Origin of the sequence: Pseudoalteromonas sp. McH1-7 (genome assembly GCF_013366255.1) — a bacterium.
GTDB classification, from domain to species: Bacteria; Pseudomonadota; Gammaproteobacteria; order Enterobacterales; family Alteromonadaceae; genus Pseudoalteromonas; species Pseudoalteromonas peptidolytica.
The window spans coordinates 1-43,255 of sequence record NZ_JABWPQ010000039.1; the positions used below are offsets into that span (position 1 = coordinate 1).

Annotated in this window: 33 protein-coding genes; 11 read left to right on the forward strand and 22 right to left on the reverse strand. The window is 44.8% G+C overall.

Annotated features, from left to right (window positions below):
* Positions 1 to 90: 90 nt before the first annotated feature.
* The gene (gene secA, locus HUZ36_RS20775; RefSeq protein WP_125251073.1) at positions 91 to 2,799 is read right to left on the reverse strand and encodes a preprotein translocase subunit SecA; all 2,709 of its coding nucleotides are present in this window, start codon (positions 2,797 to 2,799) and stop codon (positions 91 to 93) included.
* 1,007 nt (positions 2,800 to 3,806) lie between these two features.
* Between secA and HUZ36_RS20780 the strand changes: the two genes are divergently transcribed.
* On the forward strand, positions 3,807 to 4,292 hold the full coding sequence (locus HUZ36_RS20780; protein WP_176033876.1) for a DUF721 domain-containing protein: 486 nt from the start codon (positions 3,807 to 3,809) through the stop codon (positions 4,290 to 4,292).
* Between the two features lie 40 nt (positions 4,293 to 4,332).
* Here HUZ36_RS20780 and lpxC read toward each other — a convergent pair whose 3' ends face one another.
* From lpxC to mraZ, 16 genes are all read right to left on the reverse strand, one after another.
* Complete coding sequence (gene lpxC, locus HUZ36_RS20785) at positions 4,333 to 5,256, reverse strand: UDP-3-O-acyl-N-acetylglucosamine deacetylase (protein WP_010368639.1); 924 nt, start codon at positions 5,254 to 5,256, stop codon at positions 4,333 to 4,335.
* An 88-nt stretch (positions 5,257 to 5,344) separates the two neighbouring features.
* Positions 5,345 to 6,583, reverse strand: a complete 1,239-nt coding sequence (gene ftsZ, locus HUZ36_RS20790; RefSeq protein WP_128731097.1) for a cell division protein FtsZ — start codon at positions 6,581 to 6,583, stop codon at positions 5,345 to 5,347.
* A 21-nt stretch (positions 6,584 to 6,604) separates the two neighbouring features.
* Complete coding sequence (ftsA, locus tag HUZ36_RS20795) at positions 6,605 to 7,837, reverse strand: cell division protein FtsA (RefSeq protein ID WP_125251070.1); 1,233 nt, start codon at positions 7,835 to 7,837, stop codon at positions 6,605 to 6,607.
* Positions 7,834 to 8,619, reverse strand: coding sequence for a cell division protein FtsQ/DivIB (locus tag HUZ36_RS20800; protein WP_147389045.1), 786 nt, complete (start codon positions 8,617 to 8,619; stop codon positions 7,834 to 7,836). The genes ftsA and HUZ36_RS20800 overlap by 4 nt, the downstream gene beginning before the upstream one ends.
* Before the next feature lies 1 nt (position 8,620).
* Positions 8,621 to 9,532, reverse strand: a complete 912-nt coding sequence (locus HUZ36_RS20805; protein WP_147389044.1) for a D-alanine--D-alanine ligase — start codon at positions 9,530 to 9,532, stop codon at positions 8,621 to 8,623.
* The gene (murC, locus tag HUZ36_RS20810) at positions 9,529 to 10,962 is read right to left on the reverse strand and encodes a UDP-N-acetylmuramate--L-alanine ligase (protein ID WP_125251067.1); all 1,434 of its coding nucleotides are present in this window, start codon (positions 10,960 to 10,962) and stop codon (positions 9,529 to 9,531) included. Before murC ends, HUZ36_RS20805 begins: the two co-directional genes overlap by 4 nt.
* A gap of 8 nt (positions 10,963 to 10,970) precedes the next feature.
* Complete coding sequence (gene murG / locus HUZ36_RS20815) at positions 10,971 to 12,038, reverse strand: undecaprenyldiphospho-muramoylpentapeptide beta-N-acetylglucosaminyltransferase (RefSeq protein WP_147389043.1); 1,068 nt, start codon at positions 12,036 to 12,038, stop codon at positions 10,971 to 10,973.
* The gene (ftsW, locus tag HUZ36_RS20820; protein WP_128731102.1) at positions 12,035 to 13,210 is read right to left on the reverse strand and encodes a cell division protein FtsW; all 1,176 of its coding nucleotides are present in this window, start codon (positions 13,208 to 13,210) and stop codon (positions 12,035 to 12,037) included. Before ftsW ends, murG begins: the two co-directional genes overlap by 4 nt.
* Positions 13,203 to 14,531, reverse strand: coding sequence for a UDP-N-acetylmuramoyl-L-alanine--D-glutamate ligase (gene murD / locus HUZ36_RS20825; protein WP_147389042.1), 1,329 nt, complete (start codon positions 14,529 to 14,531; stop codon positions 13,203 to 13,205). The genes ftsW and murD overlap by 8 nt, the downstream gene beginning before the upstream one ends.
* Positions 14,531 to 15,613 carry a phospho-N-acetylmuramoyl-pentapeptide-transferase gene (mraY, locus tag HUZ36_RS20830; RefSeq protein WP_125251063.1) on the reverse strand — a complete coding sequence of 361 codons (1,083 nt, stop codon included), beginning with the start codon at positions 15,611 to 15,613 and terminating at the stop codon, positions 14,531 to 14,533. Before mraY ends, murD begins: the two co-directional genes overlap by 1 nt.
* On the reverse strand, positions 15,607 to 17,001 hold the full coding sequence (locus tag HUZ36_RS20835; RefSeq protein ID WP_176033877.1) for a UDP-N-acetylmuramoyl-tripeptide--D-alanyl-D-alanine ligase: 1,395 nt from the start codon (positions 16,999 to 17,001) through the stop codon (positions 15,607 to 15,609). Before HUZ36_RS20835 ends, mraY begins: the two co-directional genes overlap by 7 nt.
* Positions 16,998 to 18,461 carry a UDP-N-acetylmuramoyl-L-alanyl-D-glutamate--2,6-diaminopimelate ligase gene (gene murE, locus HUZ36_RS20840; protein WP_176033886.1) on the reverse strand — a complete coding sequence of 488 codons (1,464 nt, stop codon included), beginning with the start codon at positions 18,459 to 18,461 and terminating at the stop codon, positions 16,998 to 17,000. The genes HUZ36_RS20835 and murE overlap by 4 nt, the downstream gene beginning before the upstream one ends.
* Positions 18,454 to 20,268 (reverse strand): peptidoglycan D,D-transpeptidase FtsI family protein, encoded by a 1,815-nt coding sequence (locus tag HUZ36_RS20845; RefSeq protein WP_128731105.1) that lies wholly within the window; start codon positions 20,266 to 20,268, stop codon positions 18,454 to 18,456. Before HUZ36_RS20845 ends, murE begins: the two co-directional genes overlap by 8 nt.
* Positions 20,265 to 20,588, reverse strand: coding sequence for a cell division protein FtsL (ftsL, locus tag HUZ36_RS20850; RefSeq protein WP_128731106.1), 324 nt, complete (start codon positions 20,586 to 20,588; stop codon positions 20,265 to 20,267). Before ftsL ends, HUZ36_RS20845 begins: the two co-directional genes overlap by 4 nt.
* Complete coding sequence (gene rsmH, locus HUZ36_RS20855) at positions 20,588 to 21,520, reverse strand: 16S rRNA (cytosine(1402)-N(4))-methyltransferase RsmH (protein ID WP_176033878.1); 933 nt, start codon at positions 21,518 to 21,520, stop codon at positions 20,588 to 20,590. Before rsmH ends, ftsL begins: the two co-directional genes overlap by 1 nt.
* A gap of 14 nt (positions 21,521 to 21,534) precedes the next feature.
* Entirely contained in the window at positions 21,535 to 21,993 is a 459-nt protein-coding gene (gene mraZ, locus HUZ36_RS20860) for a division/cell wall cluster transcriptional repressor MraZ (protein WP_125251058.1), read from the reverse strand.
* 438 nt (positions 21,994 to 22,431) lie between these two features.
* Here mraZ and HUZ36_RS20865 point away from each other — a divergent pair, with 438 nt between their 5' ends.
* Positions 22,432 to 25,416, forward strand: a complete 2,985-nt coding sequence (locus HUZ36_RS20865; protein WP_211091545.1) for a bifunctional diguanylate cyclase/phosphodiesterase — start codon at positions 22,432 to 22,434, stop codon at positions 25,414 to 25,416.
* A 17-nt stretch (positions 25,417 to 25,433) separates the two neighbouring features.
* Here the strand turns inward: HUZ36_RS20865 and HUZ36_RS20870 are convergent, their stop codons facing one another.
* Together HUZ36_RS20870 and HUZ36_RS20875 are read right to left on the reverse strand one after the other, a co-directional pair.
* The gene (locus HUZ36_RS20870; protein ID WP_176033879.1) at positions 25,434 to 27,098 is read right to left on the reverse strand and encodes an alkaline phosphatase; all 1,665 of its coding nucleotides are present in this window, start codon (positions 27,096 to 27,098) and stop codon (positions 25,434 to 25,436) included.
* A 175-nt stretch (positions 27,099 to 27,273) separates the two neighbouring features.
* Entirely contained in the window at positions 27,274 to 28,488 is a 1,215-nt protein-coding gene (locus HUZ36_RS20875; RefSeq protein WP_176033880.1) for a cation:proton antiporter, read from the reverse strand.
* A gap of 243 nt (positions 28,489 to 28,731) precedes the next feature.
* Between HUZ36_RS20875 and HUZ36_RS20880 the strand changes: the two genes are divergently transcribed.
* From HUZ36_RS20880 to HUZ36_RS20905, 6 genes are all read left to right on the forward strand, one after another.
* On the forward strand, positions 28,732 to 31,527 hold the full coding sequence (locus HUZ36_RS20880; RefSeq protein WP_176033881.1) for a TonB-dependent receptor: 2,796 nt from the start codon (positions 28,732 to 28,734) through the stop codon (positions 31,525 to 31,527).
* An 85-nt stretch (positions 31,528 to 31,612) separates the two neighbouring features.
* Positions 31,613 to 32,959 (forward strand): DUF5690 family protein, encoded by a 1,347-nt coding sequence (locus tag HUZ36_RS20885; RefSeq protein WP_254879611.1) that lies wholly within the window; start codon positions 31,613 to 31,615, stop codon positions 32,957 to 32,959.
* Between the two features lie 17 nt (positions 32,960 to 32,976).
* A complete protein-coding gene (gene phnX, locus HUZ36_RS20890; RefSeq protein WP_128731111.1) occupies positions 32,977 to 33,786 on the forward strand; it encodes a phosphonoacetaldehyde hydrolase in 810 nt (269 codons plus the stop codon).
* Positions 33,786 to 35,204 carry an FAD-dependent oxidoreductase gene (locus HUZ36_RS20895; RefSeq protein ID WP_176033882.1) on the forward strand — a complete coding sequence of 473 codons (1,419 nt, stop codon included), beginning with the start codon at positions 33,786 to 33,788 and terminating at the stop codon, positions 35,202 to 35,204. Before phnX ends, HUZ36_RS20895 begins: the two co-directional genes overlap by 1 nt.
* Positions 35,201 to 35,755 carry an HD domain-containing protein gene (locus HUZ36_RS20900; protein WP_176033883.1) on the forward strand — a complete coding sequence of 185 codons (555 nt, stop codon included), beginning with the start codon at positions 35,201 to 35,203 and terminating at the stop codon, positions 35,753 to 35,755. Before HUZ36_RS20895 ends, HUZ36_RS20900 begins: the two co-directional genes overlap by 4 nt.
* 82 nt (positions 35,756 to 35,837) lie before the next feature.
* Positions 35,838 to 36,530: a UTRA domain-containing protein gene (locus HUZ36_RS20905; RefSeq protein ID WP_128731114.1), complete on the forward strand. Its 693-nt coding sequence runs from the start codon at positions 35,838 to 35,840 to the stop codon at positions 36,528 to 36,530.
* A 441-nt stretch (positions 36,531 to 36,971) separates the two neighbouring features.
* Here the strand turns inward: HUZ36_RS20905 and phnW are convergent, their stop codons facing one another.
* The 3 genes from phnW to HUZ36_RS20920 form a co-directional block, all read right to left on the reverse strand.
* A complete protein-coding gene (gene phnW, locus HUZ36_RS20910; protein ID WP_147389034.1) occupies positions 36,972 to 38,078 on the reverse strand; it encodes a 2-aminoethylphosphonate--pyruvate transaminase in 1,107 nt (368 codons plus the stop codon).
* A 359-nt stretch (positions 38,079 to 38,437) separates the two neighbouring features.
* Complete coding sequence (galE, locus tag HUZ36_RS20915; protein WP_147389033.1) at positions 38,438 to 39,451, reverse strand: UDP-glucose 4-epimerase GalE; 1,014 nt, start codon at positions 39,449 to 39,451, stop codon at positions 38,438 to 38,440.
* Between the two features lie 23 nt (positions 39,452 to 39,474).
* Entirely contained in the window at positions 39,475 to 40,359 is an 885-nt protein-coding gene (locus HUZ36_RS20920; RefSeq protein ID WP_176033884.1) for a hypothetical protein, read from the reverse strand.
* 135 nt (positions 40,360 to 40,494) lie between these two features.
* On the opposite strand from HUZ36_RS20920, the gene HUZ36_RS20925 reads away from it, so the two are divergent.
* The 3 genes from HUZ36_RS20925 (at position 40,495) to yjjG (ending at position 42,702) form a co-directional block, all read left to right on the forward strand.
* Positions 40,495 to 41,394, forward strand: a complete 900-nt coding sequence (locus HUZ36_RS20925; RefSeq protein WP_125251035.1) for a phosphoribulokinase — start codon at positions 40,495 to 40,497, stop codon at positions 41,392 to 41,394.
* Positions 41,395 to 41,491: 97 nt separating this feature from the next.
* Complete coding sequence (gene yjjX, locus HUZ36_RS20930; RefSeq protein ID WP_128731118.1) at positions 41,492 to 42,025, forward strand: inosine/xanthosine triphosphatase; 534 nt, start codon at positions 41,492 to 41,494, stop codon at positions 42,023 to 42,025.
* On the forward strand, positions 42,025 to 42,702 hold the full coding sequence (gene yjjG / locus HUZ36_RS20935) for a pyrimidine 5'-nucleotidase (RefSeq protein WP_176033885.1): 678 nt from the start codon (positions 42,025 to 42,027) through the stop codon (positions 42,700 to 42,702). The genes yjjX and yjjG overlap by 1 nt, the downstream gene beginning before the upstream one ends.
* The last annotated feature ends 553 nt before the right edge of the window (positions 42,703 to 43,255 follow it).

The following is a 43,255-nucleotide window of genomic DNA, read 5'->3' on the forward strand; positions in this document are numbered from 1 at the left end:
TAAGAAATTTTTAACGCTGTTAGCGTCAGATTTACTCCTTCAAATTGAGCAAGTATTAAGTCAAATTGGTATTAAATAATGATTATTCAATTATTTTAGCTTGCCACAACACTGCTTATATTTCTTGCCAGACTGACAAGGACATGGCTCATTACGGCCCACTTTTGGTTCAGTGCGGTCGCTCACTACAGCGCCCTGTGGTGCTTCACCACCTACGCGCTCAACTTCTTCGTGTTGATATTCGCGTGGTGCTTGCTCACTCTTACGATGTTGCTCTTCAACTTTCTCAACATCTTCCTCTGCACGAACCTGTACTTTGCTCAGAACACCTACAACGTCAATCTTCAAATTCTCAAGCATTTGTGAGAACAGCTCAAACGATTCACGCTTATATTCCTGCTTTGGATTTTTCTGCGCGTAGCCACGTAAGTGGATACCTTGGCGCAGATGATCCATCGCCGCTAAGTGATCTTTCCAGTGCTGATCTAGACTCTGTAACATCACTGCTTTTTCAAAATGACGTAGTACATCCTCACCCACCATCTGCTCTTTTTGCTTGTAGGCGTTATCTACTTCTTCAATAATGCGCTCACGAAGTACTTCTTCGTAAAGCTTGGTATCCTCTTCAAGCCATTTCGCAATCGGAAGCTCAACATGGAAATCGTTTTTCAAACGCTCTTCCAACGCTGGAACATCCCACATTTCAGCTAGGCTCTGTGGTGGAATGTATTGATCGATAGTCGCATTCAATACGTCTTCACGAATAGCGGTGATAGTTTCAGAGATATTACCTTCTTCGAGTAGCTCATTACGCTGCTCATAAACTACTTTACGTTGGTCGTTTGCCACATCATCATATTCAAGTAGTTGTTTACGAATATCAAAGTTGCGTGCTTCAACTTTACGCTGTGCATTTTCAATAGCGCGGTTCACCCATGGATGCTCAATAGCCTCACCACGTTGCATGCCTAGTTTGCGCATCATGTTAGTCATGCGTTCACCAGCAAAAATACGCATTAACGCATCATCCATTGATAAGTAGAAGCGGCTTGAACCAGCATCACCTTGACGACCAGCACGACCACGTAACTGGTTATCAATACGACGAGATTCATGGCGTTCTGTACCAATGATGTGCAAACCACCTGACGCGAGTACAGCATCATGGCGAGTTTTCCATTCCTGTTTAATTTGAGCAATTTGCTCTTCAGACGGATTTTCAAGTTTTTCAACATCCGACTGCCAGCTACCACCAAGCACAATGTCAGTACCACGACCCGCCATATTTGTTGCGATAGTCACTTTTCCTGGCAAACCTGCATCTGCAATGATATCAGCTTCTTGCGCATGGAATTTAGCATTCAGTACGTTGTGTTCGATTTTTTCTTTACGTAAGAAGTGAGAAAGGTATTCAGAACTTTCGATTGATACTGTACCAACGAGTACAGGTTGGCCACGTTCTTGGCAGCCTCGAATATCTTCAAGAATAGCTTCAAACTTCTCTTCTTGAGTTAAGTAGACTAAATCTGCACGGTCATCTCGCACCATAGGTTTATTGGTTGGGATAACAACAGTATCTAGACCATAAATTGATTGGAACTCAAATGCTTCCGTATCCGCCGTACCTGTCATACCTGCAAGCTTGTTGTAAAGGCGGAAATAGTTCTGGAAAGTGATTGAAGCCAACGTTTGGTTTTCATTTTGAATTCGAACGCCTTCTTTTGCTTCAACAGCCTGATGTAAACCTTCAGACCAACGACGCCCTTCCATCGTACGACCTGTATGTTCATCAACGATGATAACTTCGTTGTCTTTAACAACGTAATCAACATCTTTTTGGTACAGTTTGTGAGCGCGAAGCGCAGCATAAACATGACTTAACAATGAAATGTTGCCAGCAGAATAGAGCGAATCACCTTCTTCAATTAGATTACGCTCAGTAAGTAGCTCTTCGACCTTAACTTGACCACGTTCAGTTAAATGAACTTGTTTGCCTTTCTCATCAATAGTGAAGTCGCCATCACCTTCAACGCCTTCTTCATCTTCTTTTTCTTGCTGCACAAGTTCAGGAACGATCTTATTGATTTCAGCATATAATTCTGAGCTATCTTCGGCTGGGCCTGAAATAATAAGAGGTGTACGCGCTTCATCGATAAGGATTGAATCCACCTCATCCACAACAGCATAGTTCAGAGGACGTTGAACACGCTCTTCAACGCTAAATGCCATGTTATCGCGCAGGTAGTCAAAGCCAAACTCGTTGTTTGTCCCATAAGTAATATCGGCGCCGTAAGCCTGCTTTTTCTGTTGCGGCATCATACCTGGTACGTTACAGCCAACAGTCAACCCTAAAAATTCAAATAGTGGGCGGTTGGTTTCAGCATCACGTTTCGCTAGATAATCATTCACCGTGATCACGTGCACGCCTTTACCAGAGAGTGCATTCAAATATGCAGGTAGCGTCGCAGTTAATGTTTTACCTTCACCCGTTCTCATTTCTGAAATGCGACCTTGGTGCAACACCATACCACCTATCATTTGCACATCGAAATGACGCATTCCAAATACGCGCTTAGATGCTTCTCGCACCGTAGCGAACGCCTCTGGTAATAAGTCATCTAAACTTAATCCCTGCTCAACACGCTGTTTGAATTCAGCGGTTTTGGCTTTTAATTCGTCATCGCTTAATTTGGTATACTGCTCTTCTAAGGCATTGATTAAGGCGACTGTTTTTCTTAAGTTTTTGATGGTGCGATCATTACGACTACCAAAAATTTTGGTAAAAATATTAGCTAACATGTTTGAACCGATTCACTCTGTGTATTGGCTGACCCATACTTCTAAGCCAGTGTTATTAAGACTGGGTCGCGCTTGTCCTGCTGGCGACAAAAGCGTTCCTAAATTCAAGTTGCTAGATTGCCAATTTAGGAGTGAGCATTTGTGCATTGCCGAATTAAAATTATGCCCTATCATACCAGACTCTTTGCTTCTGCAAACCTTATTGAGCAAATAATACCGGCCTTAATTGCAAGAAATCTTTACTGTTAGGCGTAAGGTTACTATTGCACGTTATCAAGTTTTATTGACACATCACTCTAAAGCGCCTCCTCGATTTGGTTTGACTGGTCATATAACCTGAGCAACGGATAATAAGTACCTTTCGCACAGCCAGTTTTTCACACAAATTGACCAAGCACACGGCTGATGATAGCTAACACTATCTTGCTCAATACTTGTTCAATTTAGGGTGTAAACTGACAGAAGCTCACTTTATCCATACAGATAACATGACGAAAGAAGGTAAATAGCCTGGGCTTCAGATAATTAATACCTTTCTAGCAGCCATTTTCGACGCTAGACAATGAGATAAATTAAGCTTTGCCTTAACAGCAAGTTAGGGCACGCCTTATCAAACCCTCAGGGTAAATACGCTAGATGAGTTTTTTTAAGAAATAAGTTATACCAATTTGACTTAATACTTGCTCAATTTGAAGGAGCAAACCTGACGCTAACAGCGTTAAAAATTTCTTATTTAGAACAACTAAATAGCAAGTTTTTTGCCTAGTTATCGACAAGATTTTATTGCCTCAAAATAGACCTCTTAATTAAGAAAATTGGTATTAACTCGCTTATTTCTCAAACCCCAGATTTGTATTCACACAAATATTAGTACTTATGGATTTCTCAATATCGAGTCTCTGTTATAATTCAAAGAGACTGAGAAACGACAAATACGATACGTCATGTACCTGTGCTTGTTGATATGGCGGTTATTTTTTATTTTTCAACCTACGGGAAGTAAGTCATTGGCTAAAAATCGCTACAATCCAAAGCCATTGGATGAAGTTATGGGTGGGTGGTCTGATAAACTCAATCAGTATGGCCAAAAAAGTGCGCAGGCCGCACAATTACAAACTTGCTTAGTCGAGACGCTCGGACCTATTTTGAGTAAGAAGTGTCGAGTCGCGCATTATCGAGAAGGCACACTCACAATAGAGGCCGCTTCAGCGACCCTAGCCACACGCCTCAACTTTTTAAAAATGGATATACTTAGCGCTTTTCGAAAGGCGGGTGTTCATGACTGCGCTTTAGTGAAAATCACAACAAACCCTGAGGCACAACAGCGGCTAAACAATACTGTTGAGTCACCATCCACAGCTTACAAAGCTAACCGTAACATGAGCCAAGCAACTGGCGAGCAACTGCTGGCATTAGCAGAGTCGGCACCACCTTCATTGAAGGCCAAGCTAGAAAAATTAGCCAAACACGCAACCGCAGCGCAAAAAAAATGACGCCTCAGCGTCATTTTTTTATTAATACCAATTAAGATTTTTAAGCAGTTGCAGTATTGATACCAGCTTCCATACCTGGTGCAGGCATGCTGACCGGCTCTTCAAAGGTTGCCCACTCCCATGCTGATTCTGTCGCCATAATCTCGCGCAGTAACATGTTGTTAAGGCCGTGACCTGATTTGTAGCATGAAATTTTTCCTAGAATGTTGTGGCCCGCCATAAACATGTCGCCAACACAGTCTAAAATTTTGTGCTTTACAAATTCGTCCGCATAACGAAGCCCATCAGGATTCAATACTTTAAACTGATCCAGCACCACTGCGTTATCCATGCTGCCACCTAATGCAAGATTATTAGCGTGCATGTACTCAATGTCTCGCATGAAACCAAAAGTACGCGCTCGGCTGATCTCTTCAGTGAAGCTTTGTGCAGTGATGTCTAAACCAATACGTTGGCGGCTCGCATTTATTGCAGGATGGTTGAAGTCAATTTCAAAGTCGATATGAAAGCCGTCGTAAGGCTCTATTTCAGCCCATTTGTCGCCGTCTTCAACACGCACCTTCTCTTTAATGCGAATAAAACGCTTAGCAGCATTTTGTTCTTCAATACCGCCTTTCTGAATTAAGTAGATAAATGGCAATGCACTGCCATCCATAATCGGCACTTCAGCGCTATCTAATTCAACAATTAGATTATCAATCCCAAGTGCAGCTACCGCAGCAATTAAATGCTCAGTAGTAGACAAGCGAACACCGTCTTTATTCGTTAAACACGTACACAGTTGCGTGTCGCCCACAGCTTCTGGCGTTGTTTCAAAGTCAACAACTGGGTCTAGATCAACGCGGCGAAATACAACACCTGTATTCACACCAGCTGGTCGGAGAGTGATCGTGACCTTTTCACCTTTGTGTAAACCTACACCTGTGGCTTTTACGACTTGTGCAATCGTACGTTGTTTAATCATATATTCGCCCACTTAAATTTCAGATAGGCGGCGGAGTATAACATAGTTCCGCCAAACTGCCAATCTCTGTTTAATTTTTATACCAACTTTAGTCTGACTGCTTACGCAAGAAAGCAGGAATATCGAAGTAGTCGCCTTTTTCCTTACTATCATTGCTCGCATTTGTGGCCGGCTTCGGTGCTGCTTTTTGCTCTTGCACTTGAGGAGCTGGCGCTTCAGCTGGCTGTTCAGGCTCAGCTGATGACGTTTGTGGCTGTGTAAAACTTGGTACATACATGCTAGTTTGTGAGCTTGATTGTGCTCCACCTACCGCATCCGAACCTGACGCTTGCTTGAAACCATTGTCTACAATACCAAACTGAGGACGACGATCTCCACCAAGACCAGTAGCAACGACGGTAACTCTTAGCTCTTCGCTCATTTCAGGGTCAATTACCGCACCAACCACAACTGTCGCATTTTCTGACGCCAGTGCTTTGACATGATTACCGACGACCTCAAACTCCTCGATAGTGATATCCATACCCGCAGTAATATTTACCAAGATACCTTTTGCGCCAGTTAAATCAACATCTTCGAGTAAAGGGCTAGAAATTGCAGCTTCAGCAGCTTCTTGCGCTCTGTCTGGGCCTGTTGCTGATGCAGTTCCCATCATAGCTGTCCCCATTGCTGACATCACCGTTCTTACATCTGCAAAGTCAACGTTGATTAGACCTGAACGGGTGATCAGCTCTGCGATCCCCTGAACTGCGCCATAGAGTACATCATTCGCTTTAGCAAACGCATCTAGCAGTGTAGTCCCTTTACCAAGAACTTTAAGCAGTTTGTTGTTCGGAATTGTAATAAGTGAATCTACAATTTCTGACAACTCGGCAATCCCCTGCTCTGCTGCCGCCATACGCTTTTTGCCCTCTAGGTCAAATGGGCGCGTAACTACAGCGACAGTCAAAATACCTAATTCTTTTGCCGCGCGAGCAACCACAGGTGCAGCACCTGTACCTGTACCACCACCCATACCTGCGGCAATAAAGACCATATCGGCGCCTTCTAGACTACTTTTTATAGTCTCAAGGTCTTCTTCCGCTGCGCTTTTACCCACTTCAGGGTTTGCGCCAGCACCTAAGCCCGAAGTAATTTGTGTACCAAGCTGTACCGTAACATCCGCAGATGAACGGCGTAGCGCTTGTGCATCAGTATTCGCAACAATAAAACGAACACCTTCAATTTCTTGATTCACCATGTGTTCTACGGCGTTACCACCACCGCCACCAACACCGATGACTTTAATGACAGCTTCTTCGCTGTGCTGTTCCATAATATCAAACATCTTCACTCTCCGACTTGAGTATTAAAACTCGCCTTGGAACCATTTTGTAACACGGTTCCACCAACTCCCCTCTACATCTGCTTTCGACTTCTGTGCATTCATCGATTGTAGCGATCGACCATATTGTAATAGGCCAACGGCTGTTGCATATGCAGGGTCATCCACATAATCAGTTAATCCTTTAATACCAATCGGTTTACCTATTCTGACTGGCATTTGGAATATATCTTCAGCTACTTCTTGTGCTCCTTGCATCTTGGCGCTACCGCCGGTGAGCACAAGGCCAGCCGCAATTTGGTCTTCAAACCCAGAACGACGAATTTCGTCTTGCGCTAATTCAAATAGCTCTCTGAATCTAGGCTCTACTACTTCAGATAATGTATGACGCGACATTATCCGTGCAGGTCGCCCACCCACACTTGGTACTTCTATGGTTTCTTCACTTGAGGCCATTTGGCTTGCGGCATACGCATATTGTACTTTCAGAGACTCGGCATGCGAAATAGGTGTTCTAAATATTTTTGCAATATCTCCCGTCACTTGATTTCCAGCAACAGGAATAACCGCGGTATGACGCAATGCACCATTAACATAAATTGCAATATCCATGGTGCCACCACCGATATCTAATACTGCAACACCCAGTTCTTTTTCATCTTCCGTCAGTACCGAGTAGCACGACGCCAGTGCATTAAACGTCAACTGATCAACTTGTAGACCGCAGCGTTCAACACACTTTTCGATGTTTTTAGCCATATCATTCGAGCATGTAATAATATGAGCTTTTGCCTCCATTCGAACACCGCTCATGCCTAGTGGGTTTTTAATTCCCTCTTGCATATCGATGCTATATTCCTGAGGCAATGAATGCAGCATTTTGCGCTCAGCAGACATAGGCACAGAGCGTGCAATATGGATAACATTGGCAATATCATCATCCGTCACTTCCGCGTTGTTAATTGCGACCACACCGCTTTCATTTTGACATTGAATGTGTTTGCCAGAAATCCCCAAATATACCGAGCTAATTCGACAATCTGCCATTAGCTCAGCTTCATCTACGGCACGTTTGATGGATTCAGAAACAAGGTCTAAGTCATTCACTCCGCCTTTGTCCATTCCGTGAGAATCTTGGCGCCCAACACCGACAATACTAAGTTGATTGTCCACAGTGATTTCCCCAACCGTGGCGACGACCTTTGATGTGCCCACATCCAATCCAATCACTAAGTTTCTTTCTGCCGACTTCGTCATGCTTCACTCTTGTTATTTTGTTGTTCTTTCTGCTCAATGGGTTCTTTCCAACTCACTGCCAGTCCCGTGTCGTATCTTAAATCAATCACGTCTATCACTTTGCCTTCAGGGCGCTCCATGCGAGGATATACATCTATAAAACGTTGTACTCGTTTGGCTTTATCTTCTCGTCCCAAATTCAAGCGGATGCCGTTATCTAGCCATAATTGCCAAGCAAAACGTTCAGAAAGCGCGAGGCTCTCCAACCTAAACTGGTTCACGGCCAATAAAGCTTTAAACTGCTTAAATGTGTGCCAAGCTTCCTCAGCACTGCCTTCAGGGCCATATAACTCCGGTAGCCCTTCTGGTAATTTGTTGCTTATCGCTTGAAATACTTCACCATCACTATTGAGTAATAAGTCGCTATTCCAATGTGCAACGGGTTTATGCTCCACCACATATACTTGCAGTGTATCCGGCCATTGTTTTCTAACCGATACCGTGGCAATCCATGGAAGCGACTTTACGGCCTCATGCACCGCTTTTACATCCAATTTAAAGAAACTCGTTAAGTCGGTCGTTTTTATCGCCGTTACAATGTCATCTTCATTGGTAAAATAAGGCTTACCAAGTACTTTTAGCGTTTTTATCTGTGCATCATGATGCACGACTAACCAATCGCTTACCCAGTATGTACCTCGTATCAATGTAAAAATAACAGCAAAGAAAAAGCCCAGTCCCCAGAACAGGGGCCAGTTCACTTTGGAACTGATAAGCTTTGCCTTCACCAAAAATGCTCGCATCTTAAAGGGTTTGCTCCAAAATGCGAACAACTAATTGCTCAAAACTTACACCCGTTGCTTTTGCAGCCATAGGCACGAGAGACTTTTCTGTCATGCCGGGAACGGTATTGACTTCCAATAAATAGAAATGCCCCTGCTCATCTTGCATTGCGTCAACTCGCCCCCACCCCGTCGCGCCAACCAATTCAAACGCGTGTTTTGCCATCACCTGTAATTGTTCAGTATGCGCTGCGCTAATCTCTGCAGGGCAATAGTATTGAGTGCTATTAACTTGGTACTTAGCTTCGTAATCGTAAAACCCACGTGGGGTACGCATTTCAATAACAGGGAGCGCATCTTTACCTAGCATGGACACCGTAAATTCGCGACCTGTGATCCATTGCTCTACTAAAACTTGGTCGTCAAATTTGAAGGCGTTATTTAGTGCTCCAGTGAGGCTTTCTTCACTATCGGCTTGTGCCATACCAATACTAGAGCCTTCGTGGCTCGGCTTGACCATGACTTTACCAAATTGTGCTATGAGTGCCTTAGCATCAAATCCCGTTTCTTTGCTCACGACAGCGTAAGGTGCAGTGCTGAGCTTTGCCGACTGAAATAAGTGCTTACAGCGAACTTTATCCATCGCAAGCGCGCTGCCTAATACACCGCTACCTGTATATGGGATCCCCATAAACTCAAGAGCGCCCTGAATCGTGCCATCTTCGCCACCACGACCGTGTAGCGCAATGAATACGCGTTCCACACCGAGTTCTTTCAGTTCCCATAAATTACGCTCTGCTGGGTCAAAAGCAATTGCGTCAACACCTTGGCTAACAAAAGCATTTAATACCGCATTACCAGACTTAAGCGAAACTTCTCGCTCAGCCGAACTGCCACCAAGTAATACTGCTACTTTACCAAACTGACTACTCATAACTTACTCTGTTTTAATTGCTCTATTGATAGCCCTGTTGCGGCTAGCTGTTTTACGATTTGGCCAATATTACCAGCTCCTTGCGTTAACACTAAATCTCCATCTTGTAGCGTGGTTGCTAATACTTGCGCAAGTTCAGCATGATCGCTGATATGGATAGGCTCTACGCCACGTTGACGTAAGCTACGGCACAAACTTTTACTATCTGCACCAACAATTGGTGTTTCACCAGCACTGTAAACATCCAACAGCAGTAACTTATCAGCATCACATAGTACTTTTACGAAATCTTCATATAGGTCTCTTGTGCGGCTATAGCGATGAGGCTGATAGATCATCACAAGGCGCTTATCTGGCCAGCCAGCTTTTGCAGCTTGGATGGTCATAGCGACTTCAGAGGGATGATGTCCGTAGTCATCAACTAACATCACTTCTCCAACTTCGTTTTTAAATGCACCATAATGTTGGAAGCGACGGCCAACGCCTTCAAAGCTCGCTAATGCTTGATAAATCGCATCATTTTCAATGTTGTGATCTTTAGCAACAGCTATCGATGCCACAGCATTGAGAGCATTGTGCTTACCTGGCATATTGAGTGTAACCTCAAGCACCTCACCTTCTTTTGTTTTTACTTTAAAGTGTGATTCACTCTGTGTTTGTGTGAAATCAAATAACTGATAGTCAGCGTCCGCCGCTTCGCCATAAGTAATAGTGGGTCTTGCAAAGCGAGGTAGTAGCTCTTTTGCTACAGGGGAGTCAATACAAACAACCGCTAAACCGTAAAACGGTAAATTATGGATAAACTCTATGTAGGTGTCTTTCATTTTTTCAAAGTCACCGTCATAAGTATCCATATGATCTGCTTCGATATTTGTAACTACAGATACCATTGGCTGCAAGTGTAAAAACGACGCATCGCTTTCATCTGCTTCCGCAATAAGGTACTCACTGCTACCTACTTTGGCGTTGCTACCAGCACTATTTAATAGACCGCCAATGATAAAAGTAGGATCTAACTGTGCCTTGGCAAAAATACTCGCAATCAAGCTTGTTGTTGTCGTTTTGCCATGCGTTCCAGCGACTGCTATACCGTGGCGAAAGCGCATCAGTTCGGCAAGCATTTCTGCACGTCGAACAATCGGTGTTCGATTGGCAAGCGCAGCTTGGATCTCTGGGTTTTGCTCATTAATTGCGCTAGACACTACAACCACATCTGCGGTTTTTACATTATCGGCATGGTGGCCTATGAAAACCTCAGCGCCCATTTTGCTTAAACGCTCAGTCATTGCACTGTTAGCAATATCTGAACCTGTGATACGGTAACCTTCAAAGGCCAGCACTTCGGCAATACCACCCATACCAGCACCACCAATTCCAATAAAGTGGATGGTGTTGATACGTCGCATTGCTCTTCTGCTTGAAGCTTCCATTTACATTCCTAATTCGATAATTCTGTACAAATATGGGCAACTTTAGCCGTTGCCTCCGACTTACCGCATTGTCTCGCTTTAGCTGCCATCAGTGCAATTTTTTTCGGCTCAGTGACTAAGGGCAATAATATCTGCGTGAGTGTTTCAGCGCTCAACTGTGATTGCTGTACTAGCTGTGCAGCCCCCGCTGAGACTAAAAACTGAGCATTCGCTGTTTGGTGATCATCAACAGCGTGTGGAAAAGGCACAAATACTGCCATTTTTCCAGCAGCCGCGATTTCACTTACAGTCAAGGCGCCTGCCCGGCAAATTACAATATCTGACCAAGCGTATGCAGTGTCCATATCATGAATGAACTCGCTGACCTCAGCATTAACACCCACATTTTCATAATGTTTTTGCACGTCATTTTGATTGTTTTTGCCGCTTTGATGGCGAACTGCCAGTGATACATCAGGTGCTTGTTGTTGTAACTGAGCCAGCCCTTCAGGTACCACTTCATTGAGTGCTCGTGCGCCAAGCGAGCCTCCCACTATCAATATGTTTAGCGGTACCGAAGGCGATTTTTCTGTTATCTCGGCCACACTCGCTCTCACAGGGTTGCCTACGACATCAGCGAGCTTTTCACTAAATGCGCCTGGAAACCCTGCCAATACTTTGGTGGCAATTTTAGCCAACAGTTTGTTACTCATTCCCGCAACTGCATTTTGCTCGTGGATCACCAAAGGGATCCCAAGCAGTTTTGCAGCCACACCAACAGGCCCCGTCACATAGCCTCCCATAGCCAAAACCACATCGGGCTTACGTTGTCGCAATATCTTTTTGGCTGCAAGTATGGCCTTCAGCACCATAAATGGCGCGGTAATTAAGCGTTTTATACCATTACCACGAACCCCTTTCATGGCAATAAAATCTATCTCAAAGCCGTAACGTGGAACCACGTCGGCTTCCATTCTATCGGCAGTCCCAACCCAGCTCACTAGCCAGGCTTGGCTTTGTAGAAACTGCGCTACAGCAATACCAGGAAAAATGTGCCCTCCTGTACCGCCCGCAACCACAAGAAGACGCTTTGTCATCGCCTACCTCCACGGGATGTTGCTTGCCTTGTCGACATTTTAGTTTCAAAATCAATACGCTGTAGAATAGCAGCCGCAATTGTCATCACCCAAAGACTCGAACCACCATAAGAGATAAATGGCAGAGTGAGGCCTTTGGTGGGCAAGATCCCTGCACTTGCGCCAATATTTACAACGGCTTGAAAAGCAAACCAAATACCAATCCCCAGCGCAAAGTACCCCTCATACTCCTTATTGGCCTTCAGTGCTTTTTGACCAATAAAAAGCGCTCGAGTCACTAACACACCCAGTAAAATGATAATGCTGAATACACCAACAAAGCCGAGCTCTTCAGCGATGACAGCAAAAATAAAGTCGTTATGCGCCTCTGGCAGGTATTGTAGTTTTTGGATGCTATTGCCCAAACCTTGACCAAACCAGCCTCCCTGTCCATAAGCCATCAACGACTGTACTAATTGATAACCGGCACCAAATGGGTCTTCCCAAGGATTTAAAAAACCGACTACTCGCTTCATTCGATAAGGCTCAATGATGATGAGTAACACCACCAAAGAAACCCCTGTTAACATCAAAGTGAAAAACTGCCATAACTTTGCGCCTGCTAAAAATAACAAACCAACCGTTGTGACAAACATGACCACTACAGTTCCTAAGTCAGGCTGCATTAAAATTAAAAATGCGTAAGCCGCAAATACTATCATGGGCTTGGCGAAGCCTTTGATATTCTCTTGTACTTCATCGCGTTTGCGTACCAAATAACCCGCAATATAACTAAAGAAAAATAGCTTTGACGCTTCAGCAACTTGCAGACCAAACGGCCCCAACGGGATCCATCGTCTCGCGCCATTCACTTCTCTGCCGATAATCAGTACTGCAACCAATAATATCAGTCCAAAAAGTAACAAATATGGATTGCTCCGTTTCCACCAAGTCATCGGAATATTTGAGGTAAACCAAAACAGTAAAAAAGAGCCGACTAAAAAAATGACATGCCGAATAGTAAAGTGCAGCGGATTATCAAACAGGCGCTCGGCAACCGGCATTGATGCACTCGTGACCATCACAAACCCCACTCCAATAAGCATCAGCATGCAGTACATCAATGGCACGTCAAACAAGCTTTCGGACTGGCGAGGCGTTAAAGCCTCTCTTAGGTTTGTGATACTAAACAAGCGTGTGTTCCTCCACTAACTGAACGAACTCATCACCGCGAGCCATATAATTTGGATACATATCTATGCTGGCACACGCAGGCGCAAGCAAGACAATATCCCCAATGGTAGCAATACTCTTTGCCGCAATAACCGCTTCTTTAAGATTATTGACTCTATGGCTGTTGCGCAGCAGCGGCATAAACTGCTCACCGTCCTGACCAAAACAAAATAGAGCTTTACAGTGTGCGTTTAGCGGTGCTTTCAACGGTGTTAAATCGGCACCTTTGGCATCACCGCCGGCTATCAAGATAATATTTCGCTTAGTGCTTGCTAATGATTCAATCGCAGCCACCGTTGACCCTACATTGGTGGCTTTCGAATCGTTGAAATAGCGCACGCCAGCAACATCCGCGACCAATTGACAGCGATGAGGTAAGCCACGAAACGCTCCAAATGCAGTGACAAATGCGCTAGTTGGCAGCTGCATCGGCGCCAATAATGCCAACACGGCCAAAGCATTAAACTGATTGTGTTTACCCACCATCGCAAGCGAGCTTACAGGCAATAATGGCGTTTGCTTGTAGGCAAAATAAGGTTCGTGTGCCACCTTCATCAAATGATAATCCCCTTCAGTGAGGGATACACTGCTGCCTTGACCATGTTCTGCAAAGGTATGTTGATCTTCAGCATTAAAAACAATATGTTCAACATGCTGATAAATACGCTGCTTGGCTTTAATATAGGCCTGAAAATCTGGATACCTGTCCATATGATCTTCTGTAATATTCAAGATCATCGCAGACAAACAAGCTAAGCTGTGGGTTGTTTCTAGCTGAAAACTAGATAGCTCCAACACATACACATCGCGTTCATCATCAAGTATTGACAGTACTGACGTGCCAATATTTCCGCCAAGTCCAACTTTTAACCCTGCGGCTTTGAGTACTTCTGTTGCTAAACTCACCACTGTCGACTTGCCATTTGACCCAGTTACAGCAATAACAGGGCGAGTGTTCAGTCGAGCAAATAGTTCAATATCACCAATTACCTCCACTCCCTTAGCAATAGCCTGTGCCACGCTCTGTTCAAAAAGCGGGATCCCTGGGCTGATAATGATAAGGTCGGTCTGTGCCAAAGCGGCATCTGCAAGGTTGCCAAATACCGCCTCACAATCCGGTGCATTATGATTCAGCCAATCTGCACAGGGAGGAACCGGACGGCTATCTACCACCTTTGGATTGATACCGTGCGACAACAAAAAACGCACAATCCCTTGTCCTGTGACGCCAAGCCCCAGTACGGTGATATGTTTTTTTTGTAATTGTTCAATATACGTCATTATCTAATCTTCAACGTGGCAAGACCTGCTAGCACCAAAATGATTGAAATGATCCAAAAGCGCACGATCACGCGAGGTTCAGGCCAGCCTTTTAGTTCATAGTGATGATGAATAGGTGCCATTCTAAAAATTCTCTGTCCTCGGAGCTTGTAAGAGCCAACTTGTAAAATAACGGACAGTGCCTCCATAACAAATACGCCACCCATAATGATCAACACCAATTCTTGGCGCACCAGAATTGCAATAATGCCAAGTGCACCACCAAGGGCTAACGAGCCAACATCCCCCATAAACACTTGTGCGGGATAAGTGTTAAACCATAAAAAGCCAAGTCCAGCACCAACAATTGCAGTACAGACCACCACCAACTCACTTGTTAGTGGTAAATGAGGAATATGAAGGTAGCTTGAGAAATTCGCGTTACCAGTCACATAAGCGATAATGGCAAGAGCCGAAGCAACCAAGATAGTTGGTACTATCGCCAACCCATCAAGACCGTCTGTAAGGTTAACGGCATTTGAAGTGCCCACAATCACAAAATAGCTCATCACCAAGTAGAACAAACCAAGTTGCGGCAGGACATCTTTCAAAAATGGTACAACTAGGGTTGTTTCAGCCGCATTGGTTGAGGTGAAGTATAAAAATGCAGCGGTAGAGATTGCGATCACTGACTGCCAAAAGTATTTCCAACGGGCGATAAGGCCTTTACTGTCTTTTCGGATCACTTTGCGATAATCATCAACAAAACCCACAATACCCAAACTGCCGATCACAAACAGCGTTACCCATACATATTTGTTACTCAAATCTCCCCAAAGTAACGTGCTGGTAAAAATAGCTGCAAGGATCAAAATCCCGCCCATGGTTGGTGTACCAGATTTAGAAAGATGAGATTCAGGACCATCATCGCGTACTGTTTGTCCAATCTGCATGCGCTGTAGTGCCGCAATAAGTTTTGGACCGAAATATAAAGAGATCATCAAGGCTGTTAAAATACCTAAAATCGCTCTTAAAGTGAGGTAAGAAAAAACGTTAAACCCCGAATAGTATTGGGTAAGATACTCGGCTAGCCAAACTAACATGTTACTTCTCCTGTCTCGCTATCCGACTGGCCAGCGTTTACTAATTCTTCAACCAGCAATTCCATCCGCGCGCTACGTGATCCTTTTACAATGACCGTGCATCGGCCTGATTGCTCAGCCAACACTACTTTTAACGCCTTCATCAAACTTTCTCTTGTGGAGAAATGACGATTTGGTTTTTCAAATACATTACTGGCGCTACTACTTAGCACCCCCAAAGAAAACAACTCATCAATGCCTTGCTGTTTCGCGTACTCGCCTACTTCTTTGTGATACTCACGAGCCCCTTCACCAAGCTCAGCCATATCACCTAGCGCTAATACTTTATATCCTGACATCGAAGCCAGTAAATCAATGGCGGCATTGACCGACTTGACATTGGCATTGTAAGTATCATCAACAACTCGTAGCGTATCTGACACTTGGATCATGTTGACTCGGCCTTTCACTTCAGCCATCTGTGCAAGACCCGTAGCCACTTCTTCAAGGCTGGCACCTAACTCAGTTGTTAACGCCGCAGCAATGAGCGCATTACTGACATTGTGTTGTCCTGAAAGTGGTAAGCTAACCCTGACACTCTGGTTGTCTCGGCATAACTTAAAGGTAGGTCTAGCCAACTCGTCTAGCGCCACCTCGTCCATCCATATGTCGAGCTGTTCATGCAAGCTATAACGTTTAACATTCGTGACAGTTAGGTTTTCTTGCCACATCGCAGCGTAATCGCTATCAGCGTTAATCACAGCGACACCATTTACTTTTAGGCCTGAAAAGATTTCCCCTTTGGCTTTACCTACACCATCTATTGAGCCAAACCCTTCAATGTGTGCAGGTGCAACGTTGCATACAGTGGCAACATCAGGACTCACGAGCGCGGTGGTATAGGCTATTTCCCCTAAATGATTAGCACCTAATTCAACCACTGCATATTGATCTTCTTCAGTCAACCGCAGCAAGGTTAAAGGAACACCTATATCATTGTTAAAATTACCTTTTGTTGCTAACACTTTGCCTTTTTGCGCTAAAATAGCAGCGCACATTTCCTTTACCGTGGTTTTTCCAACACTGCCGGTGATCGCAATGGTTTTAGGCGCCACAGTGTCAATCACAGCTTTACCAATTTGACCTAAAGCAATACGGGTGTCATCAACGACAAACTGCACTAAATCAATATCTTCATCAGGGCAAGATACAATAGCCGCTATCGCGCCCCGCGCCTTAGCCACTTCCAAAAAGCGATGGCCATCAAAGTTAGGCCCTTTAAGCGCTAAAAATACTTCTCCAGACTCAATGGTTCTGGTGTCCGTATTGATGTTGGCGACTGCCAAATTCTCCCCGTTGTAAGAGGTTTTTAAGACTGCTGCAAGCCAAGAGAAATCCATCTTGATCATGCCTTTTCCCCTTTTAAAATCGCTGTAACACATTGCCTATCGCAAAAATCAATGCGCTCAGTACCTATAATCTGATAATCTTCATGACCTTTACCCGCGATCAACACCACACTATTTTTATCAGCCAGCGCTATCGCGTGTTGAATGGCCAGCCCTCTATCTGGCTGGCAGACAGCATACTCAGGGTTGATGAGTCCTGCCTTAATATCTGCAATGATTACATTAGGATCTTCACTGCGAGGATTGTCACTGGTGATCACCAATTTATCCGCAAACTTTTCCGCCGCTCGGGCCATCTCAGGACGTTTGCCTTTGTCTCTATCACCACCACACCCAAACACACAGATAAGTTCGCCTGGGACATGTGCACGTAATGCTTGTAACGCTAGCGCTAAAGCGTCGGGGGTATGGGCATAATCGACAATACAAGTTGGCTTTTCTGGTGCACTATAAGGCTCCATACGCCCAGCTACCGGCGATAATTTAACGCAGGCACAGGCTAGTGTTTCGAGACTTTCTCCTTGAAGGAGTAAGCTGGCAAACGCAGCAGTTAAGTTATACAGGTTAAACTCACCATAGAGTGGCACGTTAATTTGACACTCACCCCAGCTGGTTTTTAATGTCGCGCTCAAACCATGCGGATGTGTTGATACTGCATCAAAAAATACGTATTGCTTGAACGCATGTTTTGCATCCCAGCGCCCGTAAGCAACGAGAGTTTCATCATTGAGGGCATGCGCCCAGCTAGCGCCAACCTCGTCATCAATGTTGATGACCTTGTGCTTAGGCGCACAACGAGTAAAAAGTAATTTTTTGGCTTCTGCGTAGCTTTGCATATCACCATGATAATCAAGGTGATCACGAGTCAGGTTAGTGAAAATCGCCACATCAAAGTTACACTCATCAACGCGCCCCTGAACTAAACCGTGAGAGGAAACCTCCATAGCTACGTGCGTAAAATCGCGGCTCAACGTAGCGAGAATACGTTGTAAGTCGACATTTGATGGCGTGGTATTTGCCAATGGAATAAGTGTATCAGGATGACCAAAGCCAAGAGTCCCAACCACCGCTCCTGCGCGGCCAATTAAAGTGGCTAAATTAGCAATCATGGCAGTAGTCGTAGACTTGCCGTTGGTACCGGTCACCCCTGTTAATTTCAGCTTTTTGCTTGGCTGGCAATAAAATTGGGCAGCGATAGCCGCTAGTTTCTCAGTTAGGTTATCCACAAAAATAACCTGCTCTGGTGCCACATTTGGTTCACTTGCTGTTTCAGCTAATACGCACTTAGCTCCTTGCGCAATTGCACTGGCAGCATATTTAGCGCCGTTTTGGGTATGCCCCTGTAACGCAATAAAGCAATCTCCAGGTTCAATCGCTCTACTATCAATTCGTAAGTTCTTAACTTCAATAGTATGAGTATTGACTCCAAATTCACTTAATATTTGAGCCAAATCACGCATCATTATCGGCTCCTGAAACATACGCTACACGCCCTTTATCTGGCGCTACATTTAAAATTCTTAGTGCATTAGACATGATTTCTGCAAAAGCCGGTCCCGCAGTTTGGCCGCCGTAATAAACATCACCTGCTGGCTCATTAACCATAACAACCACCGCAAGTCGCGGATCGCTCACCGGTGCAACCCCCGCGAAATAACCAACATACTCATCACCATAGCCGCCTGCTACTGCTTTTTCTGAAGTACCGGTTTTCCCCGCAGCGCGATACCCATCAACTTTTACGTTATGGGCGGTGCCGCCACGCTCAAACACAGATTCCATCATTTCCACTACAGCTTGAGTATCTTGCTCGCTAAATATACGTCTCCCCTCTGGGACTTCGTCTTGCTTCACTATGGTCAAAGGTCTCAATATGCCCCCAGCGCCAAACATGGCATATAACCTTGCCATTTGTGCCGTACTCACAGAAACCGCGTAGCCATAGGACAAGGTTGCTATTTCGAAGTTAGACCAGCGACGGTTTGGATAAAACAATCCGGCGCTTTCACCAATCATATTTGACCCTGTCGGTTCGCCAAAACCAGCTTGTTGATATAAATTGATGAATGCTTCTTTCGGTAGCATTTGCGAAATTTTAGCCACCCCCATATTACTGGAGATTTTAAGAATTTCTCTGAGGCTTAGCTCCCCATTATTACGTGTATCTTTAACTAACCCACCACTTAAGTTCATCCAACCAGGGTGTGTATTTATCGTGTCATTAGCTTGGATTGCGCCATAATGTAATCCTGCTAACACCGCCAAAGGCTTTAGTGTTGAACCTGGCTCAAATAAGTCTGTCATGGCGCGATTACGACGTTTATAGGGCGCTGCCGTGCTCAGATCATTAGGATTAAAACTTGGACTGTTTACTAAAGCTAAAATTTCACCAGTGTGAACATCTACTACTATTGCTGAGCCAGAAGTCGCCTTGTAGCTCAAAACTGCGGATTTGAGCGCTCGGTATGCGATGGCTTGAATACGTAAATCAATACTTAAGTACACATCTTCAGGCTCAACCCGTTGTTCTTCAGATAAAACCTGAACCTCACGGCCTTGAGCATCTTTACGGATTGTTCGTTTACCAGCAGTGCCGGTGAGTGCAGAATCAAACATCCGCTCCACACCTTCAATACCTTTGCCGTCAATATCGGTTACACCTATCATATGTGCCGTGACTTCACCACTTGGGTAAAAGCGCTTAGACTCATCAAGCAGGTGAACGCCTGGTAGGCGCATTTGACGAATATAATTAGCGACGACTGCTGTCACTTGCCGCTTTAAATAAACAAAACGACGGCTTGGGTCTCCCCTAAGCCGTTCATCTACACTTTGTGGTTTTAGCCTGAGCACATCGGCTAGTTCTTTCCAACGGATCTCATCGTCATACCAAGCTTGTTTTCGCAATGTCAGCTCTGGCTCATTTTGTGCCAATGCCTTGTGGTCTTCTCCCTCTTTGCGAGCTTTACGGAGTACCTTTTTTGCCAACGCTTTATCGATCGCCAAAGGATCAGCATACACACTTACCACAGGTACGCTTACCGCTAGCTCTTTGCCATTTCGGTCAAAAATCATCCCGCGCTGAACATTTAACTTTTCAACACGAACTGTACGCTTTTCGTTTTCTTTAATCGCTTTATCAGGCTCTATGACTTGCAAAAATGCCGCTCGTGCGACCAAAGTCATAAAAACCATAAGCATCACGCCACATACCAGCGCAAAGCGCCAAGTGATGATTGATTGAGTCTTTTGCTTTGGCTTATTCATGGCAGCACAATCACCTGTTCGTCTTTACTTGTTGGACGTTTCATTTCTAGCTGCATCTTGGCAATCTCTTCAATCCTTGCATGCTGTGAATAAAATTCCTCTTCAACAACGAGGTAACGCCATTGCAGATCTAATTCATCACGTTGCTGTAATAGCTCATCTTGTAGTATTAATTGTTGCCTAGTTAAATGTGTGATCTGAACAACACAAAGTGCAGAAATCAAGATCGTCACCAGCAACAACGCCGTCAGCTTATTAGAAATTAAGAAGTGGCTAATTTCGACAAACAGATTCGGTTGGCGTTGCTTGCTGGCATTCATTAGAGCTTCTCCGCCACTCGCAATACCGAGCTGCGAGAGCGTGGGTTCAGTGCAATCTCTTGATCGCTCGGTTTAATGGCTTTACCCACTGCCTTTAAGGTGAGATTTTGTTTAAGTTGTTCATCCGTTAAAGGCAGACCTCTGGGTATCGCCTCTCCCTTACTCTGCTTCTTGATAAACTGCTTTACGATACGATCTTCTAAGGAATGGAACGAGATCACCACTAACCGCCCACCAGGTTTTAATACCGCTAGGGAGGCTTGCAATGCCGTCTGAATTTCTTCTAACTCACTGTTAATGTAAATTCGAATAGCTTGAAAAGTGCGAGTTGCGGGGTGCTTGTGCTTATCTTTCACAGGCACAGCATCATCAATTAATTGCGCTAATTGCGCCGTGGTGGTAATTGCGGTGTGCTCGCGTATTTCGATGATTTTACGTGCAATACGGGTGGCAAACTTCTCTTCACCGTATTTTTTTATCACAAACACCATTTCTTCTAGCTCAGCTTCAGCGAGCCATTGAGCAGCACTTCGACCCGAATCAGGATCCATCCGCATATCCAGTGGCCCGTCTTTCATAAAACTAAAACCACGATCGGCATCGTCAAGTTGAGGAGAAGACACGCCTATATCCAGTAAAATACCGTCGACTTGACCTAAAATTCCAGCCTCTTCAGCGACTGATTTTATTTCTGAGAAACGACTGCGCGCGATTGCAAAGCGCGTATCATCAGCAAACTTCTGAGCAGCTTTGATCGCTTGAGGATCCTGATCAATCGCTTGCAAACGCCCAGAGGTTAATCGCTTGAGGATTTCGCCTGAGTGCCCACCTCGTCCAAATGTTCCGTCGATATAAATACCTTCGGGATTGATTGCTAGAGCATCTAATGTTTCGGCCATTAACACCGAAATATGCTTAAACTCTTCGCTCATTAATTTATCTACCCCTACAAGGAAAAGTTTTCCAATTCAGGGCTTTCCTCAAAGTTTCCTGAATGTTCAATTTCAGTATCTGCTTGCATTTGCTGATACCAGCGTTCTTCATCCCAAATTTCAAATTTATTTAGCAATCCAACTAGCATAATTTTTTTCCCAAGCTGTGCATGTGCTCGTAGTGCCGGAGCTAATAAAATTCTGCCGTTTTTATCTAGTTGGTATTCTGTAGCATGACCGAGCAACATGCGTTGCCAGCGCCTTACTCTGGGATTGGTGTTAGAGATGCGACTTAATTTGGTCTCAATTTCTAGCCATTCGGTGAGTGGGTAAAGCCACAAACAAGGTTCATTGATCGCAATAGTACAAATAACCGTCCCCTGAGCTTCAGACAGCAGCGGTTGACGGTACTTGGTTGGTACCGCAAAGCGCCCTTTGTCATCCAAAGCTAGCGAACTTGCACCTCGAAACATGAGTGACCCTATTTATAAGTTGGCTGATCCAGTTTGATCCACTAAAACCCACTTTTTACCACAGAAGAACAGTCTAGGGCTTGACAAGCACTTTTGTCAAGCTAAGTCGGTACCTTTAACACCTTTGCAAGCCAGAAAAATCGCGGGATTTGTGGAAGATCATGAATTTGGTGGAAAAAAGTGGAGAACAGAAAAAACACCAATAATTTTGACTTGATAATCATCTCATACTTTAAAATTAGAAATTAAAAATTCCTAACTTCAAGGAGAGCGTGACAGTCCCAAAAACAGTGAATTATTTATGCAAATTTGCTTGGTTGTCCCCTTTGGATTCGGTATCATTCGCGCTCTTTGATCAGCTCCACAGGTGGGATTATTCTAAATTCTTCAATAAAGTTTCGATTTTATCGCTTACTTGTTCTACTCTGCTTACCATGTTTGATCATTATTTTATTCTTATTATGTGAGCAACGTCAGCAGGCGTTAACACAACAGTCACAACAAGCTTTACATTATGCTAAGCAGGTTGCGGCTATCCAACAGGTAGAGCTTGCCGATACAGAACTTGTGTTGCAGCAATTATCGACTCGTATTGACCACCTTAAAGTAGACAATGGCAATTGCCCTGCCCTTTTGTATCATGCGATGCTTCTCAGCCCAAATTTGGCGAACCTAGGCATAGTCAACGCCCAAGGAGATGTTCTCTGTACCACGCACCAAACCGGACAAGGTGCCATTAATATTGCTGACAGAGGCTATTTTAAAGCGGCCATGCGCACCGCCAAATTCAGTGTCGGTGAATACCAGATAGACAGAAGCATGCAGCGCGCTACCGTGAACTTTGCACTGCCTATTTATGATCAACAACAGCAGTTTTTGTTTATGCTCGTTGCCGTAAAAGGCTTGACTCATTGGAGTCAAACCCTTGCAAAACTACCTTTGCCTGTTGGGACGCGCGTTATGATAGCTGATGCAAAAGATCAGATCATTGCACAATACCCAGCCTCTAAGGCTGAGCTTGGTCGCGCTGTAAGTACAGCTTGGCCTCGCAATTTGCAACAGCAAGCAACCTTACTTAAAACGCCACAAGGCAACCGCTTAGTCTATGTTAAACAACCTTTAGATAGCAGCGGCCGCGCTTTACAAATTTATTTTAGTTTTGATTTTGAATCTCAGTTAAGCAAGATTGACAACCGCTTTGCCATATTCTTGGGGATTTTCTTTTCGGTGGTCGCCCTGTTATTTTGGCAAACACATTGGCAGCTAAAACAGCAACTGCTTAAACCATTACGGACTTTAACGCACGCAATTGCCAAATTAGAATCCGGTAAACAAGACTCTGATTTTGAAGCTACAAAAGTACCGAGTGAGTTTGAGCATATTGCTGAACGTTTTGCACACATGGCAAGAACGAGGCTAGCCGCAGAAGATAACGCCAACCACAGACTCGCGGTAGTCAGAGCGTTGATTAATGCCTTACCAGATAGTTATGTACGCCTAGACCAACACGCACAAATTTTGTCTCGATATGGTGCTTACACAGATGGTGCTCACACCCTAGAGGCACTGTTGCCCGAGCATATATACAAGAGGATCTGTGCAGAGCTCGCGATGTTAAACGATGACACCTACGTACAACTGGAGTTTTCCCCCACAGCCAATCAAGTTGTTGAGTGTCGCCTGTGTGCGATTGAGTCACACCCTCAAGCCCTGCTTATTTTTCGTGATATTAGTCAGCGTAAACACCAAGAAGAAGCCTTAAATCTGGCGGCGCTAGTTTACAATAACAGTAGCGAGTGCATGATAATTACCGACGCTAATGGCTTTATATTAGACGCTAACCTTGCATTTACTAAAGTGACAGGATACACCCGTGCAGAAGTATTAGGTAAATCTACCTCCATACTAAGCTCTGGGCAGCATGATCACAGCTTCTATAAACTTATGTGGAAACAATTAAATGAACATGGTCGCTGGCAAGGTGAAATCGTTAATCGCAAGAAAAATGGTGAACTGTATACCGAGTGGTTAACCATCGACAGTGTCTATGACAAGAATCGAGAGATCTACCGTCGTGTTGCTATTTTCACCGATATTACAGAAATAAAACGAAAAGATGCGCTAATTTGGCGACAGGCGCATTTTGACGAACTCACAGATCTGCACAATCGCGTTGGCCTCAAAAAGCACCTGAAAAAGCAAGTTAATAGTAGCAAACGACGCACGGCTGTATTACTACTAGATCTCGATAATTTTAAAGATATTAACGATACTTTAGGTCACTATTACGGTGATTTATTACTAAAATCCGTGGCCGAGCGGCTCAAAAAAATCTCGCCGCAGGCGTTTTTATCACGTATTGGTGGTGATGAGTTTGTGTTTGTCCTACCTGATGATAAGGATAAAACCGAGTGTAAGGCACTCGCCGCGCAAATTCAGTCCGCATTAAAACAGCCATTTGAGATCCAAGATGAGCAGTGCCACATTACTGCGAGTATTGGAATTGCCGCGACCCCAAACGACGGTAATGGCGCTGAGTCACTATTAAAAGCCGCCGACCAAGCAATGTATCGAGCGAAGCAACAAGGCCGCAACGGCTATGTCATCTTTGATGATACTTTGCGAAAAGTAGCAGAATCAAGAATGCAAATGCTTAAAGGTATCCGAACAGCGCTCAATCACAGCCAGTTTGAAATGCACTATCAGCCGATTGTGTCATTGCATGACAACCATATTGTAAAAGCAGAAGCACTGATACGATGGCGTCATCCTGAGCAAGGTATGGTAAGCCCAGCTGAGTTTATTCCCTTAGCTGAAGAAACCCAATTAATTCACAATATTGGTGATTTTGCTTTCACACAATCACTGGATACCCTGACTCAGTTACAGCACTTAGGTCATGATACCCAAATAAGTATTAATGTATCTCCGGTACAATTTGCCGCGAAAAACTGCACACTTGCATCTTGGCATGACAAATTAACCACGTTAAACATCGCTGCAAAGCAAGTCGTGCTCGAAGTTACTGAAGGTATGATGCTGCATAATGATAGTCGTACTAAGCAACGTGTTGAGCGACTAAAACAACATGGTTTTCAATTTGCACTTGATGACTTTGGCACCGGTTATTCTTCTTTGGCTTATTTACAACAATTAGATTGCCATTTTGTAAAAATAGATAAGCGCTTTGTGGACAGTATCGCCACTAATGAAGACGATTTAACACTTTGTGAGACCATCATTCTAATGGCACATCGATTGGGCTTACGTGTTATTGCTGAAGGCGTCGAAACAGCCACTCAACATCAACTGCTAAAACAAGCAGGATGCGACTTTGGTCAAGGCTATTACTATTCAAAGCCGCTACCACAAAATGAGTTTCTGGCCTTAATGACAGAAAAAAGCCACATAGCTGTGGCTTAATGACTTTTGGGCTTGGTTTATTCAGTTAAACCAAGCGCAGCCATCATTTTATTAGCAATATCAACGTGATGCTGCATCGTTGAAAATTGCTTAGTTACCCCTTGCGGGCCATAAGCATAAACAGGGACAGGGGCAGCGGTATGGGTGCCCGTGCCCCAAACAACGTTTTGCTCTGACGCAAGCGCTCGTGCAATTTTACCTGTATAGTCTTCTTTCGCATACACATAGAAATCACTAAAGTCTTCAAACGCAGGGATCATATCCGCGCTATTTTCATCGTATACGCTCTGACCAACTTTTGCCGCGTTATCTAGCGTCACTGTATACGCTGTCATATCTGCAATTGTTGCTTGCCACGTTGAGCCAGACACATTCTCATAGGCTTCATCTGGAGCTGCTGCCGCTAGAATATCGAAGAAGGTGCCCGTTTGTGCGTAAAGCTTGTCTAATTGCGCAAGTGGGCCAAAGTTAAACTTGGGGTGATATTCTTTTGCAACACCGTTAACATACATACCATCACCAGACAGCGTCTGTGCTTCTGGTCGCTCATGCTTTGAATAACTAAAACCAAAACTGCCCGTTTCATGGTCTGCAGTCACAACGACTAGTGTATCGTTACGGTCTTTTACCCATTCATGCACAGCTTCAACAGCTTCATCAAATTTAAGCAGCTCGTTTAACATCCAACCCGCATCGTTTGCGTGACCCGCCCAATCAATTTGACCACCTTCAATCATTAAGAAAAAGCCATCTTCATCTTTAGATAAAATATCTAAAGCCTTAATTGTCATTTCTTTTAGTGAAGGCTGTGTACAGCTGTCGTTTTGTTGACAAGCTTTATAAGCAATGGCGTCATTCATACCTGAGTTTGCAAATAGACCAAGTACTTTCTCACCTTCCAAACTATTTAGCTGTGCTTTATCAAAAGCAAGGCCATAACCGTGCTGCTCTTTTGCTTCAACAACGAGATTTGTTTCATCACCACGCTTTGATTTTTTATACACACTACTTGGCATACCAAGCGCATCAAACTGAGCTTTAAGCTCTGCATTATCTGGTGTACTCTTTGGTACAAATACACGCGCACCACCAGATAGCATCACATCAACATTGCCTGAACGTACCAACTGTTCGGCGATTTCTGCTTCATAAGAACGATGCGGCATATGTGCGGCGAAAGCCGCAGGTGTTGCATGAGTGATACGGGTGTCAGACACAAGACCTGTTGCTTTACCGGCTGCTTTAGCTTTTTCTAAGATAGTTGCAACTTTATTACCTTCGGCATCAAGACCTATCATTTCAGAGCCAGCTGCAATGCCTGTAGCTAACTGTGTTGCAGAACAAGCGGAATCAGTCACAAGGCTGCCTGTTGCCCCATGCGGCGCATTAAGCGATAGACCCAAATGACCACCCGCAGCAAGTTTAGAAAGCGCTGTTTGGTTGCCTTTATTTTTATAAGTAGAGTTTGGCGCGCGCTGAGCGTATTCTTCAAGTAAGCCAACTTGCTGTGGTCCCATACCGTCGCCGATCATAAGGATCACATTCTTTACTTGTGTCACTTCTTGCACTGGAACCTCTTTGATGACTTCAACTTCTTTGATCACCTCAACGGTTTTAGTATCGTCATCACACGCGGTAAGTAATATTGCAGAGATAGCAACTGTAAGTAACTTTTTATTCATTGTACTGTTCCTGAAACGTAATATTTGTCTGTAAGGCAGGCACAGTCTAGGCGCGTTACATGACTTTTTTATTTCAGCAAAGTGACAAAAATTATATTACTTTACAATGAGTTATAATATAACAATACAATTTTGGCGCGAAGTTACTCTGTATAGTTTTCATGATGTAGAGTCATCACTCTCTGCCTAAAGTACTGGTAAATAATTTAGAAATGGGTCGACTAGATAGCCCAAATACAAAAATGCTCAGCAACACCGTTGCCATCGCCACTTGAGTAATTAGCAAACCATTTGGCAACTCTTCGCTGAGTAGCATTAAGGTTAGCACCACCGACGCCAAGCCTTTAGGGCCAAACCATGCTAAAGTAAAACGCTCTTTGGTTGTCAGATCACCACCTAATAAACAAAGGTATACTGGGAGCAATCTAAATAAGGCGGTCGCCAACACTGCGTACACCCAAACCTGCCACTCTGTGACTACCAAAAGCACCACACTGGCCGACAAACCAAACACAATCCAAATGATAAAAGCCGCAAATTCAGCGAGGTGTTCCCCTTCCTCGATAAGCTGATCTTTAAACGCATCACGATAATATTTATCAAACAGCAAACCGCTGACAAATGCAGCAATAAAACCGCTGCCATGCAGTACTTGGGTTACCGAGAAAACTAAAAAAGCGATACCAACAAAGAGAAAAGGGCTGGTTTTAGACGCAAAAAAATGATGTTGATAGGCACGTTTAAGTAACCAAATGATCGCCCCGGTCAGTAACCCCGAGACAACAAGTGCAGTCCCTACTTCTCGTATAAAAATCCCAGCAAATGATTCAGTTGTCGCTTGCGTTCGCTCAGCTAATACTCCCAGTAAGAACAGAAATACCGGAATACATAGGCCATCATTTAGGCCACTTTCTACATTAATTGCCTCACGTAATCTGGTGGGCACAGACTTATCCTGAATGAAGGTTTTGCATAAAGTGGCATCGGTTGGAGTGATTATTACCGCAATTAAAAAGCAAGCCAACCAAGATAACTGAAACAGCTCATGAGCTATCCAAGCGCCGAATACCATGGTTAATGGCAGCCCGAGCAATAATTTAACTGGTAGCTGGAAACTGTGGGATAGCACCCGTAGTCGTGTTTTTGCAGCATCGGAGAATAGATAAATCGCAAGCGTCAGCTCAATAACTGGCAGCAGTGTTTGTAAACCATCAATATCAACAGCGAATGCCTGCTGTCCATCCTCAGTATTACCAAGCGCTAACCCGATAACTCCACCGGTTAGCATAAACCACATCGGGGCGGTGAGCTCCGCCCTATCTAGTTGTCTAGCTGTGATGCTATAGATAAAAAGAGAAAGTCCAATCGCCGCAATCAAAGCATAAATCACGTTGCCATTCCTTTACTGAAAACCGGTTGCTGATAACGCGAGTATGACAAACCTTATTCAGTTAAGCCAAACATCTAATAACAACCTCCTATTTCCTATAAAACGTACTAAATACTCAAGAGCAGCCGGCGCTAGTTAATTTTTAATCTTTATGTCATCGGACTGTAAAAAACCGTCATTACTCTATCTGCAACAAGCTGGACTAGACCAGAAAACTTAACCCAAACTTTTGAGAAAAGAGCAATGAAAAAACTCACCCAAATCGCAGCTGCCGTGTTACTCACCACCAGTCCCAGCTTATATGCTGCGACAGGTAAACTCGTTGGTGTAGTAAAAGACCCACAAAGTAATCTGTCTGGCGCTGTTATCTCGGTCAAAGGCCAAGATGCTTCCACTGTATCTGATTATCGTGGTCGCTTTGAACTACCAAAACTGGAAGCAGGTCGCTACACCCTAGTGGTGAAATATATGGGTTATCAGGAAACTGAGCTTCAGGTTGAGGTGATTGATGGCAAAGTCACTACCTTGTCTCCAATCTTATTAAACCAACAACAAACGATGGAAGAAGTGGTCACGGTTGGGCAAATCTTCCGTGGCGCAATGGCCGCAGCAAATAACCAAAAAAATGCTAGTAATATCAAAAGTATCATTTCTGCCGATGGGATTGGTAAATTACCAGATAGAAATGCCGCTGAAGCCGTGCAACGTATTCCAGGTGTGTCGATAGAGCGTGACCAAGGTGAAGGCCGCTTTGTTGCAGTGCGCGGTTTACCGTCACAATGGAGTTCGGCCAGCATCAACGGTAACCGCCTTCCAACCGCTGAAGAGGAAACCACCAGCCGCGCTACTGCGTTCGACTTTTTTCCAAGCGAATTGATTGAATTTGTGGAAGTGTCTAAGGCTATCACCCCTGACATGGAAGGCGATGCGATTGGCGGTAATGTTAATTTCGTGACCAAAAAAGGCGCTGATTATTTTATCCTCAAAACCAACTTCGCTGTGGGCCAAAATGAACTGGCCGATGGCACAAACTATTCTGCCAATGTGGTGTATGGCGATCGTCTACTCGACGACAAGCTGGGTTTTATTATTAACGCCACAGCGTGGCAGCGCGATTGGGCAACCGATAACTATGAGCCGCGCCGAGGTAACGATGGCTTAGGTATTTACCGCTTAGAGCTGCGTGATTATACGGGAACCCGTGAAACTTATGGCTTAAATGGCTCGCTGGAATATCAACTTGAAAACGGCACGCTCAGCGCCAGCGCGCTATATGGCACACTAATTGACGATGAAACCCACTATAAGCACAGGCTGCGTTTTGATAAAGACCGTGCTGAGCTACAGCATATTCGCAACGAACTCATCACCGAAATGCAAGGCTTTGAAATTGCGGGTGAACATGACTTTGGCTTTGATAAAACGCTCTCTTGGCAACTAGCCACGTACGAAAATGAGTTCCGCTATGGCGACAAACCCAACAGTGAAGACAACAGCTATTTTGTCGCCCGTTTTGATCAAAAAAATGTGGGATATGTTGGACTTGAAGACCGCGATACCGGTAAAAATTATGCCTACAACCAAGTAGACGGCGGCAGCGAACCATGGAATGCCATTAGTAATCGCTTCCCCTCGGGCTTTACACTCGATCCAAGCAAAATGGGCTTGTCTTGGGTTGAGCTATACAAGGTCTACGTCAACGAAAAAGACAGACTGGTAGCCAATGCCGACTTTGACTGGCAATACAATAACCAGCTAGCCGTTAAGTTTGGGGCAAAATACCGTGACAAAGTCCGTAAAGCTGACTTTGCCGATGAGTTTTACGCGTGGGACAACGAACAATTTGGCGCAGCGCCAACGCTTGCAGACTTTGCCTTAAGCGATCAACCCGGTCGCAGCGATTACTTAAGCGAAGCCAAGTTTGATTATCGCACGCAGCTATCACAAGTGGCTTCCACCGATGCTCTTGCTCAGTTTTGGACGCAAAATCGCAATAAGTTCAAGCTAGATGTAGGTGAATCAGCACTCATCAGCAACGGTGGGGCGCTGGGCAGAAACTTTGATGTTGAAGAAACCCACGCCTCGCTCTACGGTATGGCAACTTACCAAGCCAGCGACAACTGGGAAGTATTAGGCGGCTTACGCGTTACCCGCACTGATACCGAAGTGTCTGGGTACACCTACTTAGCCGACGAAGACAAAGTTGTTGATACCACCAACAGCAATGATTATTGGTCAATTTTACCTGCACTACATGTTACCTATCGCGCCAATGACGATACCAATTATCGCATAGCACTAACTCGCACCTTTGCCCGTCCTGACTTTGGCTCATTAACACCAGGCGCAACTTACCTTGAGCAGGACAACCAGCTTAACTCAGGAAATCCAGCGCTCGACCCTACCTACTCAAATAACCTCGACTTGATGGTGGAATATTATTTTGACCGCGTTGGCTTAGTCTCTGCGGGGGTATTCTACAAAGATATCCAAGACCCAATCTTCCAAGCCACCAGCGTTGGCAATTACAACAACAAGCAAGGCGTGACCATCATCCGTCCTGAAAACGGCGATAGCGCTTGGCTTGCGGGCATTGAGCTGGCATTTAACCGCGACCTTGGTTTTATTTCTGACAGTTTGAGCAACTTTGGGGTAATGACCAATGCGACCTTTATGGATTCTGAAATGCAAATTCCAGAGCGCACAGAAAAAGTGGCCATTCCACGTCAGGCCAATGAGCTTTACAACTTTACGCTGTATTACGACGACACCCGCTTTGCAGCTCGAATAGCGCTTAATCATAAAGGTGCTTATATCGAAGAGCACGGCGGCGATAGCCAATCGGATAGCTACTATGGCGCCAATACCAGCGTCGACTTTACAACGTCATACCAACTTAACGAACAAACGTTAGTTTACCTAGAGCTAAGTAACCTCACCAATGAAGCATTGCAGTATTACCAAGGTGAGCAAGGTCGTCCATTACAGGTGGAATACTATGGTATCCGCGGCATGGTCGGCATTAACTACCAATTTTAGTACCAATTTACTTGATTAAGCCGATTGGTATACACCGGTTGACGGGCAACCCACAAAGGATTGCCCTCCAATTACCGAGGATCCTATGATGTTGCAGATCTCGCTATTTAACGCCCGCCCGCGCTGGCTAAAAGACGCCCAAGGTATCGGCTTTGTGCTATTTGCCGCGACTAGTGCGTTTATGACTTACTTTTGTATGTACGCCTTTCGTAAGCCATTTTCGGTCAATACCTATGAAGCCTTTGATGACCCGAGCTGGGTTGTTAGCTTTAAAATTGCTCTGATCCTTTCGCAAGTATTTGGCTATCTATGCGCGAAATTTATCGGCGTTAAAGTGATTGCTGAAATGCAGCATCATTATCGCGGCCGAGCGATTTTGGCCATGATTTTAGTCGCCGAGCTCGCACTGGTGCTATTTGCCATCACTCCTACGGGCTGGAACCTGGTTTGGCTGTTTGCCAATGGCCTCTCCCTTGGCATGATTTGGGGTTTGGTTTTTAGCTTTTTAGAAGGTCGTAAAACCACCGAAATCTTAGGTGCGGTACTCAGCGTAACTTTTATTCTTGCCTCTGGATTGGTCAGAACTGTGGGTAAATGGCTGGTGAGTGAACTCAATGTGCCTGAACTGTGGATGCCAGCGGCAACCGGAGCGATTTTTCTGCCGCTGCTTGTACTTAGCGTTGCTTGTCTTAATAGTATTCCTGAACCTACACAAGAGGATGAACAATTACGACAAAAGCGCGCGCCAATGGATGGCAAAGCACGGCTGGCGTTTTTTAAACAGTATTGGTTTGGAATAACCGTGCTGGTGCTTAGCTTTTTACTCTTTACCGGCTTTCGTGACTTTAGAGATAACTTCTCAGCCGAGATCTGGCAGGCCTTAGGTTATGGGCAAGAACCCGCGATTTTTGCTTATGCCGGGATCCGCATCGCCTTTATCGTACTCATTGCGCTTGCCGCATTGGTGTTAATTAAAAATAACCGCATCGCACTTTTTGCCAACCATGGCTTTGTCTTACTAGGGGCTTCACTGCTAGCTGGTAGTACGTATTTATACCAAACCCAAAGCCTAGACCCTAAAACTTGGATGGTACTGCTGGGGGCTGGTCTTTATATCAGTTATATCCCCTATAACTGCTTTTTGTTTGACCGCATGATCTCAGCAGTTGGCTCGACTGCGAACGCCGGTTTTTTGATTTATCTGGCGGATTCGGCGGGCTACATCGGTTCAGTGGGCATTTTGCTCTATAAAACTTTTGCCACACCTGAGCTCAGTTGGCTGCACTTTTTTACCATGGCTTGCTACTGGGTGGCGTTTATCGCAAGCGCCCTCGTAGTGAGTTCAATTATTTATTTTGCCGTGAAATTAAAGCGACCACGTAAGGCGTCAACGCAACTACGCGCCACGGCACTTTCATCACATATTTCCTAGCTAGGAGTCTTTGCAATATGAAACACATTGAAGCGTTAATTTTGGATTGGGCTGGTACTGTGGTCGACTATGGTTCGATTGCCCCCACCAGCATTTTTGTTGAAGCATTTAAGCAAGCGTATCAATTTGATATTTCCTTGGCTGAAGCGCGCGGTCCGATGGGAATGGGTAAATGGGATCACATTAATACCTTGCTACAAATGGAGAGTGTCCGCACCCGCTGGATAACGCAATTTGGTCAGGCACCGAGTACGGCAGATGTTGACCATATTTATCAAACCTTTATGCCGCTCCAACAAGCAAAAGTCGCCGACCGAGCAGCCCCCATTCCGGGCGTGCTTGCGGTGATCAAACGATTACAACAACAAGGCGTTAAGATTGGCAGTTGTTCTGGGTATCCCAAGCCTGTGATGGACGTACTAGTACCTGCCGCTGCCGACTATGGTTATCAGCCAGATTGTGTGGTTGCCAGTGATGAATGTGCAGCAGGCTCTCGCCCAGGTCCCTGGATGGCGTTAGAAAACGTACAACGACTTGGCATTAATCGCGTATCAGGATGCGTAAAAGTCGATGATTCCGCGCCGGGAATAAGCGAAGGGTTAAATGCTGGTATGTGGACCGTAGGACTTGCGTTAACGGGTAATGCGGTGGGGCTTAGCGAAGAAGAATGGACGGCGCTTGGTCACGAAGAGCAAAGTGCACATTCCCTTAATGCTTATCAGCAGCTTGGCGAAGCCGGTGCGCACTATGTGATTGACTCACTTGCTGACATCGAAATGGTCTTGGTGGATATTTCTGCTCGTATCGCCCGTGGAGAGCGCCCGTAATGCGTTTTCAGCCTTTTTGGTTTGATGAAGCAATCACTCAAGCCGATATTGAAGCCGCAGCCAGCGCGCCGCATCATGGCGCGTTGGATACCCAAGTTTGTATCATAGGTGGCGGCTTTACTGGCCTTTGGACAGCCATAACGCTGAAAAAGCAAAAACCTGAGCTGAATATCGCCATTATTGAAAAGGATCTCTGCGGGCAAGGTGCTTCGGGTCGTAATGGTGGAGCTATGTTGACATGGTCGACTAAGTTTGCCAGCTTAATTAAAGAGTTTGGCTTAGAACAAGCCTGCTTTTTAGTGCGCCAGTCTGAGCAGGCCGTTCATGACATTAAAGCCTTTACCAGTAAACACGGGATTGAATGTGATTGCCGCATTGATGGTACTTACTATACGGCTTCAAATCACAGCCAGCGCAATGCCTTTGGCCCCATTACCACCCTACTCGACCAACACCAGCTTAATGCGTGGCAAACACTAACTAAAGCGCAGTTGCAAGCAACCGGATCTAATGCCAACCTTGCTGGAATTTACTCCCCCCACGGGGGTAGTGTTCAACCCGCCAAGCTTGTGCGTGGACTGATGAAGGTGGCAAAAGCCCTTGGGGTCAAGGTATTTGAACACACCCGCTACCTAAAGCACCAAGGCCAAGACACGCTAACCATCACCACAGACAAAGGCGAGATCAGAGCCAATCAGCTAGTATTTGCCGTTAACGCTTGGCTGCCAAGCTTATTGCCGCAGTTTTCTCGAAGCGTAGTGTTAGTTTCGAGCGATATGGCGATCACCACACCAGCACCTGAAAAGCTTGCAGCAATGAGGCTGAACCACGGTGCTCCGGCGATTGATGCACGCATTTTTGTGAATTACTACCGCACCACCTCAAGCGGTCGATTAATGCTTGGCAAAGGCGGGAATTATTTTAGTTTCAATAACCAAGTAAGAGACACTTTTCACCGTGCTAGCCGCTATCAAGCGATTCTTGAACGCTCATTTAGCCATTTCTTTGCACATCACCAGCTCGAGATAGACAGAACTTGGACTGGACCTTCAGACCGAAGTGTCTCTGGCATACCTTTCTTTGGTCATTTAAATGGTCAAGCTAATGTGTTTTATGGCAGTGGTTACTCAGGCAACGGCGTGGTGCAATCCTATTTAGGTGGGCAAATCTTAGCGAGTCTTCTGCTTAATCAACATAACGACTGGCGTCACTGCGCTTTGGTCAACCAAACGCTTAAACAGTTTCCCGTCGAGCCATTTCGCACCGCGGGCGCCTTAATGGTGAGAAATGCTATTCGCCGTAAAGAAAGCGCTGAGGATAACAACATGCCACCGCATAAACTCGATGTTTGGCTAAGCAAGCTCAGTGGCAGCGCAGCAAAATTAGACCCGAACGTGAAGCAGGAGTATATAAAGTGAATGCCATTGCACAAATAAAACAGCTATTTGAGCAATATGGTCATGCCACCTATGACGAGGCATGCAGCCAAATTTATCATGCTGAGCAATGCGCCACCCTCGCGAAAGAAAGTGGTTATGATCAAGCGACCCAAATCGCTGCATTTTTACATGATATTGGCCATTTTGTTGCTCAATCTCAGCATAACCCCGACTTTACCCCACAAGGATATAGCAATCATGGCGATTTAGGGGCTGATCACTTAACTCAACTTGGCTTTGACCGCGCGGTGACAATGCTAGTACGCAAACACGTAGATGCGAAACGCTATCTGGTCAGTATTGATGAGAAGTATTACCAAACGCTCTCTCCTGCCAGCCAATTAACGCTAACAAGACAAGGCGCAAAGATGAGCTGCGAAGAACTTGCGGCATTCTCCAAGCTACCTGAATTGGACGCCATTATCGCGCTGCGTCGTTTTGATGATTTAGGAAAAGATCCAAATTTAACCGTTTTGCCTAGCAGTTATTGGTTTAGCCAAATAGAAACCTATTTGGCTAAACCAATCTGAGTTTACAAGTCTCAAATTATAAATATTTATCCTGTCATAAAACGATAGTAAGCTTGTCACAAAAGGTTTTATCGACTCAATTATGCTGCTTTATCAACGTATTCGAAACCATATCCAAGCGCTGCTCGCCGCTGGCAGCATGACGCCCGGTGCCAAATTACCTTCAGAGCGCGCGCTGCAAGAAACATTTAGCTCAACACGGATCACCGTCCGTGAAGCCCTAGCACGACTAGAAGCCGAAGGACTTATCTTTAGCCAAAAGCGTCGCGGCTGGTTTGTCACGCCGGAAAAGCTCAAATGGCACCCCGCTAAAAAAGTAAACTTTAACCACCTTGCCATTGAACAAGGCTTTGCACCAACAACTCAAGTAGTGACAATTAATGCCCCTTCTACTGAGCCTGAGTTTAGCCGCTCTCATTTTGACGGCCAGCCGGTGTATGAACTAACTCGAGTACGCGCGTTAGATGATCGTGCAATAATGATGGAACAGATCTATTGTGCAGCCGAACGTTTTGCCGACTTACACAACCAGCCGCTGGATGGCTCTATCACGGAGGTGATGTCGACTCACTACCACGTTGACGTCAGCTTTGAACAGTGTGTAATAAGCGTCACCGTACTACCCGATGATGTTGCCGACAAATTAGAAAAGAACAGCGGCGCACCTTGCTTAAAGGTACTGCGCGCCCGCTATGACGCCGAGCAAGCATTAGTGGATTACAATATTGAATATTGGCTCCATGACGCCATAGAAATGATTGTTGAAGGCGTGTAACCCCCGTCCCCGTAGGTCGTGCTTTAGCACGACAACCTTTTCAGAGCTACTGCCGCGTCAAAAACATCTTCATTAATTCTATATTCTACGTCTAAATGCGAGTTAGTGGTGGAATACGTACCATTGCTTACGCAGTGTTTATTACATACACCTGAGACTTTCCAGCTTCTGTTAGCACTGCGATAACTTGTGATTTGGTAAAACGTGATTTTTCTTAGTTAGCCTCATGCTTTAATGAGTGCAGAATCATTTTATGGGAAAGTGACAGCTCAGATTAGGCCATCGTTAACACAATTGAAGATTCGCTATTCATTTATTTTGCTAAAGGGGTGTAACCCCCTTAACCCATCGCCGCGTAAAGCGTCTCCTACCCTAACGGCTTACCAGTATATAGCTTCAGCAATACCCATCGCTGCGTAAAGCGGCTCCTACTCTGATGGTTTACCAGTATTTTGCTTGTGCGATAGCTTCTAGTAGTCCGCTAATGTCTGCGGCATATACTTCGCCAATATTACCAATTCGAAAGCAGTCCGCATTTGATACTTTACCGGGGTAAATCACATATCCTTTTTGCTTCAATGCTTCATAAAAGCGCTTAAATTCATAACTTTCTTCACTTGGTGAATAAAAAGAAGTGATAATAGGTGAGTGCATGGCTTCTGGTAACAAGGCTTCAAAACCAAGAGCTTTCATGCCGCTAACGAGTTGTTTTTGATTTTCGCTGTAACGCTTAAATCGCGCAGAAATGCCTCCCTCTTGCGCCAATTCTTCTAGGGCTTTGGCAAACGCTCTGACAACATGCGTTGGCGAGGTAAAACGCCATTTACCATGGTGGTTTTCCATGGTTTTCCACTGAGCGTGAAGATCCAACGAGAGTGAACGTGCTTGTCCTTCACAGGCAACCAAAAGCGCTGTTTTTGCGATCACAAAGCCAAAACCTGGGACACCTTGAATACACTTATTTGCTGAGCTAATGAGAATATCAATTTGCCACTCGTGCATATCCATCTCAACACCACCAAAACTACTCATGGCATCCAAGATCATGATTTTGTTGTGATGTTTCGCAAGCTCAGCTACGCGCTTAGCCGGATTCAGCATCCCCGTCGTGGTTTCGCAGTGTACCATTGCCACATGGGTGATCTCAGGGTATTGCTCAAGCGCTTGTGAGATCTGCTCAAGTTGTGGCAACTCGGTTTCAACAAAGTCGAGCGCTACCACATTAATATTTAGATAGTTAGCTATCTCAATAATGCGCGCGCCATAGGCACCATTATTAATAACCAATAAAGTGCCAGACTTAGGAATAAAAGTTCCAATAGCCGCTTCAACACTTGCTGTTCCACTACCCTGCATTAAGGTAGTGCTGTAGTCATTACGATACTGTGGATCCGCAACCGCAATCTCACAAAGCTGCCTGCGAATAACCTGAACCACACCTTGATTGTAGTCATCATCCCAAGTGCACCAGTCTTGCAACATGGCTTCTTTCACACTGCGAGAGGTACTAAGTGGCCCTGGCGTCAGGAGTAAATAATCGTTGTTCATAACTTGCCTCTAAACTGGTCTATACCAGAATATTTAAGCGAGTTTAGGTGACATCGGTATGACAGTTTTATGAAACTAAGATTGATGTAGCGATGACGTTCGAAGCTTCGCCTTTGCTCTAAAAAGCAAAGGCGAAGAGAAGCGACAGAGGTTTAGGTTATTTAACCTGAACTTGGGGTAAGTAGTCAGTAAATTAACTAAAATAACTAAACGCAAAAGCTGTCAGCTCACTCTAGCCAGAAGTTATTTCTTAATACAAGGCAAATTTGTGCGTCAATAGCAGGTCTATTGCAAGCAAATTTAACGCAGTAGTAAGGGATAACAGCTGCCAGAAAACAAGTTGTTATCCCAAGCTTAGGTTATTTATACCCGTTTGGATTATTGCTTTGCCAACGCCAGGTATCTTCCATCATTGCATCAAGCCCACGCTTGGCTTGCCAGCCTAGTTCTGAATTGGCTTTTTCAGGCGCGGCGTAACAAGCGGCAATGTCACCGTCGCGACGCGGTTTAATTTCGTATGGAATGGCTTTGCCCGCTGCTTTTTCAAACGCGGTAACCATCTCTAGTACCGAGTAGCCATTACCCGTTCCCAAATTATAGATATGCGCACCTGCTGCTACTGCAATTTTTTCAAGCGCTTTTAAGTGACCAATAGCGAGATCAACCACGTGGATGTAATCTCTCACACCTGTACCATCTATGGTGTCGTAATCATTACCGAACACACCTAAACTCGCCAGCTTACCAACTGCAACTTGTGAGATGTAAGGGAGTAAGTTGTTGGGAATACCATTTGGATCTTCACCAATTAACCCTGATTCATGCGCACCTACTGGGTTAAAGTAGCGCAAAATAGCAAAGGCCCAACGAGGGTCTGACTTTGCGACATCCTGTAGCACCATTTCAACCATTAGCTTTGATGTACCGTAAGGGTTGGTGGTACCGCCAACAGGGAAGTCTTCACGAATAGGAAGGCTCGCAGGGTCGCCATACACCGTGGCAGATGAGCTAAAAACAAGCTTAAAGACATTAGCATCACGCATGGCATCAAGCAGTGTTAGCGTCCCTTGCACGTTATTTTGATAATACTCAATAGGCTTTTGTACCGACTCGCCTACCGCCTTTAAGCCAGCAAAGTGGATCACTTCCTCAATCTCATATTGCGCAAACACGCTATCGAGAAATGCCTTGTCAAGAATATCACCTTGATGGAATGCGGCTTCCTTTCCTACTATCTCTGAAACTCTATCTAATGAAGTCTGCTGAGAATTACTAAGATTATCAACAACTACTACCTTTTTTCCTTGCTGAAGCAGCTCCAATACAGTGTGAGAGCCAATATAACCTGCTCCACCTGTTACGAGAATCGTCATATCTATTCCTATATTTGTTGTGATCAGTCTTCACTGTGGCAGACAAATGCCAGTTTGTTGTTAAAAAAACTTAAACGAGAAATTGAGGTCTTACAGTAACTTCTTAGATTTCTGAATAAATGTACTTTTTTAGGGGAATTTAAATCACGATAAAAGATTTTATTATCCAGTGCATAGGCCACTTTATTATCGTCTAACCAAGTATAGTCCTGAACCTGACTTGGTAGTGCAAAATATCGCTGAATATGGTCGCTTTGTTTGTGGTAGGTTGCGAACCACGTTAAGCTATTAACTTGATAGGTAAAAGCAAACACATCTCGAACACGGTTGTAAGATAAGCTCCGACCAATATCTTCAGCTAGAATTTGTGGCAGATGGCCGTTTATATCAGTGTATTGTAGGGTATGTGGAGCGCTTTCAGTGGCACCTAAAATAAACATGATTAGGTCTTGGTTATCACCCCAAGCGTGATACCCCACAGGCTCAATATGCTCAAAAACTCGACTTGGCTTCTGGGCATCATCAAACGGATAGAACCACAACCTTTGTTTGCCTGATGCTTCGACCACGATCGCCGTTAACCCTGCGCCACTTGGGTGAAGTGTGGGTGAATATTCAGAGACCAGGGATTGTGTCAGGTTCGTTGTGTGTTTACTTTGAAAGTCATAGAAAAACAGATCTGTTTGGCTCTTACCATCAGTACTTACCTCTGCCGTATAGTAGACTCCAGAGTCGGTTACCAGTGGCTGATTAAAATACGCTGAATTGTCAGTAATTGGCTTTGCGCTAAAGTGCTCAGCTAATTCAGCTAGCCAAATTTGGCTTTTGGGCATAGAAGAATAAGCCGGTAAACAAGATGCCAAGGCAAATAAGCCAACCGCGAGCTTCACACGCATAGAAGTGAGCATGGATGTTCCTTTGATTTTTCGTTGTCGTTATATCGCTGCTCTATGATACCCAACACTCGCCTTCAAGCAAAGCTTGCCAAAAACTTTGCTTCGCGTAACATCGAATTAACTGGTGATGAAAGCTAAGGCAAAATAATGTCAGACAAACACCCTATTATCGCTATTACTGGTAGCTCAGGCGCAGGGACTACAACGACGACAAGCGCGATAAAGCACATATTCCGCAGTCTAAATACCAAGGCCGCATACGTGGAAGGCGATAGCTTTCATCGTTTCACTCGCCCTGAAATGGATAAATTGCGTCGCGAAGCGCTACAAGAAGGTAAACACATTAGCTATTTTGGTGAGGAAGCGAACGATTTTGGAGCACTAGAAAAGCTATTTAAAAGCTATGGTGAAACGGGGAATGGAAAAGTACGCCGTTATCTTCACACATTTGACGATGCAGTGCCATTTAACCAACTACCGGGCACCTTCACGCCTTACCAAGAGTTAGAGCACAATACCGATATGCTGTTTTATGAAGGATTACATGGTGGCGTTGTAACACCGGAATATGATGTCGCTAGTAATGTAGATTTATTAATTGGTATGGTGCCTATCATCAACCTTGAATGGATCCAAAAGCTTATTCGTGACACCAATGAGCGCGGCCACTCCAAAGAAGCGGTTATGACTTCAATCGTGCGCTCAATGGATGATTACATTAACCATATCACCCCACAGTTTTCTCGCACCCATATTAATTTCCAACGCGTACCCACTGTAGATACTTCAAACCCTTTTAGTGCTAAAGACATCCCGTCGTTGGACGAAAGCTTTGTGGTTATTCGCTTTCGTGGTATCGAAGATGTCAATTTTCCCTACTATTTACAAATGATTGAAGGCAGCTTCATGTCGCGTGTCAATACCCTCGTAGTACCGGGAGGGAAAATGGGGTTAGCGATGGAATTGGTGTTAACTCCGCTGATTAAAGAGTTGCTAGTAAAAAAACGTGCCCTCGAAAATATGGCACCTGTCGATTTACCGATTTAACCTGGCTTATCTTTTGATAAGAAATAATAGCTTCCTTGCATCACGCCATATCACACTTTACACTGACGTCTTTTAGGGCATTACGAGTAGTTGTAATATGGACGTGCTTACCGTTTTAGTAGGGTCTAAAAACCCAGTCAAAATCAACGCTGCAAAGGCTATCTTTACACTGTACTTTCCCAACGCCAAAATCGATTGTCAGGGCATATCAGCCCCCAGCCTTGTTGCTGACCAACCTTTAGGTGAGCAGGCCACACGAGAAGGCGCGGAAAACCGAGTTACTTACCTTAAACAGCATCACCAAGCTGATTTTTATTGTGCAATGGAAGGAGGCGCGGCCAAATTTGAGTATGGCGCTGCGACATTCGCTTTTGTTGTCATCGCGAATAACACTCGTACTAGTATTGGTCGCAGCTGCAACCTGCCGCTACCGGCATCGGTCTACGCACGCCTTGAACAAGGTGAAGAACTCGGGCATGTGATGGACGACCTATTCAACACTACTAATATAAAACAACAAGGTGGTGCGATTGGACTGCTGACCAATCACCTCGCCACCAGAGAAAGTAGCTATACTCAAGCGTTATTGCTTGCCATGGCACCGTTTAACCACCCTGAGATGTATCCATAATGTCGCACTACAGCCATATTCTATTTGACGCCGATGAAACCTTGTTTAGTTTTAATGCCAAACTCGGGTTGCAAAAACTATTTGCACATTATGATGTTGTGTTTAGTGATGCAGACTATGAGGAATATAACAGCCTCAACGCACCACTTTGGGTAAAATATCAAAATGGTGAAATTGACGCTAAAACATTACAAGTTACTCGTTTTAAACGCTGGGCAACAAAGCTTAATGTGACACCTGAAACCCTCAATGCTGGTTTTTTAGCGGCGATGGCAGAGATTTGCCAGCCACTGTCAGGTGCTCGCGCCTTGCTTGACAGTCTTAAGGGTCAGTGCACTTTGGCTATCATTACCAACGGCTTTGCCGCACTTCAGCAAAAACGCTTAGAACATACAGGTCTTGTAGATCGTTTTTCTGAAGTGGTGATCTCTGAGCTGGTGGGTAAGGCCAAACCAGATCCTAGTATTTTTGAACACACCCTAGCGTTACTAGGTAACCCTGACAAATCTAAGGTCTTAATGGTTGGTGACACGCCTGCGAGTGACATTTTAGGTGCAAACCGCTTTGGAATTGATAGCTGTTGGCTGCAACACGAAGGTAAAGTTTGTCCTGATCATATCAAGCCAACCTATACCGTAAAGTCACTTGCGCAGCTACAAGCCATTTTAAAGGGGTAATACCCAGCGCTTATTTGCGGGAGCAAGTTTACCTTGCGCGCTATTAAAAAGCTCGCCGAGTAAATCGGCTCCTACCAAAGATAATTTGTGTGGGAATACACTTACCTTGCGCGCTATTAAAAAGCTCGCCGAGTAAATCGGCTCCTACCAAAGCGAATTTGTGTGGGAACTTGCCTACCTTGCGCGCTATTAAAAAGCTCGCCGAGTAAATCGGCTCCTACCAAAGATAATTTGTGTGGGAACTTGTCTACCTTGCGCGCTATAAAAAAGCTCGCCGAGTAAATCGGCTCCTACCAAAGATAATTTGTGTGGGAACTTGTCTATCTTGCGCGCTATAAAAAGTTCGCCGAGTAAATCGGCTCCTACCAAAGATAATTTGTGTGGGAATACACTTACCTTGCGCGCTATTAAAAAGCTCGCCGAGTAAATCGGCTCCTACCAAAGATAATTTGTGTGGGAATACACTTACCTTGCGCGCTATAAAAAGTTCGCCGAGTAAATCGGCTCCTACCAAAGATAATTTGTGTGGGAATACACTTACCTTGCGCGCTAT

What these genes read in the sequence shown, in the direction of transcription:
- secA (WP_125251073.1), bottom strand. Translation starts at nt 2,799, where the DNA reads ATGTTAGCTAATATTTTTACCAAAATTTTTGGTAGTCGTAATGATCGC.
- lpxC (WP_010368639.1), bottom strand. Translation starts at nt 5,256, where the DNA reads ATGATTAAACAACGTACGATTGCACAAGTCGTAAAAGCCACAGGTGTA.
- ftsZ (WP_128731097.1), bottom strand. Translation starts at nt 6,583, where the DNA reads ATGTTTGATATTATGGAACAGCACAGCGAAGAAGCTGTCATTAAAGTC.
- ftsA (WP_125251070.1), bottom strand. Translation starts at nt 7,837, where the DNA reads ATGACGAAGTCGGCAGAAAGAAACTTAGTGATTGGATTGGATGTGGGC.
- HUZ36_RS20800 (WP_147389045.1), bottom strand. Translation starts at nt 8,619, where the DNA reads ATGCGAGCATTTTTGGTGAAGGCAAAGCTTATCAGTTCCAAAGTGAAC.
- HUZ36_RS20805 (WP_147389044.1), bottom strand. Translation starts at nt 9,532, where the DNA reads ATGAGTAGTCAGTTTGGTAAAGTAGCAGTATTACTTGGTGGCAGTTCG.
- murC (WP_125251067.1), bottom strand. Translation starts at nt 10,962, where the DNA reads ATGGAAGCTTCAAGCAGAAGAGCAATGCGACGTATCAACACCATCCAC.
- murG (WP_147389043.1), bottom strand. Translation starts at nt 12,038, where the DNA reads ATGACAAAGCGTCTTCTTGTGGTTGCGGGCGGTACAGGAGGGCACATT.
- murD (WP_147389042.1), bottom strand. Translation starts at nt 14,531, where the DNA reads ATGACGTATATTGAACAATTACAAAAAAAACATATCACCGTACTGGGG.
- mraY (WP_125251063.1), bottom strand. Translation starts at nt 15,613, where the DNA reads ATGTTAGTTTGGCTAGCCGAGTATCTTACCCAATACTATTCGGGGTTT.
- HUZ36_RS20835 (WP_176033877.1), bottom strand. Translation starts at nt 17,001, where the DNA reads ATGATCAAGATGGATTTCTCTTGGCTTGCAGCAGTCTTAAAAACCTCT.
- murE (WP_176033886.1), bottom strand. Translation starts at nt 18,461, where the DNA reads ATGCGTGATTTGGCTCAAATATTAAGTGAATTTGGAGTCAATACTCAT.
- HUZ36_RS20845 (WP_128731105.1), bottom strand. Translation starts at nt 20,268, where the DNA reads ATGAATAAGCCAAAGCAAAAGACTCAATCAATCATCACTTGGCGCTTT.
- ftsL (WP_128731106.1), bottom strand. Translation starts at nt 20,588, where the DNA reads ATGAATGCCAGCAAGCAACGCCAACCGAATCTGTTTGTCGAAATTAGC.
- rsmH (WP_176033878.1), bottom strand. Translation starts at nt 21,520, where the DNA reads ATGAGCGAAGAGTTTAAGCATATTTCGGTGTTAATGGCCGAAACATTA.
- mraZ (WP_125251058.1), bottom strand. Translation starts at nt 21,993, where the DNA reads ATGTTTCGAGGTGCAAGTTCGCTAGCTTTGGATGACAAAGGGCGCTTT.
- HUZ36_RS20870 (WP_176033879.1), bottom strand. Translation starts at nt 27,098, where the DNA reads ATGAATAAAAAGTTACTTACAGTTGCTATCTCTGCAATATTACTTACC.
- HUZ36_RS20880 (WP_176033881.1), top strand. Translation starts at nt 28,732, where the DNA reads ATGAAAAAACTCACCCAAATCGCAGCTGCCGTGTTACTCACCACCAGT.
- HUZ36_RS20885 (WP_254879611.1), top strand. Translation starts at nt 31,613, where the DNA reads ATGATGTTGCAGATCTCGCTATTTAACGCCCGCCCGCGCTGGCTAAAA.
- phnX (WP_128731111.1), top strand. Translation starts at nt 32,977, where the DNA reads ATGAAACACATTGAAGCGTTAATTTTGGATTGGGCTGGTACTGTGGTC.
- HUZ36_RS20895 (WP_176033882.1), top strand. Translation starts at nt 33,786, where the DNA reads ATGCGTTTTCAGCCTTTTTGGTTTGATGAAGCAATCACTCAAGCCGAT.
- HUZ36_RS20905 (WP_128731114.1), top strand. Translation starts at nt 35,838, where the DNA reads ATGCTGCTTTATCAACGTATTCGAAACCATATCCAAGCGCTGCTCGCC.
- phnW (WP_147389034.1), bottom strand. Translation starts at nt 38,078, where the DNA reads ATGAACAACGATTATTTACTCCTGACGCCAGGGCCACTTAGTACCTCT.
- galE (WP_147389033.1), bottom strand. Translation starts at nt 39,451, where the DNA reads ATGACGATTCTCGTAACAGGTGGAGCAGGTTATATTGGCTCTCACACT.
- HUZ36_RS20920 (WP_176033884.1), bottom strand. Translation starts at nt 40,359, where the DNA reads ATGCTCACTTCTATGCGTGTGAAGCTCGCGGTTGGCTTATTTGCCTTG.
- HUZ36_RS20925 (WP_125251035.1), top strand. Translation starts at nt 40,495, where the DNA reads ATGTCAGACAAACACCCTATTATCGCTATTACTGGTAGCTCAGGCGCA.
- yjjX (WP_128731118.1), top strand. Translation starts at nt 41,492, where the DNA reads ATGGACGTGCTTACCGTTTTAGTAGGGTCTAAAAACCCAGTCAAAATC.
- yjjG (WP_176033885.1), top strand. Translation starts at nt 42,025, where the DNA reads ATGTCGCACTACAGCCATATTCTATTTGACGCCGATGAAACCTTGTTT.